Source organism: Paenibacillus phytorum (genome assembly GCF_013141715.1).
GTDB lineage: Bacteria > Bacillota > Bacilli > Paenibacillales > NBRC-103111 > Paenibacillus_E > Paenibacillus_E phytorum.
Window position 1 is genome coordinate 57,672 of the sequence record NZ_WHOA01000141.1, and the last position, 57,671, is coordinate 115,342.

Below are 57,671 nucleotides of genomic sequence, written 5' to 3' on the forward strand. Positions count from 1 at the left end.
GATTCATTGTTCTTGTTAGGATTAGCAGCCCTAAGCCGATGAGCGTACTAAGCGGAACAAGAAAGCGCAGACGGTTGAACAGCTTATATTCGCCTCTCACCTGCATCATCGCATTATTAATCTGAGACAATACGATGAGAGGTACGAGCACCATGGACAATTGGGAGAAAAGGACCACGCTGTCTGAATACGTACGGAGCCAATAGGGTAAAACCAGTATCCCCAAGCTCATCGCAAGCATGCCTGCTGTCAAACCCATGAGAACAGCGGTCGAATAAAGCTTGGCGGAATCCTTCATGTTCTTTTTCACGTTGTAAATAATGGCGGAAGGCAGACCGAAAGTGAAACTAAAGGCTAGGAACTGAGACCATAAGACCATAGCCGCTTGCTCTCCTCTGCCGGATGGTCCTAGAAATCGTGCTGTTAAAATACCTGTAAGCATATTAATCACTAAGATTAGTACACTGAAAAACATCGTTCTGATGGAAGCCGAGATATGACTCTTGCTTGAAAAGAATGCTTTAATGAAGCCGAATAGAGGCTTTATGCGGACTATTTTCAAGTTGACTGGTTGCTGCATCCGAAACTTGCCTCCTCTCTTGAACGATCGTTTGATGCGCCATAATTCCAACTCCTACGACCATCCATAGTAGAAAGCCTTTCAAACCTGTATACCCATTTTCGAAAACTAGACAAATAATACTTCCTAGCAAAGCGGACAGCGCGATTTTACTGTAAAGATTCAAACCGCCCGTTTGATTTTTTTGAGATAAGAGGAATCGAGTGACAACCCATAGCGCCCAGAAGAACAGCAAACCTCCGAGGATACCAAAGGTTAGAAACACAGCAACAAATCCATTATCGAAGATGCCATATTCGCCAAGTGCTCCCCCGTTACTCAGCTTGGTGCCGACACCGATACTGCCTAGACCTAACCCTTGCGGTTTAGCAAATAACATGGGGAAAACCGTATGGAAGAAATCAAGTCTTTCATTATACGAATGATCGTCTTGTATAGCTGTCATTGTGCCCAAACGATCCACAAGCCCTTGTGCACCGGGAAGCTTTGGAATAATGACATACATGGCTCCAATTACAGCTGTTAATTGAGCAATTAATTTCCATTTTTGTCTACCAGCTGAAACGGCTGTGTAAATGACAATATCAATGAACAACATAACCCAGGCAGAGCGCACTAATGTGATAAGCAGTCCCACCGTTACGAGAATAACACCAAGCCAACCCAGCGAACCCCGCCACCTCTTATCCAGAATCATCGGTGCAAGTGCAGATGCCAGATACGTCCCTGCCGGTCCTGGGGAATTCAGCGTAGAGAACACTCGGATCTCCAAGGGAAGCGGTTTTCCAATGGAAGTCATCTCCACATGATTCATCCAGAAAGCATCCCATGGCGGCACCATCACATATTGGATAATGCCATAAACAGCAATCAAGATCGCGGTATCAGACAATGCTATAAGTAAGCGATCTAGAGCTTTACTATCAAATTTAGACAGGGCTGCATAAGGGATTAACAGTATTGGAATAAAATAATTAGCTAAATCGTATAAAGCTCCGCTGCCATTTTTCGTTATACCATATAAACTTCCGTACAACAGCACAATGGCTAGATAAATCAGCGATTTGTTAATTCGAGAATCCATTTGATTTAACTTGGAGATGACCGGTATTATCACTACCGCACTCGTTAGCAGTGGCGCAATACTCAACAAGGAGACAGAATGGTACGTACCTTCCATCCAATCCTGGATTCTCCGGATCTCCGGGCATATGACCCAAACGAGCAGAATATAAGGAATCAATCGACGCGAATCTATCAGGGCCATCACAAAAGCGGGAAACAGCAGCATCAACAAGATTGTGATCTGTATACTAAGTTCAGGATCCAGGGTTGCACTAGAATAACCGATGAGTAAAGAGACGAACAAAGCCATTCCAACCAACAGGATTGTCATCCGACTAGCCTGCGTCGTGATAAAAGGGGGCTTAATCATTTTGCTTATTTCATCCACTGTTGATTCCCGTCCCCTCCCGTTTCATCTTGAATTGCTTAACAACTTCCCGCCATAGCAAGACAGCAAACATAGCATCGTGAACCAAGTAACGCTTCCATAACCTTCGCGGTTCTTGGGCAAGACGCCAGAACCATTCGAATCCAGTTTTCTGCATAATGTTCGGAGCTCTCTTCACTGTGCCCGAAATGAAATCGAATGTTGCGCCTACGCCAATAGAGATCGGGACTTTGTACTGAAGATAGTTCTGGTAAATCCACTTCTCCTGCTTCGGAGCGCCAACGCCAACAAACACAATGTCAGGCTGCGTATCAATTAGCATCTGAATAATTTGCTCATTCTCCTCTTTTTTCTTCTCGAAACCATAGGAAGGTGAATAACAGCCAACGATATTCAGATTTGGAAATACGAGCTTCAGATTCTTTACCGCTTGCTCCGGAATACCGACAGCTGATCCTAAGAAAAAAAGCTTGTATTGTCTGCTTGCAAAAGCTTCACCTAACTTTGTGAACAAGTCGGATCCGGATACCTTCTGCTTGAGCGGTTTACGGAGCATCTTCGATGCCCATATGATCGGCATACCATCTGCAACAATGGCACCTGCACCTGAATACACCTTCTGAAACTCAGCATCCTTTCTGAGCTTGATTAAATGATCGACATTACAGGTCAAAATGTAAGAATGACTTTTCTGGCGTATGACCTCATCCATATAGGCAAGCAAGTCCAGAAAATCATAATTATCAAAATTAACATCGAACATAGTCACTCTACTCATCAGATCACTTCTTCTTTTTTCGAATTTGTCGTTGACAGAATATACAAGCTATTCAAATACCAGCAAAAAGGAATGATGAATTGAACAGTAGATAAGGTGTTATCCGACAAGGAATATAGAAAGAACGCCAGGATGAACGCCACGTAGTAAATCTTAATTCTCTGCGGGATTACTCGATAGATCATTCCAAATAAGACTAGTAACGATAGAAACAACAGGCTGCATCCGATATAACCAGCATCATAATAAAAGCGGATGTACTCGTTATGGGGAACCACAAAACCTTCATATAAACTCCCGTCATTCGCAACGGTAACCGCACCTAGCCCTCTACCTGTCAGGGGGGAATCTTTCACCCCTTTTAAGAAGTAGCTCCATGCTTCTGTTCTTCCAGACAAGTCAATTCCTGTACCTGTCTGGCGTTCGAACGAACGCTTTGTCATATTGTCCCACTGCACATAGACGGCTCCACCGATCAAGGCCAAGAAACATAGCAGCGGGATTATTAAGATTAGCTTCCCTTTGATATACTGCTTAACCATATCGAAGAAATAGTAAGCAGCCATGGCCAGCATGGCGAGGATAGGTCCTCTAGTTCCCGTAGCGATCAGAATCGCAAAGTTAGCAGCCAATGTACAATAATAAAACTTGGCTTGCAGTGGATTGCGTTTGGTCTCTATTAAGGCAACCGTAATGCCTAGAAAAGCTAGCATCGCCAAATGGGGTGCGATATTCGCCCCTTGTACCCGAATGGCTCCCGTGAATTCCACATTGAGAAACGAATACAGATGAGCCAATTGAAGGAGCGCCCCAGTTCCAACACTTACCAATGGCAGCAGACAAATAATCCGGATATGCCTTTGAGCCGTCCCTTTATTCCATTTAATCATGAGAAAAAAGAAGGGAAGCGTCAGTCCGATAAATGCTTTCAAGGTGAGTGATAACGTCAGCCTTGGGTGCCAATCTGAGAAGAAGATGGTAAGGAATAACATGCTGGCGATAGCTGCTATGGGATAGATGAACTTCCATCGAAGTCCGTTTTGCAGCATACAGGGAACTAACAGAATTAAAATTCCAAGTTTATAAAGAGAAATAATCTCTAGACCAGGTACATTCGCTTCGACGATATAGTTAAACGATATAGCGGTCGATAAAAGGACTAGATAACTCATTTTCTCCGGCTGGTAGATGGCATAAATGAATGAGAAAAGCACGCCCAGCCCCAAGATACTGAACAGAGGCTGATAAGCAGCCGCTACACCCACCATGACTGCAAGAAGTACATAGACCGCACCATAATACATCGGTTTTTTGAGCTGAATTGGAAGATCCGTCGTCATCAGTATCCTCACCCTATTAAGCGCATTTTTCCACGTCTACTGAGCGTGTCTAGCGTGCCTTTTATGCTTTGCATTCGGCATGTAATCAGCAGTTTTCTTCCTTCGGTACGCGCGAACAAGGCATCTACGACAATGTAGAGCACCTTGCTTGCAACTTTACCGAGAAGAACAAGCTTGCTGATTTGACTTTTATGCATCGAGCCATTCGTAACACCTTGATAATAATAGCGCTGCTTGATCCAATCTTTCGTCAAGCGGCTATCTGGGATGAAGTGATCGACCACCATGGAAGGCTGATAAAGAATAGCCTTCCCTTCTTTCTTCATCTGCTCAAATATCCAGGATTCCTCTCCAGACAGCAGCAGTGTCCCCTTCCTCCCTAAGTCGGTTGGGAACAAATACTTGTCGTGAAAGGATTTGCGAATCGCCATATTCGCGCCAAAGGGATGCCTGTTCATCGGATATTCATGCACAGTTGCTCCCATGTCAACAATCGTATAGGGCAGCTCCAGCTCTTCGATCAGCCATTTCGGCCGTTCACTTTCGAAACGAGGTCGAATCACACCTCCCATCGCATATACATCTTGTCGAGTATCCAAGGTGTCTATGATGGTGCGAATCCATTCCATGCAAGGAACTGCATCATCATCGAGAAAGGCGACAATATCACCCTTAGCTTCTTGAATACCTCTATTTCGCGCAGCCGAAAGCCCTTGTGTTTGTTCAAATAGATAATGAACATCCGTGCCCCCTGCTTGACGCTGAATAAACGATTGTGAGATCTCTCGCGTATGATCTGTGGAATTGTTATCCACAATGAGAATCTCAGCTTTGTCTATAGCCTTTAAAGCAGGTAACGAGTTCAAGGTGATTTGAAGCAAATCCGCACGATTATAGGTACAGATGACAATGGATACCCTTGGTTTAGGATGAATTAGCACGATGGTGTTACTCCTTTCCCTTCTGTTCTCTAAAAGGCATCTTTGGAGCCAAGAAGGACCGAAACTGTTTTCAAGATGATTTTCAAATCATAGAAAATGCTTCGTTCTCTGATGTAAGTCAAATCGAGTTCAACCATTTGTTCGAAGCTTAAATTACTTCGTCCGCTGACTTGCCATAAACCCGTGCAACCAGGTGTAACGGCCAATCGCTTCTTCTCGTATGGTGTATACTCACTAACTTCATTCGGCAAAGCTGGTCTTGGTCCAACCAAGCTCATGTCACCGACGAGTACGTTCCACAATTGTGGCAACTCATCTATACTTGTTTTGCGCAGTAATCGTCCAACGCGTGTAACGCGAGGATCATTCTTCATTTTAAACATTGCGCCTTCAACTTCATTCTGACTCATCAACTGCTGTTTCAGCTCTTCCGCATTGGACACCATCGAGCGAAACTTGTACATCGGGAACAGGTTTTCGTCTTTACCTACTCGATTTTGTTTGAAGAAAACTGAGCCTTTAGGATCTTCCACTTTAATCCAGATAGCAATGATGATAAATAACGGTGTCAGGAAGAGAATGCCCACGATGGACAGCATAATATCGAGCATACGCTTTACAAACAAATAGGAAGCAGCGCTTTTCCGTTCTTGCGGTCTAGGAGTAGTAGCTGTGTAGTAGCTCTTCTGGGGAATTTTTTGCGGTCCCAGATACTCATAATCCTCCTGCAGTTCGCGCAAGCTCATGGTCTACACCTCCCAAATGTTCTAAAATTGGTGCATATTGCTCCTTGATAAGGATGGCAGCCATCGCTTCAAGTACATCGGGCCGAAGATCTTTACTCTCCAAGGCGAACGCCATTGTCGTGAGAATGTAACCAAGACGTTCACCCACATCATAACGGATTCCGTCAAAATGATACGCCAGCACTCGTTCTATTTGATTAAGCTTCTGAATCGCGTCTGTCAGCTGAATTTCTCCGCCAGCGCCTTTCTCCTGAAGCTCCAAAAATTCAAAGATTTTAGGGGAGAACACATATCTACCCATAATGGCAAGATTGGAAGGGGCTGTGCCTAATTTTGGTTTCTCAACCAAGTCTTTCACTTGATACAGGCGGTTATTTTGCTCACCTGGATCAATGACGCCGTAACGATTGGTAAGCTCTGGCGGTACGGTTTGTACGCCAATAACTGAATTTTCTGATAATTCATATTGCTGAATGAGCTGTTTTAGGCAGGGTACCTTCCCTGTGACAATATCATCGCCTAGCAGCACAGCAAATGGTTCATTCCCGATGAATCTTCTTGCACACCAGACCGCATGTCCAAGCCCTTTGGGTTCTTTCTGACGAATGTAATGAATCTCTACTTTGGATGAACGCTGAACTTCCTTGAGAAGCTCCAGCTTCCCTGTTTCCAACAGCTTGCTTTCTAACTCGAAAGCATTATCGAAGTGATCCTCGATTGCCCTCTTCCCTTTGCCAGTAACGATAATGATATCTTCGATTCCGGATTCGATGGCTTCTTCCACGATGTATTGAATAGTCGGCTTGTTGATGATTGGGAGCATCTCTTTGGGCATCGCTTTCGTAGCAGGCAGGAATCTCGTTCCTAGTCCTGCGGCCGGAATAATTGCTTTTTTCACCTTTTTCATCTCTCTCATCCTCCTACCGATTATGGAAAGTCTATCCGTCAACATATGCAATTATTGGTTGAAAACAATGCCAAGCATTCTGGCTCCAGACTGCTCTAACTGTGTTCTCGCTTGCTTCGCCCATTCTCGCTTCGTCTTACCATTTTTGGCAACTAACATCACGCCGTCACTATACTCAGAAAGTAAACAAGCATCTGTATAGTCAAGCGTTGAAGGCGAATCGATGAGAATGACCTCATATCGCTTCCTAAGTTGGTTCATCAGAGCATCCATATTGGCGGAGCCTAACAGCTCGGATGGATTCTGCGGTTGACCACCGCTAGCTATGAGATCAAGCCCGATGATTCCTGTCGGTGTAATGACTTCTTGGGCGGTTAGCCCTTTAGTTAAAAAGTGGACCAGGCCTTTCGAATTCTTAGCACCAAACATCTCATGCAGGGCTGGTTGCCGTAAATTACAATCAAGGACCACGACAGACTTGCCTTCCTGAGCATAGGTAATAGCCAGATTAGCAAGGGTCGTCGTCTTGCCTTCTTGCGCCTTGGGAGATGCAACCATGAGCACCATTCCTTGACCTGCTGGTACAACCTTTTTGTAGCGTACCGCTGTACGCAAGGAGCGATAAGCTTCGGAGACCGACGAAATCGGATCCAATTCAGCCACAAGAACGTTACTTAGCTGTGACATATGCCTTTTCCCCTACCTCTCTGCTTCTTGAACGCGAAGGTTTAGCTGCTTTACCCTTTTTAATCGTTCCGATGGAAGAGAGTACTGGCAGCCCAACGATATGCTCGGCTTCTTTTTCAGAACGAATCGTGTCATTGATATTTTCAAAGAAGAAGAACACACCAATAGCTGCCATCGCCGATAAAATGAAGCTCAAAGCAAGATTGATTACTACACTGGAATTCACAGGCAACGGCTTCACAGCAACATCAGAACTAGAAAGAATCTTAACATTATTCATATTCATCAAGCTTGGTACTTCACTAATGAACGTATCTGCAAGTGTCTTGGTAATCACAACCGCTTTTTCATAGCTATGATCCTCAAGCTCAATTTTGATAATTTGTGTTTTATCCGTGGAGCTCACCTTCAGATTCTTCAGCAGTTCCTTCTGGGTCATACCGAATTCGGGGTGACTCTGCAGCATCATTTGAATGGTATGATCCGACTTGATGATTTCCTTGTAACTCTCAATTAAATTCAAGTTCATCGATACATCGTTAAGATCTATCGCCTCTTCACTCTTGAACGTGCTGCTAACCAGCACTTGTGTGTTCGCCTTGTAAACAGGCTCAACGAATGTCTTGCTGACATAGAACGTTGTCAGACACGAGAGAATAACGAACAGCGCAATCATCCACAGCTTTTTGCGAATGAGTACAAAGTAATCTAAGATCGATTTCTCCATGGTACCCTCCCGAAAAAAAATAGTTAAAAATCGATGAATACAGTCTTGCTTTTCCTTAAAAATTGAGCTATGATATTTGCAATGAAAGCGTTTTACTTACCTGTACCCCCACTATCAAACCGACATTCAATCACTCCTTTAGCCAGAGCATTCAACAATCTCTTTTCGACAGAGTTAGCTAGTCCGTAGCTGAGGTGAAGCACTCTACGATCAAAAGGAATGAAGAATGCCGCTTTTTGTCAGTTAGTTGGTTATACACAAATACTATATGAATTCCCAGAATTATGATATTACCCGATATTATAATTTTTAGGGTCTATTTCGTGTATCCACCAATGGCTATATGTAATAAAGCGATGGTATACTTTCGGACCATGTATGCTTAAATGGCTTACTGAAAACTGCTGACTAGTCCCTTGGATTGCGCTAACAAAGCCGCTTGCGTACGATCGTTGACGCATAGCTTGTTTAGAATTTGGCTTACATGCTTCTTGACTGTGAACTCGGTTACCATCAGTTTCTTGGCCATTCCTTGATTGGACAAGCCCTCTCCAAGACCAATTAACACTTCCCGCTCCTTCGGCGTAAGCTTACTGAAGCTGTCTTCTTCCTCTTTCTTGAACAACATTTCCATTAAACCTGGATCGTAATATTTTTTCCCTTTGAAAATCAATTTAATGGCAAGCAGCAATTCTTCTGGCAGCGCTTCTTTGAGTACATAACCATCCGCACCCACAGCCTCTGCCCTTCTTACATCCTGCTCCATGGTCGATGAAGTCAGAATGATACTTCGGCATGGCGAATCTTTAATCATCTCAACCACTTCGAGTCCAGAACGATTCCCCAGTTTAAGATCCACGATAGCCAGATCCGGTTTCGTTTCCTTGATTAACTGGAGTGCGTGCTCCACCGTTTCCGATTCGCCAGAAATTTCGATGTTAGCTTCAAGCTTTAGCACAGCTGACAATCCTTTTCTCACCAACGGATGATCATCTACGATAACAACTTTCAAAGTACCACCAGCTTTCGTTAGAATGGGAATAGCCTTCATGACCTTGTTTCGCCCATCATCTGAAGTTCATTCAGTTCCTTTTTATCCTGATGCCCGGATGGGAGGGTCACTTGAATATGTGTACCTTTTCCTTTCGTGCTCTGAATGTTAATCGTTCCGCCAAAAGACTGAACAAGCAGCTCCATGTTGTTCACGCCAAGCCCAGATACCTTAGGATCAGACAGACGTTCTGCTACACTGAATCCACTTCCGTTATCCAAGACCGAAAGCTTAACCTCATCTGACTTCATACTGAGATCTACCTTAATGTGACTGCTTCTGCCATGACGAATGGCGTTTCCAGTTGCTTCCGATATGATTCTGAACAAAGCCTTTTGATAATTGACCTGTAGACCATGATCATCACCAGTCACATTTAATGTTACTTTCACAGCGTGCAGCTTGGATAAGCTGTCTAGATGAGATTTGACGGTTGTGATCCAAAAAGCACCGCCATTTTTCCGAGAGCTAAGACTATAAATGGTTGAACGAAGCTCTTGAGATGCCGCTACAGATGACTCTTGGATAATTTGCAGCTGCTCCTTGATCTGATCTGTTGAAATGTCTTTCCATTTGCGACTGAGCGAATGTACAGCATATACAATTCCGAAAATGTACTGCGAGACGCTGTCGTGCATCTCATCGGCAATTCGATTCTGTTCCTCGATAATCATTAGCTGGTTCTCGATACGCTCGAGTTGGTGCCTCTCCAAAATGACGGCACACAGCTCAGATAGAAAATACAGCTGTTTTACGAACCAATGTCTACCCTCCTCATAGCTGGAGCGTTCAACCTTAACCCCCATCACTCCCCAGTATCGGGTCGACGACTTAATGGGAATCACAAGAAAATCACCATGCTCAGGAAGACTCATCACCATACAACTATCTAGCTGTCTGAGTTCGGCCGCATGAATTTCAATAGCTGTTGACAGGGCAGCTTCTACACCAACGGGCGTGACACCCTGGGTAATCAGATGATCGTGCCCGCCATTCCCACTGCCATTGACATCCCAGAAAAAGGACATCTTGAGCTTGGTCAGCTTTAGAGCAAATTCAGCAAAAATAATTTTTAAATTCTCCGATTCGCTATGCGTAGCTGCTTCCACGATTTGATACAGCGACTTCATATGCTCCATCGTCTCCGTGGTTCGAGCGCTTGCAATCTCAAGCCTACTTTTGACGCCAGCTAATAGTTGAATAGAGAGGGTCATGAATAATAGCATCAGGTAAAAGCGATTTTCATTTAGTAACATATTGGCTAGCGTTTGCGTCTGGTCATTGGCAAAAAAGTAGGTAAATGCGGTGACGAATAAGAAGTAACTCAGCATCATAAACCAGCAGTAGACAGAGGAGAGGTAGCTGGCAGCCATCCATGCGGGATTGAATACGCACCAGAGGAACGGACTGTCCATACCGCCGCTTAGAAGATGCAGGATCATCATCCCGGTCATTTCCAAGCCTACGGTTATTTTAATTGTGCGAGAGGCTTGGCCACTTTGGGTATACATGTCCGTAATCCATTTGGCAAAGATGAATAGCGCTAAAATGATGCCTATTTTTAAACTTAACGGGGGGCCACGATCCTCAATGGCATACACTAACGAAGTTCCACCAAGTGAAATATACCGGTACAAGTAAAAGACTTTACTTCCACCAGAGAACATCTTTCTCATCTGTGTAATCATCCTTTAACCGATATTTGTATTTGGTTCCTTAAACAATACCCAAGTTTACCATTATCATAACAGTTAAATTTTTACAGTCAAAAGGGCTGTATATGACTATACACTTCGAATTATTTGTAGTTTTGTGTCTCATTAAATGGAGAATAGCGAATTTCAGGAGTAAAGGTCTAGACGTTTTGATTACATAGACCTAACCTTTTGGCGAATAAAAAACTGAAAGGGATTCCAATGCTATAAAAAAATTCATCCTTTTGTACCATAAATTTCCTACAAAAAATTCTACTTTAGTGCACATAACTCGTTTTGAGCTCACTTTGAGAAGCTTCGAAACAGGGATTGACATAATTCCGGTTTTAGTACGGTTTTTGTTGCTAACTCGGTCAGGGCTTACGTTAGCTCCGTTTCAGAGCTTATGTCGGTCAACTCCATGCAACACGTCTCCAACCGCCCTCCTAAAGGAAAAAATAAGCGCGAAAACCGCGCTTACAGCGAGAGCTCCGCGAGCAGAAGCTCGCCGACAGAGTCTGAGAAGCCGAAAATCGACTTCTCAGCAGACCATCCTGCGCGTCCGTTCTGAATAAGCGCAGAAAAACCGCGCTTATTCAGAAGCCCCCGAAAAAATAAGCGCGAAAACCACGCTTACAGCGAGAGCTCCGCGAGCAGAAGCTCGCCGACAGAGTCTGAGAAGCCGAAAAACAACTTCTCGGCATACTGTCCTGCGCATGCGATCTGAATAAGCGCAGAAAAAATAAGCGCGAAAACCGCGCTTACAGCGAGAGCTCCGCGAGCCGAAGCTCGCCGACAGAGTCTGAGAAGCCGAAAATCGACTTCTCAACAGACCTTCCTCCGCGTCCGTTCTGAATAAGCGTGAAAACCGCGCTTACAGACCGGTATTCAGACCGAAATTCATACTTCCATTGGATTTTTCCAATGGAATCGACTTTCCGGCTTCGAAATTCTTTCTTCTATTGGAATAAATCCAATAGAATTGACTTTTAGGCCGCCAAATCCCTACTTACATTGGATTAATCCAATGGGAGCAGCTGGTAGACTGCGACATTCACAAAGCGGGAGCTGAATTTTTCAAATATGACTTTTGAGACAGCCCCACCCAAAACATATAATTATATGTAAAAAAAGAACCCGCAAAAATTGCGAAGTTCTTTTCATTTCTGACGATTGTCAGATGATTTCCTGATAATTGTCCAATAATATCCATTGATCTACTGATATCTCTTAATAAACGCGATCGCGTTGGCAATGTCTACCTCAGGTTTTTCCCCAACTTCACGCTCAATGGTCAAATAGCCCGTGTATCCAATATCACGAAGCGCTTGAAAGTAGCGACCGAAATCGACATGACCTTCACCTAGAGCAAGCTCTCGATAGTAAGGACCTGATGTCGCTGCCTCGGCGATAAGCTCGTGACTCATCGGTTGATACCCTAGTGAACCGTAAACTTCACGAGGGTCTGCCTGACGCAGTCGAATACCATCCTTCACATGCGTGTGGACAATATAATCCTTCAACGTGATAACCCCTTGAACAGGATCATCGCCAGTCACCATCACCATATTCGCCGGATCAAAGTTAACGGAAACGCCTTTGGTGGACATCGCATCCAGAAAGCTTTTCAAGTGAGCAGCTGTTTCCGGACCGGTTTCCACGGCAAAATAAGCGCCTAAGCTGCTTGCATATACGCCTAATTCCTCACACGCATGCAGCATCGTTTCATAGATAGGACCATTGGCCTGCTCAGGCACGACACCGATGTGAGTGGTTACGACCTTAGTACCTAGCTCAACCGCAAGGTCGAGAATACGCTTTGATTTCTCAATTTTGTCTGCATTCACCGACTTATCTTGGAAACCATGACCGCCCAAATCCCCACACAAAGCAGAGATATTAAGCCCCAATGACTCGATGTAAGCTTTCAATTCCTTACGTGCTTGAGGTGATAAGTTCGCTGGGTCCATCTCACCTGAAACTGCATATATTTGTACTCCGTCTGCACCGAGCTCTTTGGCTTTCTTCAAACCATCGCGCAAGCCTAGACGCAAACTGTCAACCATAATGCCAATTGGATTCCCCATATTTCATCAACACACCTTTCGTATCGTTGAATTCTATTGCCTATTCCACATCATCCCATAGCCTTCTTATATTTTGCAACCCAATCATCGTACCCATTTTGCATTCTTCCATGCCTTCGAATTCCAAGGAAATGAATCCGTCATAGCCGGAGCTTTTAATCACACGAAATACTTCTTTCATATCTATATCACCATGGCCCACAATAGCGCCGCGCAAATGATTGCCTTGCAGGGTCTGGAACCAACCCTTGCCTGGATTTTGATACGAAGGACGAAGGTAAAAATCTTTCACATGGACCATCGAAGCAAAGGGCAGATTATTTTTCACCGCAGCAACAGAATCTTCATCTACACACATGAAATTGCCTACATCAAGTGTTGTGCGGAAATTCGGACGGTCTACAGCTTGAATTAACGTTTGAACACGATCACTATGCTGCACAAAGTATCCGTGATTCTCAACGCTCGTTATGATGCCATATTGCGAAGCATAGTCAGCAATTTGTCGGCAGGCTTCCGCCATACGTTCAAGCTCTTTATTGAAGTTCCCGATAGATCGATCTTCACTTGATGCGACATCATGGCGCATTCTTTGTACACCAAGCCTTGCAGCAAGATCGACTTCCCCTTTGACCCGTTTAATTTCCTGTTCGTAGGCCTCTTGAGAGTCCGTAAGAAAGTTTGCTCCAATTGCATAATTAGATATTTCGAGGCCACGTGACTGCGCCTTAAGTCGAATCTCATCTGCAAGTTCCAGATTCCCGGGTAAATCAAAGCCAAGGGGCACAATCTCAACATGTTCTCCACCCTGATCGGCAATCCAGTCAATAACACCCATGATGTCCATTTCTCCAGACTTCAGAGCCTGAAATAAACTATACGTACTAACGCCAAGTTTCATATCCGTTCCTCCATATCTGTTCCTAGATTGCTATAATCTGATTTCCTGACCTTTGGCAGCTGATTCATAAATACCACAAAGGATTTTCATCATAGTAAGCCCATCTTCGACAGGACTAATCGGTGAATTCCCAGTTCGACAACAAGTTAGAAAATGACTGATCTCCTGATTAAAAGCTTCTGTTATGTTGATAGATTTGCTATCTGTCTGCGGCGCTACATTCAAAATGGTATCCAGCATTTCCGTGACGAGGACAAGCTCAGGCTCCAATTCCACTCCGCCCTTATCTCCGTACAGCTTGACCGCGATTTCATCTTTTTTGGCATGAAGAGTAAAGCTTACATCAACCATTAGGGAAGCCCCATTTTCAAACCGAATTAAAGCATTAGCCATATCTTCAACCGTATTCAAATCAACGTTATAATCGGCAGCTTTATAAAAGGAAAGATTGCGTACATTCGCCCGATTCCCAAGCTTGTTATACGTATGACCACTGACCGATACTGGCTTTGGTCTCCCCATTAAATACCAGCATAAGTCAATCACATGTACACCAATATCGATTAAAGGCCCGCCGCCAGATCGTTCCGAGTCAGCAAACCAGCCTCCTGGATTCCCTAATCGACGAAGACACGAAGCTTTGGCATAGTACAATTCTCCCAAATCGCCATTATCGATAAAGCGCTTAACGAGCTGAGCATTGGTATCATATCTTCGTACAAAACCGACTTGCAAAATTCTCCCCGTTTCACGAACGGCCTCTTGAATGCGCTCAGCTTCTTCCACTGTTTTGCAAAGTGGTTTCTCTACAAGAACATGCTTGCCAGCACGCAAAGCTGCAATACTAATCTCAGCATGTGTATTATTCCATGTACAAATACTTACAGCATCCACCTCTGGATTGGCCAGAAGCTCCCGATAATCAGTGTAAATATGCTCAACATTATACTTGGCGGCTTTATCCTCTGCTCTTTGACGATTCAAATCACATACGGCAACCAATTCTGCGTCTGCTTGCTTCACATAGGACTCAAAGTGCATATCGGATATCGATCCTGCTCCGATTACACCAATTTTCATTTTGTTTATGCTCATTGTAAATACTTGCCTCCTTCGTGTCATATGCAATCAGGATAGCATGATTTTAGCTGAGGTAGAATGCATAGGATGAGCATATCCATGGATTATATGGTCAAAAAAAGGCTTTCATTTTAAAGATGACCTTTGTTCTTTGAGCATAAACCAAATATTAACTAGCCCAACTATGAAGAAGCTAATCCAAGGTAGAGCACCCCAACCGAGAATGCTCCCCAAGTCGTACAAATAACCCCCGCCAACATTACCAATCATAGCGCCGATGGATAAAGCAAAACTATTAAAGCCAAAATAACTGGCTATACTTCCTGCCCCGGCAAATTCAGACACCATTGTATTCATCATTGGCTGCCAAAACACTTGCCCTAGCATTAATGAAATAACTCCCGCATATATCCCCCACATCGAGCCCGACATCCCAATTGTAAACAGCCCCGCCGAAATGAGTAACGTACCTACTGATAACACGCCAAAGGGCTGCATTTTAGTCTGACTTAATTTAGAAAAAGGAACCTGCAATAATACCATTACAATGGCTCCGCAGCTATAAATAAACCCGATATTGGCTCCTGCAGCAATCTGATTCACTCGAAATGGAACGGCAATGTATAGCTGTGCTACAAGCGACCAGGATATCATCGTAAACACCATGAATCGTAGAAAGCTGCGGTTCTGCAGCACTTTTCTCAGCTGTGGTATCATACCTTCGTAATCGGCTTTTGTTTGTTTAGTTTTTATCTGTGGCAAAAAGAAAAGACTTAACAAGAACGAAAACACAAAAATCAGCGTAGCCGTTATACTGACATATTGAAAATGAAAACCCATTAAAAAGGCGCCCAGTATCGGACCCACCACAAATCCCAGATTACTTAACATTTCACGTATCGAGTAAACCGTAATCCGGTTTTCAGGTGTAGAAAGCGCTGCGTAATAAGCATAACTGGCTGGTTGGAATAAAGCTGCGCCTAAACCCGAAAAGAAGCATGCTAGGATTAAACCCGGGATATGATCCACGAATCCGAATAGCCCGAAACCGAAAGAACGGATAAACAAACCAATCAATATCGTTCGCTTATACCCAAGCCTGTCCGCCAATGTGCCGCAGAAAACGGACAACCCTTGTTGACTGAAGCTGCGGATAGCCGATATGACGCCAACTATCGTGACAGTAAGCAAAAGATCATGCAGTAAATACTAAGCAAGCAGCGGAATCATCATATAAAACCCAACCGCCATACTGAATGTATTCATAAACATAACCCAAAAAGGAAGTTTAATAGCGGTTAGCCTATTCATAGCTGTTAACAAGAGCATTTCCTCATTTCCTTGTACGATGCGATGTGTCAATTTTAACAAGATACAAGATCCAGCAAGGATTGTATATGGACTTTCTTTATGTAGGCTTGGGTATATTATTGCTGTTTTTATTACTAAAAAGGCGGCACAATACGTTAAATACCGCATTGTGCCGCCTTTTCCCCTGTTAAGGGATTAATAAGATTTTCCCTGTGCTTTTCCTGCTCTCTAAGAGTTTGTGGGCTTCCGCGCCCTCCCTCAAAGGAAAGCATGTAAGGCTCTCTATTTGAATAATCCCTCGCCGCAGCGCATCAAAAAGTTCGTTTGAACGCTCAATTCGATTCTGCAAGGTGGTCACATGGTTCCACAAGTCGCCTCCCGTCAGCGTCTTTGATGTATCCATGAGCATTCGAGGGTCAATAGAAGGCGGATCTCCTCCAGCCATGCCATAGAAAATGACCGTCCCCTTCGTTTTGGCAGCAGCGAAACTATCCATTAACGTGGACCCAACTGAATCGTAAACAGCATCTACGCCTTGATGGTCGCTTGACCAATTTCTGACCCCATTTACCCAATCGCTGTCGTAACTTAGAACTTCATCTGCACCAGCCTTTAAGGCGATTTCTCTTTTGGCATCGGAAGAGGTCAAACCGATGACTCGTGCGCCTTTACTTTTACATAGCTGCGTCAAAATCTGTCCAACGCCCCCTGCTGCGGCATGTACGACGATTTCGTCGCCCGATTTTACACGATAGCTGTCATTCACCAGATAATGCGCCGTCATACCCTGAAGCAAAATACCCGCGGCGTGTTCGAACGTGATATCCACAGGTAAAGGTATAGCTCGATCTATAGGCACAGCAACCAATTCCGCATTGGCAAAAGGAACATCCACGAAGGCAATTCGATCTCCGACCTTGATTTGGTCCACATTCGAAGCTACTCGCTCAACAATGCCGGCACCCTCATACCCTAGAATGAAGGGTGGCTTCCCAGCAAGATGATAGTTGCCTCGTCTCCTATATATGTCGGCGAAATTTAAGCCGATGGCTTCCGTTTTCACTAGGATATGTCCTGGTTCTAAGCTGGGCTCAGGAATGTCCACATATTGTAGGACCTCTGGCCCACCAAACTGCTCAAAAATTAGTGCTTTCATGGACTACCTCCAACAGGCTAATCTTACTAAAAAATTGTATCATATTTTGTAACAACCACCTGTTTGGGTAATAAGGCAAATTGGGCAGGCTTGTTGATATAATAACCTTGTACTCCCCAACAATTCATTTCCTTTAACATCCTATATTGTTCATAAGTCTCGATGCCTTCTGCGATTACTTGTAGGTTCAGTGCATGGGCCATGGCTAAAATCGCTGAAATTAGAGAGACATTCATTTCCCAAATGAAAGACCTATCAATCTTTAACTTATCTATCGGCAGCAAGGTTAACATGCTTAAAGAGGAATAGCCGGTTCCGAAATCATCTAAAGCAATGGTAAATCCTTCAGCGCGTAATCTACGCAGCGTTTGTTGGACATCTTCCATCGAGTGAATCGTCGTGCTTTCCGTTATTTCTAATTCCACTACACGTGGGTCCACATGCTCATCTTCCAATATTTGAAGCATTTGATCAACGAAAAGATGTTCGTTTAGTTGAATCCTTGAAATGTTGACCGAAATTTTAAATTGAGGACCATATTCTGCTTTTAAAAGATGCCAATCCTTACAAGCTTGCCTGATGACCCAGTATCCAATCGGAATAATCAATCCCGTTTCTTCGGCGACCGGAATAAAGTCACTGGGTTGGATCATTCCCATGTTGGCGGAGTTCCATCTAAGCAGAGCTTCTGCTCCAATGACTTCCTCCCGGACCGGATTGTAAATAAGCTGATAATGCAAATGCAATTCTTCTTTCTCAACCGCTACTGAAAGCGCAAGCTCATGAATGAAATTCTCAACATGGTCGTATTTAGATGAAGCTTCGAAAATATGAAATCTCTTTCTTCCCGCCCCTTTGGCCTTATACAAGGCAATATCCGCTTGCTTCAAAAGGGTTTGGATGGTTTCACTATTCACACTTCTAGCCACACCAATACTTACGTTTAATTTCATTGGATGATCATTTACCGTAAAGGGAGCCACAAAAAGTTGATTAATTTGGTCGGCAGTCTCTTCAGCTGGTCCAAGTTGCCCCATTGCTACGACGACAAATTCATCTCCACCCAATCTTACAAGTATATAATCCTTACCAAATTTCTCAACAAGACGATTAGCGACCTCTACGAGTACGGTATCACCTACATCATGTCCGAAAATATCATTAATATTTTTGAAATAGTCCAAATCAAGCAAATAAATGTTCGCTGGATTGTGCACATGCTCAAGCAGGAATCTTCGATTATAAAGCTTGCTAAGATCGTCATGATAGGCGTAATGATAAAGCAGATTTTCTTGTTTTTTACGTTCAGTAATATCACGAGTAACCGTGACGATGAACTCCATGTCACCGCTTTCATTGAAAATTGGCGTAAGTATACTTTCTCCGCTTAACATACCATTGGGTAGTATAACGCCATCTTCATACTTAATGGTTCGCCGTTCGTTAACCACTCTCGTGTATTTCTTATGTAAATAGTTCGCCATCTGGCTCGTGTTTATATCAAAAAATGTGAGTCCGACAGCATCCATCGTTATTCCACTGAATTTCGTAGCAGCATGATTTACATAATAGTATTTGATATCAGATCCATCAACACTCATGATGTAAATCGAGTCTTCCATATTATCCATCATGCTTAGGAGTGTCTTAACATCAAGTAATCTATTCGCAGGATTTATCATATAAACGACTCCTCTATACTCACAACAACCTTATAACTGTCTCTAAGTTGACTGGAATATAGCATTCGACAGAAAAATTCATTATCCTTCCAACGAGGATATCAATCCATCTTAATCTGTTTTCCGATTCACTTTTCTCAAAAATTGCAAGGTTCGCTCATTCGTTGAAGCGTCAAAAATATCGGCTGGCGTTCCTCGCTCAATAATCGCGCCTTGATCCATAATGACAACTTGGTCCGCCACTTCTTTAGCAAAGCCCATTTCATGTGTCACGATGACCATCGTCATTCCTTCGAATGCTAGATCCTTCATCACCTTTAGCACTTCACCTACCAATTCCGGGTCAAGCGCGGACGTAGGTTCATCGAATAATAGTACCTCAGGATTCATCGCCATGGCCCGAGCTATCCCTACCCGTTGTTGTTGTCCACCAGACAGTTGATGAGGATAATAATCGGCACGATTACGAAGTCCAACCTTATCTAAGATGGATAAAGCCTTGTCCTTTGCGGTTTTCGAGGATTGTTTAAGGACAATAACAGGACCTTCCATAATATTTTGCAAAACGGTTAAATGAGGAAATAAGTTGTAGTTCTGGAAGACCATACCGGTGTGCTGCCGAATGGAACGGATGTCCGTCTTACTCAACTTGGCTTCACTAGTGAATGTCATAGTCGCTTTAGCTATCGAGAGGGTCCCCTGATCTGGAAAGTCCAATAGTTTCAGACATCTTAATAGGGTCGTTTTGCCGGAACCGGAAGGTCCGATAACAACGGTTGTGCTCCCTTTTTCAACATCCAAATCAATATGGTTCAAGACGTGGAGGTCATGAAAATGTTTATGTATGCCTTCCATTCTAATCATGCTGGGCCCCCCTTACTTGGCAATGTTTCGTTCGTAGTGGATCTCAAGTTTGGATTGGAAATAGGAAAGAAAGGTACTGAAAACTAAATAAACGAAGGCAACTTCGATATAAAGCCATAATGGCTCATAAGTAACAGCCGCAACCTGCTGCCCTTTCTGAAACATTTCCGTAACCGTAATCGTGGCGGCCAAAGATGTGTCTTTGATTAAACTTATGAAGGAATTTCCTAATGGTGGAATAGCGACTCGCACAGCCTGGGGTAAAATGATGCGCCTCATCGCCTGCCATTTCGTCATATTGATCGAATAAGCTGCCTCACTTTGGCCTTTGGGAATCGACAATATCGCGGCACGAATGATTTCGGAGCTATAGGCTCCTTTATTTAACGTAAACCCGATAATGGCTGTTGGAAAAGGATCCAGCGTTATTCCCAAACTTGGAAAACCATAAAATAGAATAAACAATTGGACAAGCAATGGCGTGCCGCGAAAAACCCAAACATAAAATCTCGCTATCGCCCGTAGTATGGCAAAATCTGATAAGCGAGCAAGTGCCGTGATGAATGCCAAGCTAAGTCCTAGTGCAAATGTGATTAAAGTAAGCGGAACTGTGTATGTAAGCCCCGCCTTTATAATAGGAAAGAAGGCATCGGACAGGATCCCTATGATTCGTTCAAGACGTTCATTTGTCATTAGGCTAGGTCCTTACTTCGTTACATCGGCATTGAACCATTTTTGCGAAATTTGAACCAATGTACCGTCCGATTTCATGTCAGCCAAGGCTTTATTAACTTTACTAACTAAATCCGTGCTTCCTTTGCGGAATAAAAAGGCGTTGCTCGTTGCGGACGGCTCCTCATAAACCGTTTTGATCGGGAGCTCAGGACGCTGCTTTTTTAAATCCAAATAGGACAAACTATCGTTAAGCGTCGCATCGATCCTGCCCGAAGTCAAAAGATCAATCGCTTGATTAAAACCCTCCACAACTGTATTTACCGCCCCGTGTTCTTCCGCTATTTTCCGATAATTACTATCGAGGGATTGTCCAACCTTCTTGCCTTTAAGGTCGTCTAACGTTTTAATATTGGTATTATCCGCTTTCACCACAAGAACTGCGCGTGAAACAATAAAAGGCGTCGACATATCATACTTCTCCAAACGATCCGGGCGAACAGCTACTTCATTGGCCACCATGTCATACCGCTTCGCATCGAGTCCGGCAATCATGCCATCCCACTTAGTTTCAACAAAACGCGGCGTCATACCAATCCGTTTACATACCTCTTCTGCCGTCTCAACATCAAATCCCGTAAGCTTGCCAGCCTTATCATGAAAAGTGAAAGGTGCATAAGTACCTTCTGTACCGATCGTAATTTCGGCCTTACTCGGCGAAGATGCTGACGGCGTTGCGTTTGGCTTAGCCGAACTACAGCCTACCGAAGTTAGGAGCAATGCAGTAACTGCTGTTGTTGCGAGTAATTTTTTCATCCTAATAACCCCCTGTGAAATAACCCTTTTTGAGTTAAAGGTATTATTCCCCATGTGAAGTAATTTTAAGAAAAAAAAATGTAGTGCGTGAAAATGTACGCCAGAAAAATTTGCAATCCGAATTAGAATTAGTACGAATTCGGACTTATAATTTTAGACTAAAAAGCCGAACGAGACGAAAGAGACAAACGAAACAATACAACGAATGAATCTAACGAAAGAACGAATCAACTGCAAAGAGAATTCCAACTAACGAGCGTAAAGGAAAATAGCCTCTCTATGCGTAATTGTTAAATTTTGTGTAGTATTATATTATTTTTAATAATTAATATCAAACGGTTGTGAAGCACACGCCGCTTTTACGGATCAGCATCAGCTGTCCGGAGGAGCGGTTTATTTATTTTCTGGAGGTGGCCTATACATTTATGAATGAATTTGAAATTGCACATGAAGCCTTTTTAGCTAAACACATTTCGATGAGGGGCGGGGAACGATTAAAGCGACTTAAAGAGGGTCATGGACATGCGGAAAAGTATTTTCTTGAGCAGATTTGGTCCCCATTTCGCTGATATAAGTCGCACCCAATTCTCAGACCAATTAATTCGACAAAACCACCTTATTTTAGATGGTTGGAAAATTTTTCGTTTCTCTTAGTGGGTTGGGGCTGAGAAGTTTTAACCGACCAGAATAGACGAGACTCCGCCGGCTGAGAAGTTGATTTCCGGCTTCTCAGACACTGCTGGCGAGCTTTGGCTCGCCGATTTCTCGCTGTAGGCGTGGTTTTCGAGCTTAATTTTTATGGACGCACGGGACAGAAAGCTTGTTAACCGACAAATATATGCCAAGAGAGCCGAAATGGATCTCTCACCGCTGGAAAAGTAGCAAAGTGTGCTGAGAAGTCCGAAAAGGTCTTCTTAGAGCCAGAAGGATGCTTGTTAACCGACAAATATATGCCAAGAGAGCCAAAATGGATCTCTCACCGCTGGAAAAGTAGCAAAGTGTTGTTGAGAAGTCCGAAAAGTACTTCTTAGAGCCAGAAGGATGCTTGTTAACCGACAAATATATGCCAAGAGAGCCGAAATGGATCTCTCACCGCTGGAAAAGTAGCAAAGTGTGCTGAGAAGTCCGAAAAGGTCTTCTCCGCGCGGGACGGTGTGCTGAGAAGTCGATTTCCGACATCTCAGACTCTACCGACGAGCTTCGGCTCCCGAAGCTCTCGCTGTAAACTCGTAATTCGCGCCTATTTCTGCGGGGAGGCGTACGGAGGCTAGCGTATCCTCCGTCTTCTACGACTTATTATTTTATCGATAACCTACGTATCTCTTCGTCGGTTAATGCTTCATTAAATACAGCAAGTACACCCAGTAGTCCGGCATAGAAATTGCCCATCTCCCCGGAACGATTCACGCCACCAACGGTGAAGTCAGCACCCGTAAGTCCCCCATCGAACAAACCTTTGTCATATAAGTAAGGGTTGTAGGTTTCCCTCTCGTCCAGCACGCCGTCCACATACACCTTGGCATAGGTGCCATTATAAGTGAATGCTAGCGCATACCACTTATCCTTCGCCAGCGGTGTTGCTCCTATCGCCGTTGTCATACACCACGGATATCCCTGTGTCGGACCTCCTTCAACAGAGACATGTCCTCCCACTTGATCCCCGCTCTCCCAAATCCTCAGATTAAGAAACATGGCATATTGGCGCTTCTTCTCTGTTTCGTTCCACATGCCGGCTATCGCTTCGCACTGCCCGTTTACTCTGTTTTCGCGTTTTAGCCAAGCGAAGATGGTCAGCTTTGCATCCAGTCCGTGGAAATCTAGTGCTGGGCAATCTTTTCGGGGCAGGTTGAACCATTGGCCATATTCTAATTTTGCCGCGTAAGTCCCTAAGACGCCGTCTTCAACCCTCCTTATTGGTCCAGACTTTTCATCCAAAACATAAGGAAAAGGCCCTTTTGCCACTCGAGACTGGCCCTCAGCTTCTTGAAAGTCCCAGAAGGATACGAGAGAATCCTGTTGAAGAATCAATGCAGATTTACTCGCCATTCACTCAGCCTCCGATTGCAACATGTTTTTATGCTAGAGTTATAAAAGGGATCTACCGCCAAAGGCAGATCTCTTTGAATTACCTACAGAAAATGATAGCTGGATGTGTCCTTACCTTTTAAATTATAGCGTTGGTAGTGTTGGTAATGCGCTTTATATAGAATCCCATTCTTACTAGGCGTGTACGTCAAATACAACTGTTTACGGCTTACGTCGGACAAGTTGGCCCCACTTTGATGAGGTGTAAACGAATGGAAGATGATCACATCACCTGGATTTGTTTCTACGATAACACCTTTTTGGGGATCAATCTCAGCAATTTCTTCCGCATTCATGTTGCGCAGCTCACCCGGCGTGGAACGCAATCTTTCATGATAGCCTGGAAACAATTCCAAGCCTCCGTTTGCCGTTGTCGCTCCATCAATTGCAACCATTACCGAGATCAAACCTTCAATGGGGAAGCCCTGCCACCAAGAAGCATCCTGATGCATCGAGTAGCCATTTGCGCCTGGGAGTTTAAAAATGAGTTTATCCTTGAAAAGTAGCGGTTCGTCCAAATAAATATCACGCAGCGGTGATAAAATGCGCTCATCCTCCACTAAATCAGCAAACACTGCGGAAATGTCATGAACCGGGTCCAGACGTTCGATCGCAACTCGGCCATCTGCGTAGACTTTGTGACCAGCACGAATGTTAAACTTATCGGTATACTCGCCTAATGTAAGCAATTGATCGCATTCCGTTTGGATGACTTTCGCTTCTTGTTCTGAAAATACGTTCCGCAGCACCAAGTACCCCTGCTCGTTATACGTGTGAAGCTGCTCTTCTGATAAAATACTCAAAGATTTCTTTCTCATGGAAATCTCCACCTCTCATTTGTTTTTTTGCCTCTCACGTTGTGTGATTGACTTTCTTTTAACCTTATATTACAGCCATGTATTCCCTTAATCCATGCACTAGGTTATACTAATTCATATACTTTTTTGCATGGAACGGGAGAGTGAGTACATGATTGGAAAGCTCCAAATTAAGCGGTATTATTTTGGTAAACAAAGAGAGCAGTTTTCTCTATCCGAGGACACTTATGAAGGCTGGGGGATGCTCGCTGCCCAATCAGGTCGATTCTCCTTCACTTTAGAGGGGGATGATCCGGGTGAGCGGATTGCCGAATTCGGGGAGCTTGTTTTTTGCCAACCCGGCCAAACGTTCAGGCGTCTTGCTCTTGAACCGATCTCTTTTCATTTCGCTGAATTCACGTTAGACAGCAGTGTGACACTGCCAGGTAAAATCCGCATCAAGGATGTCGGTAGGCTCAGCTCCACCTTTCAATATTTACAAGAATGGCAGGAAGAAGTGGATCATGGCGATCATCAGTGGGAGGTCGTTCATCATCTCATTGAAGACCTGCTTTTCATGGCAAATCGGGAGCAGCTCACAGCGCAGCGTAAGCGATCCGGTACTTCTGATCCCTTAATGAATCAAGCGGCTGCTTATATAGAAATGAAGGCTTTCGAACATGAATTGTCCTTGCAGGGGCTAGCTGTCACACTTGGTATTGGTGCATCTCAGCTTACTCGGCGTTTTCAAGCCGTGTACGGTATGTCACCAATTCGGTATGCAACAAAGGTTCGACTATCCCGAGCACGCTTGCTGCTAGCCGAAACGCCAGACACACTCGATGCCATTGCTGAGCAGTGCGGCTTTCAGAATGCCTTCTATTTCAGCCGTGTCTTCTCGCAGCAAATGCAAATAAGCCCTTCCGCCTATCGAAGGACTTTCCGTGTATGAAAAAGGGCCGTTGATCGTTAGTTCGAACGGATCAGCGGCCAGATTAATCGCAACAGCTTAGACAATGGAATAGTTAACCCAATCCCCTTGAACCCCACCCATTTTCTCAAAGAAATGTTGAGCTCGTTTATTATCAGGAGCCGTTATCCAAGACATATACGCATATCCTTGATCTTTGGAGTAACCTTGGCATTCTAAAAACAGTTCTGATTCCACTTCTGAACCTCTTAATGGCTCAATGACATAAAGGTCGTTCATGATCGTAATTTTCTCTGCTTTCATCGTACTAAATGCGAAGTATAAAGTGGCAAAGCCGACTAGCTTTCCGTCTTGTTCTGCGACAAATTGTATACCTAATTGTTTCTCTAAAAGGGTTTGAATCAACTTATGTATTTTCCCATCGGCTGGCCTAGGCTTCTGATAAAATCCTACGATGTATTCATACATTAATTCGGTCAAGCTGTTTTCATCATCAGGTTCTGCGTCTCTCACGATAAGTGGCATTAATAATTCCCTCCATTCGATAATGCATAATTATACATAAATATGCATGTATATTCAATATTATTATTTCAGTTATTCAGAATAAAAAAAGAGAAGCCGCCACGAAAGTTCATCTAGGTTAGTTACATGGAAATTATTCCCTTCTCATTCTTATTTGAGGTATAACTTTGGTTTCCTTTTACCAATTCAACCAGCTGCACTTCATGCGGCGATAACGTACTCACTAATGTGTAAGCGCTGTCCTTTATCTCGACCTGTTCAACCGTTAATCGCGGGCAGCTCGCCTGCTTTAGATAATCCAAAGTGTCTGCATCCATATGTACAGGCGCACCCATTTGCACCCATAGATCGAAAGCACTGCCATGCTGCCTATTGATCGTATGCCTTTTGAGCGTGTAAGTCCCCGATCGAATGCCCGTCAGTTCCAGCGTCAGCTCTGTGAGCCCATCTTCTTCAAACACATCGTACCTATTGGTACGGTTAATGAAAGACGCATCCCCTTTGCGATACAAAGCATCCAAATGCACATAAGCATACATTAAAACCTGCAGCCCCTTGTCATTGCCAGCGATGTAATACCCTTCACCCCGATCTATACAGTGATCACCCAACCTCGCAAGTAGTTTGAACGCATAAAAGGCAGGCTTAGGTATGCCGTTATATGTCATCAAGCCCAGACCACCGTGAAACAGCTCGGCCGACATTTTGAACTCTTCCAGCAGGTCTGTCACCGTCCAATAGCCAAAACTATGGAGGGCATCCATATTTTCCAGCACATTTTTCACGATGTAAGCCGCTTTGTAGCACGTATCATTCACTAGATCCCGGTGAGATCCCGTGGAATTCCATTCGGTCATGTGCAGCTCAGGCGTATAGCCGCTTGCCGACGCAGAGACTGTTTCTTTTAATTTTGCAATGACCTGGGATAAATACCCTGTATCGGCTGATAATTCAATACGCTGAAAAACCAGATTCGGAAATTGCTCAAAATCAACCTGGATTTCTTCATTTGAAATGCTCATCGCCTCATCATACGGGTAGTTGTGGATAGAAATAAAATCAGGCTCCGCATGCCGTTCGCGCACATCCCGCACAAACCGGGTCAGCCAATCCTCCCGCATCAACGTAATCGACAATATCCCCGGTCCCCCTACACGCAGCTCTGGATGAATCGATTTGATGCAGTGATATGTGGAGACGAACAGCTCACAGTAAGCTTCGTATGTGTCCGGCCAGAAAATACGGATTTCCGGCTCATTCCACACCTCGAAATACCATTGCCGCACTTCATGAATGCCATATTTACGAATGTAATGTGTAATGAATTGATGGATCATTTGGTTCCACTTGCCGAGATCCTTAGGACTACCCACAAAGCTCTTTTTATAAAAAATTGTACCGCATTCCTCTCCGGCAAGCTGGCTCGGCAGAAAGCTGAGCTCCAGAAAAGGCCTCAGTCCGGAGGTCAGGATAAAATCAAACAATGAATCGCTATAAGCAAAGTTTAGGCTAACTTCTCCCCGTTCGTTCTCACCGTATACCATCATCTCATCATCAAAAATACCGTGAAACCGCACATACTGAAATCCGATTTCCCGCTGCACACGCTGCATGTGCTTTTGCACTTCAGCAAATAGCACCTCTTTGGCTTTGCCCACCGTCATGAGCTTCTTCCAGGTATGATCAACTTCGGTGACGGGAGTCGACTCTACTGAAACATGGCTTGAACGTTTTGCATGGGGCGCAGGCAAGGTCGTCACCGCCGGGACCGATTTATCTGGAAGATATTTGAAAAGCGACTCGAACGCTTGCGACGGATTCATTTCAAAATAGTTAAAATGACTCGCACTGCTTTTCTGAAACCTGCTTCGGCCGTCCAAGACCGTCTTCCGGTATTCGCCAGGCGTTTGTCTGTAAAATTCTTTGAAAACCGCATTAAACGATTTTAAGTTCGGAAATCCGTGGTCATGAGCGATCTGCGTGATCGATAAATTCGTTAGCGTCAAATCTTTTACCGCTCTGTCCAAACGTACCGCATTCACGTATTTCGTGAAGGAAGTGCCCATATACTCTTTGAAAAACCGCGATAAATACGGAACCGTCAAATACTCCTGCTGCGCCAACTGCTGGATGTTGATATTCCGGTTGTAGTTCTCCTTCACATAGGAGGTAATGCGCAGCAGCCGTTCGCGATGCTTGTCATCCAGCTTCTCGGTATTTTGGTCCTGAGAGCGAAAGCCTTGTATGAGCAAGTACGTCAAACTCAGCAGAAGTGACTGTATGCGCAGTGTGTACCCTTGCGGGCGCTTATAGTGGAGCAGCATCATTTCGGCGAGCAGAGCGCGAAGCTCGTCAAACTTAACCTGCTCTTCCCGGCCATAGGCCGCAGAGTTGCATCCAAACGACATCCGTTCGATCTGAGGTTCAATCTGAATGAGATATGCGATGGGGATTTGCAGCGCCAGAACCAAATTGTTCTCCTCAGCTTCAATCGCATGAATATCATTGGCATTAATCAGAAATAAATCTTCTTCATTCAGCTCGGTATATCTATCTTTCGTAAACAATTGGAGCTTCCCCTTTAGCACGAACAGTATTTCTATGCTGTCATGCCAATGATTCGGTACCTGATGGGTGCTGTGCAAAAACAAGTGAACGGGAAGTTGGTCGTCCGTCTCAATATTTTCGTAGGTGTAGCTTTGCACCTCTTCTCCTCCTTCACTTTGAATGCGTTCTATCATCCTATTATAATCTTTCGTATGATCAAATCATATGGTCGCTGGTGATGATGGTGATGCTATGAGAGCGGGAACCTCTGCAACACACGCATGCAGAATCGGACGATGGATGAATTAACTGGAAAATCACCTGCTAATTTCCTCATTTGACCGTTTTTCCATCAAATAACTGGAATTTATCCTGTTAATCACTCCATATTGTGTTAATTCGATGATACGCTGTCGATTTAGATGGAGATTTCCCAGTTAATTGTGTAGCCCCCTTAATAAAGGGAGAATTAGCAGGAGGATTTCCTTCTATTTAGATCACATAACGCTCCTAAACAGCGATAAGCTCCGCTCACACTGTTTGTCCATTTCCAACACACACACACACAACAAAAAAAAGCGATCGAGCAGATACCTCCTGCTCAACCACTTCCTATTATCCAAACACAATCTCCGCCATCTCAGCAAGGTTCCGGAGTCGATAATCGGCTACCGAACTATCAAACGCAGCACCAATGGCCGCCTTCAACATGCCGGCACGTTCGGCGGCAATAAGCCCCGCCTCGGCGTCTTCCACGACGAGACAATACGCCGGGTCTACACCGAGCTGCTGTGCCGCCAGCAGAAATACCTCCGGATCGGGCTTGCTGCGCACAATCTGGTTGCCATCGGCTATCGCATCGAATACATGCGCCAGTCCGATCCTCTCCAGAATCATCGGTGTGTTTCGGCTGGACGAACCAATTGCTGTTTTCACGTCTTGCTCCTTGCACCTAGCAATGAACGCAAGTGCCCCCTCAGCAGCATCGGCTGGTGTCAATTGCAGGAGCAGCTCACGGTAATATTCGTTCTTCCGATCGGCTAAATCTTCTTTCTCACTCTGCGTATAGCTTCGCTCGCTCTTCTCGAGGATGATGTCCAGACTCTCCATCCGACTCACGCCACGCAGTCTGTCATTGATGGACACATCAAATGAAATGCCCTCCTCGTTTGCCATCCGCTGCCAAGCCTCATAGTGAAAGCGATCCGTATGAACGAGAACGCCATCCAAATCGAAAATAACTGCTTGTATCGCCATCATGCTAACCTCCTCCTTCGCCGTCTGATTACAGACGTGTATCCCAATAGCCGCAAAACGGGTCAATTGGATTTACGCCTGTAAAGGAGGAACGCCCCAGCAGCTTCTCGATGAGCGCATCCACCACGTAATCGCTTGGCGAATACGCGTTAATAAACGTAGGCACGCGAGGCACATCCAACAGATGATACGGATTCGCCACCGAAATGAATACAGTCGGCAGCTCGGGGATGAACCACGGCATGTCAGACCCGAATGGTGGCGCCCAGTTAATTCGTACAACCGTTTGGTTGCTGTGTGTCTCCAGACTTGAGAAGTAGACCGCCGCATCGTAGTGATCCGTCAACGCCTTCACACCGCTGAACATGGCGCTAAGGTCGATGTTTTTCTTATCGTATAGTTTCACTTCGAAGCCTTCAGCTTCCAGCTTCGAGATGAAGTATGGCGCAACATCCGTTCCGCCGAATAAGCCTTCCTCGCCTCCAAGTGTGAAAAGCAGCAGTCGTTTATGACGCTCTGGGCTGATCGGCAGCAGCTGCTGCGTGTCCTTTACCAGGGTAACCGACTGGTCGGCGCATTCTTGCGCCCAACGAACATGCTCCTCGCAGCGGAGTACAGACAAAGCCTCTTTGCCTGGTACGAGAGTTCCTTCCTGTTTCTTCCGATGAAGTCCCAGCGCGGCTTTGACACCGAGGATCCGCGTGACCGCTTCATCCACCCGAGCTTCCGTCAGGATGCCGTTCTCGATCCCTTTCATCATATAAGCAAAGTCTTCTTCCAGACTTTTGTTAAAGAGGAACATATCGCACCCCGCTGCAATGGAGGTCGGAACCGCGAGCTCCCGTTTCATAGCCATCGTGAACCCTGCCATCGGCGTAGCATCCGTCGTGATCAACCCATTGAAACCGAGCTTCTCGCGCAGCAAACCGTTCAGAAGCTCCGGTGCCAACGTCGCAGGCATAATCTCCGTATCTTCGATCCCCGGACGCAAATGTCTGGAATAGGCGGGATGAGCGATGTGCCCCACCATGACCGTGTGCGCTCCCGCTTCAATACAATCCTGATACACCTTGCCAAAGGTAGCGTCCCACTCTTCGATTGAAAGTGAGTTGATCGATGTCAATAAATGCTGATCCCGCTCGTCCACGCCATCGCCTGGGAAATGCTTAATGGATACGGCCATCCCATGCTCCTGAATCGCTTCCGTATACGCCTTGCTCATGCGGGCTACCCGCTCCGGATCCGAACCAAATGTTCTTACATTGGTAATCGGATTACGGAAGTTATAGTCAATATCAAGAATTGGGGCGAACGCCCAGTTGCAGCCAACGGCACCGCCTTCTCGAGCGGCGATGGTTCCCAGTTTGCGCGCCATCTCCGTATTATCCGTCGCAGCGACCTGCAGCTGTTTCCCGAAGAAAGTGCCGTCCACAGCCGAGCCGTTGCCTCCTGCTTCCAAATTGGCGGCAATCAGCAGAGGAATATCCGATGTTTCCTGCAAATAGCGGTGCGTTTCTTGCACCTTGTCTCCGGGTCCGGGGCGGTACATGATGCCCCCGATCTTGACGCCTTTGGTCAATTGCGCAAGATGCTCTTTCTCATCGGTGAACCCGATAGGGCAGAACAACTGCCCTACTTTGGTCACCAAATCCATAGATGCCAACGTGTCCGCGACCCATTGAATCCCTTCTTCGTTCAGATGAAACGGCTTTGCTTTCAAATCAATCATGTCTGATTCCTCTCTCTCCCGGAAGTATCTATCTATTGTTCAGATGGTTCAGTAAATCGTCCAATCCCTGTTCCGTCAAAGCGCCTTGGCTAAAAGCGACAAGCGCGCGGAGCGGCATATTTTGCATCATGGCCATCATTAATTCCGAACCATCCTGCATCATTGCCATCATCCCTCCGAATTGACTCATCATGGATTGAATGATCGCTGCGCCCTTTGGATCTCCATTCAGATCGCCTATTGTCGAGTTACGCGTGTAAGTCTTGGCAAGCGCAACCGTGGATTCCACAGCAACACGCTCTGTGAGTACGATACCTTGGGAGGAATGTCCGATGAGAATATCGAATTCACCCGTTTCTACATGCCAATCCTTCAGCTCGACGTTATAATAGGCAAAAGCTCTTTGATCCAGCGTGAACGTCACTGTCTTCGTTTCACCAGGTAAAAGCGCTACCTTCGTGAAACCTTTCAGCTCCTTCTCAGGCCGTACGACACTGCTGACCACATCTTTAACATACAACTGCACGACTTCTTTACCTTGCATCGCGCCGGTATTCGTAACCTTCACGCTAACTTGCAGCGTGTCGGTATCTTTCATGCTGTGCGTGCTTACCGAAAGATCGGAGTACGCGAATGTTGTATAGCTGAGACCGTATCCAAATGGGAAAAGCGGAGCAATCCGCTTGGCGTCATAGTAACGGTACCCTACGAACAATCCTTCCTTGTACTCAACAAGGTCCCCCTCGCCGGGGAAGTTCAGGAAGGACGGGTTGTGCTCAAGCTGCTGCGGGAACGTCTCCGCCAGCTTGCCGGACGGACTGACATTGCCGAACAGCAGGTCGGCAATGGCGCCACCGAGGGCTTGCCCGCCGAGGTAGCCCTCCAGCACTGCCTTGACGCGGCCGAGCCAAGGCATTTCAATCGCGGAGCCGTTGCTCAGCACGACCACGATGTTCGGTTGAACGTCCGCGACAGCCTCAATGAGGCGGACGTGGCTCTCCGGAATCCGCAGATGATTCCGGTCATAGCCCTCGGATTCGTTGCGCTCCGGCAATCCAACGAACACAATCGCTGTGTCAGCTTGCGAAGCAGCTTCCACAGCCTGTGCGACGAGCTCCACATCCGGCTCATCGCTGTCAGAGGCGTAGCCCTGCGCATAGGATAGCAGCGCAGATGATCCTGCTTCCCTCATGATACTATCGTAAATATCATCCAACTGGGTAGGTTTGATATGCGAGCTTCCGCCACCTTGATACCTCGGATTACGGGCAAAGTCGCCGATCACCGCATAGGAGCCTTCGCGTTTCAGAGGCAGCAGGCTGCTCTCATTTTTGAGCAGCACCATACTTTCTCTGGCAGCAACACGGGCTAATTGGTGATGCGCCTCCGGATCAAAGGAAGCATCCACCTTACGATTCTCTACCGCTTTGAAGATAATGGCCAACAGGCGGCCAACCGCACGATCCAACGCTTCTTCCGACAATGCCCCGCTGCGCACGGCCTCGATGATTTTCTGATCGCCGACGCCGTTACTTGTCGGCATTTCCAATTCCAAACCTGCAGCTAGCCCATTAACGCGCTCATTGACTGCGCCCCAGTCGGAAACGACGAAGCCCTCATGACCCCACTCTTCTTTTAAAATATCTGTAAGCAGATACGCATTTTCTGAGGCGTACTCCCCATTCACCTGATTGTAAGCACTCATAACGGTCCAAGGCTTCGCCTTCTTCACCGCGCCTTCGAAGCTTGCCAAATAGATTTCTCTCAGTGTTCGCTCATCCACAATGGCGTCTACAGACATACGCCGGTGCTCTTGATTGTTCGCGGCAAAATGCTTGAGCGATGTGCCTACGCCTTGGCTTTGTACGCCGTTAATATGACCTGCGGCCATCTCGGAGGACAAATACGGATCCTCGGAGAAATATTCAAAATTGCGGCCGCATAATGGCGAGCGCTTAATGTTGGCCCCAGGCCCCAGCAAAATTGCGACATCTTCAGCCTGACACTCTTCCGCAATCGCTGCGCCAACCTGATGGATCAGCTCCGTGTCCCAGGAGCAGGCCATTCCGGCTCCTGAAGGGAAACATGTGGAAGGCACGCTGTCGAAAATGCCCAAATGATCGCTGCCGGCTCTTTGTTTGCGCAGGCCATGCGGACCATCCGTCATCATAATGGACGGGATTCCAAGCCGTTCAACGGCTTTCGTCCGCCAGAAGTCCAGTCCGGAGCACATGCCCGCTTTTTCCTCCAAGGTCATTTGTTCAATAAGCTGTTGTATGTGTGTTTTCATGTCGGTTTCTCTCCTTTTCGTCTAAGAAAGCTAGTGATTGATTGCGGCGTTCCTCCAACTCCTTCAACATAACTGGTTGAATCTTGTCTAGACGGTAGAACAGCAACAGTAAAATCATGATGACTTGCCCGATAATCGGCGCCCATAAATAGTTAAACGAGATTGCTGCTAATGCGGAGTCCGACTGCGCCGTACTGTTAGCTACATAGCCGCCTAACGATAATATCCAGCCTCCGAGCGCACCGCCAAGTCCCATTCCGACTTTAACCCCGAAGCTTGAAGCTGAATACAACAGGCCTTGCGCCCGCACGCCGGATTTCCATTCACCATAATCGACCGTATCCGCCATCATTGCAAAGATAAGACCAGCACCTGCGCCCATGCCAAGCCCGCTAATAAGCAGTCCCGTCAAAAGCATAGGCACAGAAAGCGCGTTCCCCCCGATAATGGCGACAATATAACCAAGGATGGAAACAACGGATCCAATAATAATCGTGTTCCTTTTCCCAATTTTTTTCACTGCCATTGGAGCGAACACCATCGTAACAATCATCAGAAGCTGCATCGAATTCACAATCGGAATGAGCTCCGGCTTTTTCAGATAGTAAGTCATATAATAAATGCTCGTCTGACCTTGAATCGACGTTGTGATCCATAGAAACAAGCCAAGCAGCAGCATGATCAGCCAAGGTGTATTTCCTTTGAGCGCCTTGACCCCTTCACGCATTGGGAGCGGCTTCTCATCGATCGCTTTAACGCGTTCTTTAGTGTTAACAAACATGTTCAAAAACAGAAGCATGGCGATGACCGCGAACAAAACCATGGTCACAATAAATCCTTTTGCTTGATTGCCTCCGCCAAAAGCATTCACAAGCGGCATCGTTCCGGCGCTTACTGTGATAACCCCAAATATGGCGAAAACCATCCGAACCGTGTTGACCACCGTACGTTCATTGGAATCACTAGTCAGACTCGGCAGGATCGCCGACAAGGGCAAGTTAATGCCGGAGTACATAATACCGAGCACAGTGTACGTAATGTATGCGTATACAAGTTTACCCGTATCGCCAAAATCCGGCGTTAAAAACATGAGTACGGCTGTAATGCCGAATGGAATGGCAAGCCAGAGGAAATACGGTCTGCATTTACCCCACTTGGATTGGGTGCGGTCAATCATGACGCCAATGAATGGCTCGACAATCGCGTCAATGACACGCGCAACAAGGAATAGTGTAGCTACAGCCCCAGGGTTCAAACCAAAGACATCCGTATAGAAGTACATCAGATAAAGCGTTGTCATTTGGAAAATCAGATTAGATGCTGTATCGCCCAGACCGTAGCTAATACGCTCTCTCCATGGCACTTGATTTTGATTCATGTTAGCATCTCCTCTGCTCTTATTGTTAGCGCTTTCTAGGATTCATTATAACTTTACGGCTCCTATTAAACTGTCCGTATTTTAACGGAAATAGGGGGCATTTTTATCTTTTTGCAGAACAGATGCGTTCGTTTGATGGTCTGAATAGATATCTACCTTAAACAACTTGCAGAACAACAGCATGCAGGTGATTGTAATAAATGCCCCAGTCAGTACGTCTGTTGCAAAATGATCGCCCATAATAACGCGGCTCGTCGATGTGCAAAGTCCCCAAGCCACTGCAATGACTAGCATAATGTTGCGCCACTTGCTCGCGAAAGGCATAAAAAGCATCCATACCATCATCGTCCAGCCATTGGCGGAATGCCCCGAAGGAAACGATTTATGCGCTTCAGCAGTGACCCCGTTCTCCTGAATGCCTTGCGGAAGGAACCAGCTGGTAAACTGAGAATAGTCGCCCTCCATATTGCGGAAACGCATTCTGCCCCAGAAAATCTTAAGGACGTTCACTACCATAATCTCCGCAAAAACGATAACAATACCAGCCCATGCAGCCCTGTTATATGTGCTTAGCGTTTCAACAGGCACTTGCATCAGTAACCACTGAGCAAGTGCCGCAAGCAGTACAGCCACAGCTAAACAGATGAGCATTACGCCGCTCCCAGCCAGCTCATATCCTCGGTTGAGAGCAATAAATACGATGCTAAATCCACTTAACAGGATGAATAAACCGGAAATCAGACGAATTAGGATCTTTTTAACCAAGCGTGCATCCCTAACCGTACTAAAAAGAATACTTCCCGCCGCAAATAACACAAGGAAAGCCGGGTGCTCCCCGTACACTTCAAAAAACCAACCAAACCGCGAATGCTCCTCGTTGTAGAGTGCTTTGGATACATTCAAATCAGCAAAAGTAAATATAGCCATTAATGCAACCCATAGCATAAAAAATCCCCATATAAATCGCTTTGTCCCTCTGGTCGCCATCTTGGTTGCTCCTTTCCAAATAAATATCACCCCAATAGAAAACGCTTTCATTTCAAATTATAAAGGTCCCTTCATCCACTCGGATAGGCGAATATTAACGAAAATTAGGGTGTATTTTAACCTTGAGCCTTCCGTCCACAACATCGACGGAAGGCTGGGCCGCAGCCCTGCTAACTCTTTTATGAAAATATACGTTTGATGTCTTTGGCGATTTCATGGACGCAATCTTCCGCCTGCGGATACAATCCTGTCTTATCCAGAAATGCATGATCCATGCCGTTATACTGAATCAGCTTCGTTGCGACGCCCGAGCGAGTAAGCTTACGAGCGTACGCTTCACACTCCAGCCTTAGGTAGTCATATTCTGCCGTCACAATCAGCGTTTCCGGCATGCCGCTTAAATCTTCTGCCAATAATGGAGCGAAATAAGGATCTGATGGCTCCGCGTTATTTTGCAAATATAGATTCACAATTAAATTACTCATTCCGGCTATTCCTTCAACCCCTGCCATAATGAGCTCCCGGTGATTGCGAATATCGTATTCGTCCAGGCTCCATTTGAAATCCTCCGTTTCGCCTGCCCCCATGTTAACGGTCGGATAAATAAGCGCCTGATACTTAATCATGTTCGTTCCTTTGTCACGATCCATCAAGGCGCAAACCGTAGCCAAGTTACCGCCAGCACTGTCGCCAGCCACTGTGATTTGCTGAGGATCCGCACCGATTTCGTCGGCATGCTCGTAAACCCATTGAACCGCTTCGAAGCAATCATTTAGTCCGGCAGGAAACGCATGCTCTGGCGCTAGTCGGTAATCGACCGAGACGACGACAGCTCCCGCTTTTTCAGCCAAAGCTTTACAAGGATTTTCGACGACATCTACGGTTCCGCCAATAAAGCCGCCGCCATGAAAGAACACGACTACAGGTAATCGTCCTTCGCCCGCGGGGCTATAAATACGTATGGGGATCGAACTATTTGTTCCTTTAATTTCTTTGTAAACGGTATCAATTTGTGTTCGGGTAATGTCTTCATTCTTCCATCCGAACATAGCTCTAATCGTTTTCACAAAAGTTGGTATATCGGAAGGGTCGAAACTCGGCCTTTCTGCAGACGCCATAGCCAGAGCTTGCTGCAGCTGGACATGATGTACCCGCGGGTCTAACTGCCCCAAGGCATCCGAGTCAGGAATAGGTTTGACCACATAATCGTAATCGTTCTGCTTGGTGACTACCGCCTTTTCTTCTAGCAATGAAACTAATTTTCCATATTGTTCTTTGTTGTCCATGTGTAACATCTCCCTCTGCTCGTTTAGTGAATCTTGATTGGATAAATGCCTTTATGTATGTATAATAATAGGCAATTGGCGACTTCAACAATGCAATTGTTCCTGTATACGGAACGTGAAAAGTTATAATAATATCGGAGAGGGAGGATCAATTCGTGCCGAATACAAATCCGCAACTGCTTTCTTCTGTTAAAAATGCCTTAAGCCTTTTAAAATTGTTTACCGTAAAAACGCCTGAAAAAAGACTGACCGAGTTAGCCAAGGAGTTAGGGCTGGGCAAAAGCACAACCAGTCGACTGCTATCTACCTTACTGAGTGAGGGATTTGTCTACCAGGACCCTATCACTCATACATACAGACTCGGCCAACGAATCGTATCCCTGTACCAAGTTATGGTGACCACCTATATGGATTTAGCGGAAGCGGCTATTCCCATCATCGAACGTCTTGCTCGTGAAACTTCCGAAGTTCTCAGAGTGGCTGTATTAGAAGAAAACGAGGTCGTGTATATTTTTCAATCAGAAGGTCAAAGAAAAGAAGATATAGCAGCTTACATAGGGGAAAGAAATCCTGTCCATTGCACAAGCTCCGGCAAAATGCTTTTGGCCTATCAAGATGAACTCGCACTGAATAAATTATTGAACCGTCCTCTTACCGCCTACACATCAAAAACCATTACCGACCCGATGGAGTTGAAAGAGCAGCTTAAGCGTATTCGAAAACAAGATTATTGCGTCACTTTCGGGGAAATCATCGAAAATTGGGTATCCATTTCCTCGCCCCTTCGGGACTCGACCGGTCAAGTCATATCTGCACTTACTTTAATTGCTCCGATGCATCGTATGGACGAGAACCGAATCGTCTCCTACACGAATAAAGTCGTGAAAACAGCGAAAGAAATATCGCGTCAGTTCGGCTTTATAAAAGAAGAAGCAAAAAAAGGATAGTGAGCTGCTTAGACAGCCTGACTATCCTTTTTTTGTATACCCATATCTCGTGTTGATGTTCATAAGTAGCACTCTGCTGCAAACAGCCAGCATGACATTACATTTGGAATACTACCGTTGGATTTGTTGTTATGTTATTTACAATTTCTCTATACGTTCCCCCATAAGTCATGCCGAAGGTATAAGAACCAGGCAATAGCTCCTTGCTGACCTCTCCACCGATTGTTTGGCCAAATGTCAGCCAGCCTCCCGCATAGTATTTCACGCTGCCACTGTCCATCAGATTTCCTTGGCTGTCTTTCAGTTGTACTTTGACCTTAACTGTCTGGAAAATGACCACTGGATCAGTTCCTATATTCTGTACTTTCTCCTTATACGCACCCGCATTTGTCATACCGAAGGTATAAGAACCAGGCAATAGCTCCTTGCTGATCTCTCCACCGATTGTTTGGCCGAACGTCAACCAGCCTCCCGCATAGTATTTCACACTGCCACTGTCCATCAGATTTCCTAGACTGTCTTTCAGTTGTACTTTGACCTTAACTGTCTGGAAAATGACCACTGGATCAGTTCCTATATTCTGTACTTTCTCCCTATACGCACCCTCGTTTGTCATTCCGAAAGTATAAGAACCAGGCAACAGCTCTTTGCTGATCTCTCCACCGGTTGTTTGGCCGAACGTCAACCAGCCTCCCGCATAGTATTTCACGCTGCCACTGTCCATTAGATTTCCTAGGCTGTCCTTCAGCTGAACCTTGGCCTTTACCGTCTGGAATTCAACCACCGCATCAGTTCCGGTATTTTGCAGCTTCTCTTTATATGTTCCCTCATACGTAATGCCGAAGGTGTAGCTTTTGTCTGCTATGGATTTACTTACCCTACCACTAGCATCCGTCACACCAAAATCCTTCCATCCTCCGTCGTAGTATTTCACTACTCCGCCGCTGAGCGGATTGCCATTACTGTCTTTTAACTCAATCTTTACCGCGGTTGTAGCAATCGAAAAACTAAGATTATGTGCCGACTCAACATTCCCCGCTTGATCCGTTGACTTATAGATCAAAGTATATTGACCTTTTTTATCCAACGTAAGAGGGGATGTATATGGCTGAAATGTACTCCCATTATCCAGACTGTATGCAGTATTCTTCACACCTGACTGGTCATCCACTGCACTTAGACTGAATGTAACCGGCCCAGCGTAAGCACCGTTAGGTCCGTCTGGTTGTGCCGGGTTCACACTGGCTGATGTACTCGGGGCTATTTTGTCAATGTTGTTCACCGTATAGCTGGTAACATTGGACGCATGGCCTGCCGCATCTGTTCCTCTAGCAAAGATCATGCCATTTTCGGAAACGACTACTGGCATTGTGTATGCTGTCCATGTACCGTTAGTGCCCACTTTGTATTCTTTCACCGCTGCATCAGTCGGGTAGCTAATCGTTACGGTAACATCGGTGTTAGTCGGTGCTGTGATATCTGCAGAAAGGATCGCCTCTGCTGGCGGTTGCGCAACTTGATTTGTGTTGTATGTCAGCGGGATCCTAAATGAAGCACCGCCTGCTATATCATAGATAAATCCTTTACTGAAATCATTCGAATCTTTATAGGATCGGACAAGCGTAATGTCCCCTATATCGAGCTTCAAGCGGGTTCCTTCCATGACGGATACATCCTTAATGTGGTAAGACGCATAGCGGACACCGTCATTTTGAATGGTGATGCTCTTACCAATCAAATCGGCAGGGGTGCTGAAAAGCCCAGAAGTATCGATAATAATCTCGTTATGCTGTGACAAATCCTTCGTAAAGTCCACAACTGTTCCGGTAACGGCTCCAACCCGATCCTGCCCGACTTCATTGTTCTTTCCGATATAAGAGCCGTCGTGCAAATAGGTGCTCGCACTTCCATCCTCCTGCACCGAATATACGCCGAAGAAGCCTTTAAACTCCAAAGAGTATGCGGTATCAGGCAGTTCAACCGTGTAAGCTTTGCTTGAATCCAAGCTGCTAACCAAATAATCGGTTCTGCCGTTTTTCAATTTTACGCTTACTGCCCGAACCCCGCTGTCATCCACGGTCTGTCCGTTCAGCTTAACGATCAATGGCGTGATGGAGCTAATAAAGCGTTCTCCCTTATACGGCTCAATGATCGAAGTAAATAGACTATCCATGTTAGTGCCGCTGCGGTGAGCGACCAAGTACCGGAGATCTTTCGGATTGCCAATCTTATTCTGCGGAGGTACTCCGTCGGCCAACGCTACGTCATTAACACTGCCTAGCATCGTCAACCTTAGGTGAACGTCTGTTGCTGCCCCGCTGCCTTGACCGTACATATTCCAAGTATCTTTCACATGCCAGTCGATACTGAATTTGTCCGCCGGAGACCCATCACGTTCCACGTTTTTCAAATAGTGAAACCCGCTGCCCATATAGCCGACCCCTGCGATATCATCGACTCTTTGCCCGTAAGGCACATCCGCTCCCGCATACGTCCCCGTTGCTTGCGGAACCAAGTTCAACCCTTCCGTCGCAACCGTTCCTTCTGCTCCATGGAAGCTAAAATAATGATCATTACCTCCCTTTACCCGAAACAGATCCACCGTATAGGAGTTCTTATCATCTGCCTTGATCATGGCCGTAGTTCGCTTATACAACGTCGTCTGCGGATATACCTTAGGCGCTTCCACATCAATGAGCTTCACCAAGTCCGTATCGTCAAAATGCTTAGCATCCGCAGCCCATAAATTCGTGTTCTGTTTTCGCTTATCCACGACTACCGTGTTATGGCTGATCGTATTGACGACCCACTGCGCTCGATGCATATCGACGCTGTCAGCAAATTCGGGGTAGCCCAAATCTGGCGACAAATCGAGACCAAACGCGTGAAATCCTACGTTTAACGTGTCCGCGTGACCGTGACTTACGTTGCGGCCATAGAACATCCATTCATCCCGAAGTGTGTTCTTCGCATTCAACTGGGCATCCCGCTGAGCTCGCGCCTGCGCATTTAGCAGATTCAATACGCGAACGTCCAGATTGAAACCGTTGGATGACGGATACTTCCCGGTGCCCTCGAAGGAAATGGTATGCAGTCCTTGCGTAAGGCTCATCTGGTTGATGATCTCATATTCATTCGTATCCGTTCCATAAAAATCCAGCTCTTTAACGGATTGCCCATCGATGGAAATACGATAAATGCCGTTAAACTGAGCTTTTACGGGGAGTAAATCCAACTCATAATCATCCGTAGCTGGAACTATAAATTCGAATGTTGCCGTTTCTCCGCTTTGGGCTGCCGCAAGCTGTATGGAACTAGTAGCCTCAACAAACTTCGTCGGTACACTTTGTGCGGACACGTTCATGCCGCCAAAGCCAATCCTCGTTCCATAATCAACTTTCGGGTTATCACCATCCCGCAGCGCGGCAAATCCATATCCGCTCGCATTTACACTTTCCAAATTCAGTGGACCTTTTACGTTAATAACCTCTTGAATTTGATTTGCGATCACACTAGGGCTGGAGGAAAATACGTCCTTATGAATCCCGTCGGTCGTATTATTGTTCAGAAAATAAGCCAACTGCGCATAAATCGGATCACCGAATTTTTCAAATGCTTTGACGGAATCCGTCATTCGCTCAATGATAAATGGATTTCCGGTTCGGCCCGTATCCCCGATGTTTGCTGTAAATTTTTCGCTCAAAATGAGCGTACTCATGGCGGAAAACATTTTTCTAAACTTCACGTTGTTATACAGATCGGCTTGCGGGTATAGATCATAGCCCTCTAAGATATCGGCCGTCAACCGATGATTAACCAGCCACAAAGCATTGTAACCTGGCGCGCTTTCATTTCCGTTTCCATCTCGGTCGACGTCCGAAACAAGTGAATTAAGAATATTTCCACCTGTCAAGCGAGTCGGATTGGCAAGGACTCCTCCAGTCTGAAAAATGAAATCCAGCCACTCTTTCGTTTCAGGCATCGTATCGTAGACAACTGCAGCCATCGCCAGAGCACTTTGATGCATGCCGTCATTGCCGAGTATTTGCGTCTTTTTTATTGCCGGAAATACTTGCTTAATCATACCGTCTTCGATATTCCGACGAATGTTTGCTCCGGAATTTTTCGTATTTACAAATCGAAATTGCGTCGACTTCGCACTCAGAAATTGAATGGTTTCCGGGTCATCAAGTGCCGGGAATAAAGCATCGTAGGCACTAATAAACGACTTTACTAATTCGGTTTCCCAAATGCCGCCTAATACTTTGCCATTGCCAACAGATTTGCCCGAAGAATTTAGAAACACCGCTCTATCAAACTTGCTTATATCCATTTCCGGATAAACATCCGCCACCCGATCTAGCAATATCGAACCGGCACGGCCATACTTGATGTCCCCCGTGTATAAATAAGCATCGCGGAATGCATTCAGCGAACGCTGAATCAGAGAATCTCCCCCGTACCATGACCAATGGACATAGTAGGCGATGAATGTATACCGTTTTCCTTGTTCATCTACCCAGCCATAGCCGTCGTCGACTCCCCAGGTGGGTCCCTTTTCGGGGTAGAGCGTGTTTACGAGCAGACTCCGATCCGCGAGCTCCGGAAGGAATATGCCATGCTCATCCAAACCGCTACGGTAATAGGCTCCAAAGTCGTTCGTCGGAAACTTGTACCCGCTTGAGGGATCCACAATTTCCCATGGGTCGTTCAATGGATCCATACGATAAGGATAATTCCCGTATTTATCGATTTCCTTGCCGGTTATCGGACTTCCCAACGACTGATTAACGGCATAACTGCGAGGAAGCTTTTGACTGGGAACCGCGTTCCACAAAAAGTCCAATCCATTAGCCAAAAATTTATCCGCGTTTGAAACCGCCGCATCCTTCAAGCTCTTTGCCCATTGCAGCTGCTGTATATTTTGCCGGGCGGCCGTGACCTTCTCCTGGTTGTACAGTGTCGTCCTCGTTTTGCTATTCATCAATTCACCTGACCTAATGAATGTCGCCTTATCGAAATAGACAGTTCCTCCCGCTGGCGACGAGGTGCCTAATCGTAGACTGATATAGGCGGTCTGGTCCGGAAAAATGCTCTTAAGCGTAATTGGCATCCAACCGTTGCTAGATGAACCCGTCTGGGACACCGATGAAAGGAAGACCTTGTCAACATCCCATAATTCGACCTTCAGCTCAGCTGTCCCGGAGCTCGTGAAAGCAAACACATTTGCCGTATACTCAACGCCGGGTGAAACGGGAATGAGATGGCTGCGCAGTCCTGCCGACTGATCCACGGCATTGGTTATTTTGATGCTGCGGACTCCGTCATATGCCCTCTCGCCAGATACCTCCGCAAAGCCATCGACCCCACGCCAATCACTTGGCTTGCCATTATCCAACAGCTCGAATCGGCCGTTATTCAAATTGGGACTTGGATCCGGAGTGGCTTCCCCGAATTTGGCATCGTCAAAATAAGTCGTACCGATGTTAGAGGCCCCCAGATACAATCTTATTGTGGCGTAAGCTGCTCCAGCAGGCGCAGCACCAACAGCACGGATCGGCTTCCATTCATTCTGAGTAGTGCTAGCCGCAATCACGTTCGTTAAATTTGTATTGGCGGCATCCCAAAACTCCAGAAAAATGGTAGAAGCGCCGGATTCGTCATAAGCAAATACTTCCGCTTCATATTTTACCCCTACTGAAACTGGCATTTTCTGACTTCGGACTCCAATGCCAGCGGTTGCGCTCGTATCCACTATTTTTACACTGCGATCTCCCGAACGCTTCCGCTCCATGGAGGACGCAATATTACCGCCGAAGATAGAATCCCAATAGCGAGGCATTCCATCAATCGTACTCTCCATTCCGCCGTTCCTCAGTGGCGTGCTCGGATCCTTCACCAACTCCCGAAAATCCGCGTCATCAAAATAGGACGTACCGATGTTCCCTAGTCCTGAATAGACTCTCAGGCTTGCGAAAACAGCTCCTGTCGGCGCGGTTTGAGTGATTCCAAGCTGCTTCCACTGATTTAACGTATTATTAGTGGCAGTTGGAAAAAGGATGAGCGTGTTACTCGCATCCCAAAACTCCAAATATAGGGACGAGCTGCCCTGTGCATTGTAAGAATATACGGAAGCCTCATAATCTTTGCCAGGTGTAACCGAGATCTTCTGACTGCGCAGACCAACAGATGCTGTACTGCTATTATCCGTTAACTGCACGCTGTAAACAGCGCTGTGTACGGTGTACGTTGAAGATGTCACCGTCCCGCTCATAACGGACCAGTTAAGTGGCTTTCCACCGGAAACCTGCTCGAATCCACTGTTTGGAAGAATCGGCAGCGTGTCCGCTTTTGCTTTACCGGGGAATACCGTAAATACCGAAAATGCCATTAAAAAAGATAGGAAAACAGATATAAACTGCGAACCTCTAATTCGACTCATTAATAATCCTTCCTTTCCAATCAAATTTGGTCAACCACCCATAAATAAAGCGTTTTCATTTCGTGCTATCCTAAATTATAAAGTCCAGAGTAGCCTTGAAGATATACATGCAATTCAACAAAGTGTCTACAAATTCCAAAAATAAAAAGGGGTTATTTACCAGGTCTGAGAAGACCTTGAAAACAACCCTTTTTTTTCAGGTATTAAGGCTATTCAAACGCCAAAAGGGCAGGTCAATTGTTCATTCGACCTGCCCTTCCATTATCCAATTTCCTGATCAACTAACTGTTCCAAACCTGTTTCTGCAGAACGGTATACAGCCTCCAGTGCAGCTATGACGCCTCGCGCATACTCTGGAGAGCAGCTAGTTTCCGAATGGTCCCGTATGGCCGTGAGCAGGTCGGAATATTGCAATTCGAATGGAGCAGCTGTGATTGGTGTTTCAAGCTTCTCATACGGACCACCCCGACTTATCCATAAGCTTTCACCGGTTACTAGCTTCAGCATACCACCCGTAAACATAATCTCCGTTTCATTGCGCGATGCCCCTAAGTAACCCGATTGAACAATTGTCGCAGGAATTCCTGAAGTAAGTTCCAGATAAATCATACCGCTGCCTTCTACATTGCCCCTGCTTCCATGATAACTCACAGATGACCTTAATTTACGCACCGTACGATCTGTCAGCCACTGAATTTTATCGATAGAGTGCGTACCCAAATTGGCCAGAATACCACCGCCTGATTTCTCTTTTTCAAGAAACCACTGCGGTCGCGAGTCTTGGAAGTAATTCGTATGTCTGACATCATGAATCATGACAAGTTTTCCTAATTCTTCACTTTGAATGATCCTTTTGGCCTGTATATTTTCAGCAATATAGTGCTGAGTATGTCCGACCAAAATGCGAATATCCGCTTTACGTCCAGCTTGGATTATCTCATCGCATTCCGATACGGATAAAGCCATAGGTTTCTCCAGCATCAAATGACATCCATGTTCCGCAGCAAACACGGCTGTCTCTTTATGCAAATAGTGAGGCAATGCGATGACCACTACGTCCGGTCTTTCCTGTTTGATCATTTCCCGGTAATCGTTATAAGCTATTATTTCATAGAGCTGGGCGATTTCATTTGCTTTATCGAGATTGATATCAACAACCGCGCAAGCTGCAAATCCTGTCGTTGCTTGAATAGCATCCAAATGTGCTTTGGCTATAATACCCGCACCAAGTACCGCTACTCTTAACTCTGCTTTTTGCATGGCAGTTTCATCCTTTCCCGATTCTACAGATATACCTCTAAACCGGATTCACGACTTTCATTGGCGGCTTCCAAGAACCGCATGATCTGCAGCGTCTCTTCCATGTCGATATCAAGTGTTCCTGTTACAAACATGCTCATAATTTTCTCCATTAAGCTGGCATAATACGGTTTCGGATGTCGATACACATCGATATACTGCGTTTTGGTTTCCCTATGCAGCAGTGCGCCAAATTCTGAGTTGCCTTTGCGATTACCGCGAATCGTACCAATTATACCATTTTCCCAGACGCCGGTAATGAGATCATGCTCATCATTTGTAACAGCAGAAACCTTCACACAACCTTTACCCAGCGCTTTAAAAAGCATCTCAGCCGTATGCACGCCATACCAGAATAACCCCGGCTGTGTAGGCTGCATGGCTAGCGGACCATAACAATCCATGCCGATAATGCTGCCGCTTTCCGATTCCAGTAACGCCTCCGTCATTGCTTCGGCATAACGGAGCGAAGAACAGCTCATCATCGGTATGTCATGCAGCTGGGCTAGTTCCACAATTGACTTCGCATCGGACGAAGAAAGAGCCATTGGCTTATCGATGAAAATCGGTTTGCGATACGCAGCGATGCGACGAAACAGCTCGAGATGAACCCGCCCATCGACCGACACCATCAGAATAGCATCGCAAGCATCAGCCACTTCCTCCGGCGAATCAACAATTTTCACACCATACTTGTCGCGAACTTGCGCCGTAAACCCTTCCACTCGCGAATAACTCATCTCGAAATCGGCTGAACCTCCTGGAAAAGCAACCGTCACTTCCCCACCAGGCACATGATAAGCATGGTTCTTATCGTTTAGCAATTGCGTAAAAACGGGAGCATGCGATGAATCGAGACCTATAATACCAATTCGAATCGTTTTCCCGGACATCATCTGTAAATCCTCCCATTCACAATCAATCTGCTAACCATTCGGATAAATGCCTCTTAACAAATTCATCGTCGTTCAAATTCGGATAATCCCGATAGACACGGTCAATTTCCTCCATTTGTCCGTTAGACAGCTCTTCTTCGGGATTCAAACACCAACGCCCCTCCAGAAGACCTTGTCTCCTAAGCACCTCATGAATCCCAGCTATACAGCCTGCAAACCCATTCGCTGTATCAAAAAATGCCGCATTGGAGTCCGTAACTTCTATATTGCGAGTCAACCAGTTGGAATTTAGACTTTCATCGTTTCGTACAAGTTTAATGGCATCCAAGAGTTCAACAGCCTTTTGCGTCCAAACAGACCAATGACCCAACAAACCGCCAACTATTTTTTTCTCAACCTTGTTTCCATTAACGACAAAATGGTAAGTGGTCAGCAGATCATTCACAATATTATCGTCATTGCCTGTATACAAAGCGATTTCATCTCTCCGTTCGGAATTACATACGGCACGCACGACATCGATCGTTTGATAACGATTAAACGGTGCCATTTTGATACCAGCCACGCCAGAGATGTTCGCAAACTCTTTCCAGAAATCGTAGCTTAATACTCTTCCACCGACAGAAGGCTGTAGATAAAAGCCGAATACTGGAATGATCTCTGCAATTTTGGCAATTCGCTTCAGTAAGTCCTTCTCTGAGAAGCTTTGAAGTCCTCCCATGCTGACTAAACCGAGATCATATCCGAGACCCGCTGCTGTTTCCGCTTCGTAAACGGCTTGCTCTGTTGGGCCGCAGATACCGGCTATTTGAAGGAAGGGCTTGGTTAGCTTGGCATTCTTGACTTCTTCGGATGCTAATCTAAGCACCTTTTCGAACAGATTATGCTCCTTGTCCCTGATCTCAAACTGTGTCGTATGCACAGCAACTGCAATGCCGCCCGCACCCGAAGACATGTAATAACGTGTCAGAGCTCTTTGTCTGCGTTCATCCATCTCTCTTGCAGCGTTTAAAGCCAGCGGATGTGCGGGAATAACCAATCCCTCATGCAGCGCCTTGTTTTTTTCCGTGCTTAGTGGTTTTAAAAGGCTCATTTTTAATATTTCCCCTCCCTCTCTTGAAAATGGGTTGGTTTATTCCAAGTATGACCATCGGCTAAACACCACTCCGCAGTCCATTCAATCATTTGCTGCAGGGAAACCTGAGGATAACCGAACAGCTGGTGAGCTTTTGCTGAATTGCTCAATAAAGCAGTTGGTGATTCTTCTCCAACAAAGATAGGTTCCACACCAAATCTTTGGCCAAACATATTTGCTGCCCAACGCATCGATAAAGTTTCAGGACCGGATACATTTAAGAATGTAGGCGGGGAACTGGCAATATTCAAGGAACGAATAGCCATTTCATTCGCATCCCCCTGCCAAATACAGTTCACATTTCCCATGGTGATGTTGATAGATTTTCCTGCTTTAACCGATTTAGCTATTTCCAAAAGCACGCCATAGCGCAAATCCACCGCATAATTAAGTCTGAAAATGGTCAATGGCGTATTATACTTACGGGAGAAATGCTCAAAAATCCGCTCACGTCCTAAACAAGATTGGCCATATTCTCCGATCGGCCCTGTCGCCGTATCTTCAGTAGCTCCTCCATGAGCAACCGGTGTGAATGGGTACACATTCCCAGTGGAAAAAGCGACAATACGAGAGTTTTTATATTTTTCCGCAACACGTCCTGGGAGGTAAGCATTCATTGCCCATGTAAAATGTTCATTCCCCATCGTGCCAAATTTATTTCCCGCCATATAAATAACGTTCTTCACATCAGGCAGCTGCTGAAGCTGTTGATCGTTCAATAAATCAACGGAGATCGTTTCAACACCGTCTGCTTCCAGCTCCTGTTTTAACCCTTCGGAAGAGAACCGCGAAGCGCCAATCACCTTTTTATTTACACCGGCTTCTTTAATAGCGTTCATTGCTAACCTAGCCAAACTAGGTCCCATCTTACCGCCAATACCAAGTAACAGAATATCCCCATCGAGTGCTGCAATATCATTGATTAAAGCGGACGAAGGCTGAGCTAGCTTTGTTTCTAATTCTTGGATTGTTTTCATGTCGTTCTCCTCTCGATTTTCAAGTCTACATCCCTATTTTAATGAGCCGACACATTAAAAGACAAGTCTTTTAAATGTCTATATATAAACGGAGGGATAGGACGAATCCCTTCTCACCTTAACTCTTCATACTTTCATCCAGGAACGCAAACTCGAAAATTTGCCGTGGACGGCCTTTCGGCATTTTCTCCATACCGCTAGTACGGACTAATCCTGTATCCGACCATTCCAACAGCAATCGATGGGTGCTTCTAACGGTAATATTGAGCAGCAAAGCTAATTCTTGAACGTTATACTCTTTCTTGCCGGTACGGGCATAGGTTACAAGTAACCTGCTTAAGTAGGGGGAGGTCATATTGGCGTTCTCTGCTTTTTTAATAAAGTCAGGATTAACCAATTCCAAATCTTTCACCTGAGCATCCACCATCTCCAAAGGTCCAAGTATGCCTCTGTCCTCTCTAACAATAAAGCACGAGTTGCCGCTCGCCTCCTTTGATTTCCGCAAAGCCGATCTCGCATTCGAACCCGCTTCATTGGCCGTTCTGCCGAATCCAACACCGATACTTAGCGTTAACTGATAGGATCTATAGATTTCTGATGCTAGAGGAACTCTTTTGTATCCAGCCGTTTCTTGTTCAAATATCCCCCTGGTTGTAAAAAATAAATATTCATCGCCTCCCAGGTGCGTAAGATGACCTCGTAAAGAATCCGCATAATCCAGCAAAATTCGGTGAATATTGAGCTTCAGCTTTTGAATTTCATGCTCCGAGTTATGGCGATCGACGATTTTGCCAAAGCCATCCACATTGATCAGACCCACAACGATCTGGGATTCCTTACTTTTCCTCGCATCTGTCGATAGAAGCGCTCTCTCCAGAGCTACAACGATATCCTGTGTAGTTGGGACCATCCATTCATTCGGGATACCTAAATCATTCAATTCAGCTGATATTGAATTGATTCCAGTGAGCACTCCTGACACCAGACCCTTGTTAAAACAATCTTTATGGAACTCCAACAGTTGCTCTCTTGTCGGGTTGCTTGCCTCATCATAGCAAATGATTTTCAAATCTTGTTCATCGATTTCTTCCAAAAATCGTTTTACCATGACTGGAGTTACCGTATCTACACTTATGGCATTACCAACCATATTCGAATTAACATTTACGTTTGCAAGCTTTTTTTGGATGTTGTAAAAAGCCTTATATAATCCCGTTTCGTTATATCGCACGTAATGAACAGGTACGACTGATTTCACTTTTTCCAGAACTTTTCGGTAGGGGACAGGGCCGCATAATAACAGGACTTCCACTTCATTCTTTATTTCATCTGATAAATTTGGCGTTTCCAATTCATTCTTTGAATACCTGACAACGGGTTCAAAGGTGGGGAAGTTTTTGATGACTTTGACGATCCTTGACACCATATCCTTGGGTCCGACAATGCCAATCTTAACCCCAGCACTAGCACTGCTGTGACCTATTATTTTTCCTAAAGTATCAATGGGAGATCCCTCGCTTTGATTTTCAATTGTTTCAACATATTTTAAAGTCCAACACCCGATTTAACCCAAAACAACCTTGCGCGAAACTCTGTGCGCAAGGCCGAAGGATGATCTGAATCGGATTGCCAAGGCAAAAGCGGATCCACATCATAGTAATTTTCCGAATACTGCGCAAACTCAACTTAAATATAACGCAGATAGGCCTCTGCCTTCAAGCAAGGTAACGTTGCCGTATGAGTTAGGCAGAGTTACATCTCTTTCCCGAATACTTTCACTACATAAAAGCTGGGTAGTCCTTTGGATACATCGCTCACAACAATGCGTACGTACCTAATCCCAGTTTCATGAAATTCATCCATGCCCATCTCTTGTCCCGTTTGTCTTTGAGAAGCCACTGCTTTCCAATGGATATCATCAGATGAAACTTCAACTTGATATTCATACTCTGTATTATCACTTTCCCAGTAGATCTTACAGCCATCCAACTCGTAGAAACCTTCAAGATCTACCTTCCACCACTGCGGCAGTTCATTATTTCCAGCACTCCAACGCTCGCTCCACCGATCAGCCATGATATTGCTTGTTGCTTGACTAGCACTGCATCCAGGAAGCTCTGAGCTGGCTTTCGCCGGTTTATTGATCGCAACATCTGTCCAGTGTTCCCAATATCTAGATGATGGAGGCGAAAAGAAAGCAATCTGATCTACCTCATATTCCTGTTTTCGATCGGGTGGTACTTGTGATTTTCCTGGTACAAATGGCTTAGAAATAGGCTGCGATATGATTTCTACAGTCGCCGATTTCAATCCATCTGACTCCGCAAGCAGTGTGATTAAGCCTGGTTCCTTCGTAGCACGAATGAGAACCCCGATGGCTCCCGCTTCTGCTTCTACGGGGTTAGACCCCACTCTACTGTCTCCATCACCGACAATTTCTGCCGGTCCAGTCAGCTGGAATGCTATCTTATTGTAGGCATCCGGAACTACGGTTCCATTGGCATCTCTGACATAAACATGAACCATGATTAAATCAGAACCATCCGCTTTAAGATCGATACCACAGTCATCCACAGATAATGTTAAATAATCCGGAGTCCCCGGTGTCATGACAGCATGCGTTGCTACGATAACATCGTCAACAATAGCTTCAGCCATTAATTTTCCCGGCTCCCATTCTACGCCTTCGAAGACGAAAGGTGCATGCGGCAGACTTCCATAGCTTGCGTCTGGTTTTTTAACACCAAGAAGTCTTCCGTTCAGATAGAGCCTAATTCGTTCACAGTTGCAATAAATCGTAATATCCGTTGTTGAAGCCAATGTCCAATCATTAGCAATGAATACCATTGGCGTTGTACGAATACCCGATATTTGTAAATTAGGTTCACTTTGGCTTTGAAATAAATAATAGCTATATTTGGGTAAACGATATAAATCTAGTGCGCCACAGGCAGCTATATTATCATAATATCCCCTGTTCGTATCAATTCCGGTCCACAGGGCTCCGCCGCTAAGTCCTTTTGTAGCTAGAATATTATTTAAAATGTCGGTGCGCTCTTTCGAAGACTGCAGCATGCCCGACTCGCCGCCTGGGTAGAAATCTCTTGTCCCTCTTGAACATCTGAGGTGCGTATGCCTTGGACCCGCCTGCTCCAGATAATGGTCCCCCCATTCCCTGATGAAAGATCCCTGATGATCACGAAGTGCTGCTCCGTAAACGACATCATAGTGGGTCGCAGCAACTCTATAATTGTCACAGGCCGCATAGCATTGATCACCTGGATATTCGGCATGTGTGACCTCTAGGGCTGTTCGTGTATATTGTTCACTATAATCGGTTTCGTTCAAGATAGGCTCCCACAATACAACACTAGGGCGATTCCTATGATAACGAATCATCTCTCGAATATCTTGATAGGATCTTTCTTTAAACGTATCGTTATCCCTGAACCACTGCCATCCAGGTGTCGGCACAATACACATTAGGCCTAATTCGTCACAGGCATCCATGAAAGCCGGAGATTGCGGATAGTGTCCTGTACGAATGATCGTAAATCCGCCTTCTCTAAGCTTGATTGCATCCCTTCTATGCAGGGAATCAGATAGGGCATCTCCCACATATACATATTCCTGATGCCGGTTGGCACCAATTAATTTCATTAATGTCCCGTTGATATGAAAGCCATCACCATCAAATCGGATGTGCCGAATACCAATTTTTGTTTCATAGGCATCTACGACTACATCGCTATCATAAACAACCGTGTATACAGTATATAAGTAGGGATGATCCGGGTGCCAAAGGTTGGGTTCTGATACCGTAACACTCTGAGTAAAAGTATGATCCTTCTGTTGATCTATGTTGTGTAAACTGGATGAAACCTTACTAACAACTTCTTTGTTGTCATTTACAATATAATGGGTCACTGAGCAAGCCTTAGGGATATCATATTCATTACAAATATGTGTTTGTATATTGACTTGAGCTTTAAGTGAACTTACATCCGAGTACGTGATGAATAGGCCGCCACCTGCTTGTTGATTTGCATAAACGGCATCTGTGATATGCAATTTATCCGTCGTATGCAGCCATACATTCCGATAGAGTCCGCCATAATAGCAAAAATCCAATTCACCCTGAGGTTTACCTGGTGGAACATCAGGCATATCGGAGTTGTCTAGCTTCACCACAATAATATGATCAGTTTCTCCATCCGCCGTAACATGATCAGTAATATCTAAAGTAAAGGGCAAGTAACCGCCGTAATGTGTCGAGAGATGTTTCCCGTTAATCCATACATCTGCCGTATGCTTCGCACCTTCGAATTCTACAAATACTTTTTGACCATTGTAAGCCTTATCCACATAAAAATGTCTCCGATACCAAGAGATACCCAGATAGTTCAAGCCTCCGCTGCAGTGAGCCGGTTCTACCCTCACTGTGTGAGGAAGGTGAACAATCTCCCAAGCTGTGTCATCAAAATTAGCCTCTTCTGAACCTTGTATATCCCCTCGAAAAAAACGCCAATCCTGATTAAAACTTAATTTATTGCGATGAACCTTTGTTTCAAGTTCCTGAAAGATCCCCAATTCATCTATTGTATTCATGCCATACTCCTCTCAACTAACATGTCTATAAGCTTATATTAGTGAGAACACTCTTTAAAGACAAGTCTTTAAAGAGTCCTTATATAAGTTGGGAATACATACGAATCCATGACAAGAAAGCGCGAAAACCGCGCTTTCAGCGAGCGCTCTGCGAGCCGAAGCTCGTTGACAGAGTCTGAGAAGGCGGAAATCGACTTCTCAGTAGATGGTTTTGCGCGTCTGTGGGGGGGCTCGGCAGACTGTCCCGCTCCAAAGGAAATTGGAAGCAGGACTTTCATCTTTAATTGCCGTAAACCATCATGTAAAACATGACGGCTCGTAACCTTACACTTGTTTATTTTTATATTGTGTAGGCGTAAATCCCGTGTAGCTCTTGAATAGTTTGCAGAAATAACGGTAGTCGGAGATGCCTACTGCCCCGGATACCTCATAAATTTTCATCGTCGTCCGTTCCAACAATTCACTCGCTTTTTCCATACGTACTCGGTTCAAATAATCCGAGAAGTTCTCGCCGACCTCCTGCTTGAACATCTGACCTGCGTAAGATGGGTGCATTTGAACAAGCTTAGCAAGCTCAGCCACCTGCACATCCTCCTTGTAATGCTCTCGGATATAGCGAATCATCAGTTGAACTTCCTTGCGCATCGACACTGACGGATGAATGCGGTTGTTCATCCATTCGTTTACGGCTTGAATCATCTTTTCCCACCATCCGCAGTAATCCGTCCACGTCTCTAATCGATCGATCCCACTTAATCGCTCGACAACCGAGGCTGGAAGCTTTACGAACCCGGGGTGAAACATTTGTCGCGTCATCCGAAGCAGATCCGCTGGATGAATCGGTGGGTTATAAAGCTTGGTTATGACAGACACACTTTCCTGGAATGCTTCGGCATCCTCCCGCAGCATCGCTTTCACCACAGCTGCAATCCATTCTCGGATCTGCTCCTCATCGAAGCGCCGGAATGTTGGCGCATATTTGCCTACAACAGCCGAATCCGACTTATAGAAGTAAGCAGCTAGCCCATCAAGTCCTTCGCGTAACCCATCGGCAATATGCTTTATCGTCAAAGGTTGCTTGCCTAATTCCCGTACCGGGCCGACATGAATAAAGCTCTTAACTGGTGCAAAATCTCTTAGAGCTTCCAGTGCCGCCAAAGCTAGCTGGTTCATCTTGAAGCTTTCCAGAAGCTGTCTGGATCCGATCAGCAGGCACAACCGGCTTTGTCGTATCGGCAGCATCACCATCCGGTTGCCTTCACCGAGCATACGCGAGTCCAGTCTCTCCTCCAATACTTCGCCTACTTGTTTCTGGAGCTGAACAAGCTCCTCCTCCGTTAGCTCAGCTTGCTCGGGTCCCGCGGGGACTCTCCAGCCTATGGTCAATCCTGCCAAATAACTGGCTTGGGCTACCCCTTCGAACCATTCTTCAGGCATCGTCCGGGCTTGGATACTTCCATCATCGTCCACCAACCGCTCCGTCCACTGGCGCTTCCTAGTCCATTCCTTTTCCCATTCCAACTTACGGCGCATCTCCAGCTTCTGATCCACATCCATCTCCTGCTCAATCTCTTCAGCCACCTTGCGGCAAGCGTCGAGAATTTGCTCGGGCGTCTGCGCCAGCTTGATCAAATAGTTATCCACACCCAACTCGATGGCTTGGCGCGCGTATTCGAACTTGCCATAAGCCGTCAGGATCACAATCCGGATTCGCGGCCACCGCTTGCGCACATAGGCAGCTAGTTCTAATCCGCTCATATTCGGCATCGTAATATCCGTCAGCAGCAGATGCGGCATATCCCGTTCTATCATTCGGATCGCTTCTTCGGCACCCGATGCGGCTCCCATAAACGTAAACCCCGCATCCGACCAAGGAATCCGTTCGGAAAAGCGTTCACGTACCCATTGTTCATCATCCACCATCAGCAGCTTCAGCATGGCACTTTCCCCTTCCGCTACATTTATTTTTCTCGATGTTCTCCTATCGGGAGACGAATCGTCACCGTTAGCCCCTCATCCGGCTCATTATGAAAATGCAGACCGTACGGATAACCGAATGTCATGCTAAGCCGTTCTTGCACATTACGCAGCCCCAAATTATTCAAACCTTTATAAGGATTAGGCGCCCCCGTCTTTTCCGTCAGCAAGGCAAGCTTCTCTGGAGTAATTCCTGGTCCTGTATCCGAAACCTCAAGCAGTACACTATTAGCCTCCGTATTTTTCCCCGAGACAATGATATGATTAACCTCTTTTTTAGTGAGCCCATAGAAAATACTATTCTCCACCAATGTAATCAACGTCAGCTTCGGAATTGCCGTGTTAAAGTAGATCTCCGGGATGGCAATGTCCATCTCAAATACATCCCCGTACCTGAGGTTCATAATCTGAACATAGTTTTCCAATTGTCGAAGTTCATCCTCAATCGTCACAATATCTCCGACCTTGTCCGTTGAATATTGCAGCAGCCCCATCAGCGACCGAATCATCTCACACATTTCATCCGTTTGTCCGGTTTCTCCCAAGCAGTATATCGCATTAAGTGTATTATTCAGAAAATGGGGGTGAATCTGCGATTGCAGCACCTTCAGCTCATGATGCCGCTTCTTCTCCTCCGCTACCCGCAAATCATCAAACAAGGACTTGATATTACCCATCATGCTGTTGAAACCGTCGGCAATATGCGTGAACTCATCGTTTCGCTTCAGTTTGATCCGAGCTTCCAATTCGCCGCGCGCAGCTGCCTTGAATTGTCGGGTTATGGCTGTCACGGGCTTGCGGATGTAGTTCGTAATCCACACGGAAACGATCACTGCCAGAATAATGGCGATTAGCAGTACCAGCACCAGCTGTTTCTTGAGCGAGTCCAACAAAGGAAACGCCTGCGATTCCTCGATGACCGAGAAAACAAACCAATCCCAGCGATTTTGATTACTGCTAAGCACTGTATAGTTTCCAAAAGAGGTGTGAACGGTGTTGAAAGCCGTCCCGCTCGTCTGAGTTAAGGCTTGCAAGGCATCCTTCATTTCCAAATGATCCTGAAACGTCTTCGGATAGGCGAGATACGTGTTCGTTGACAAATAATCGCCTTGGCCCGAAAACAGATAAATTCGCCGCTGCTCGCCTTGAATGATCTGCGGACCGGTTAGCGCATTCAAATTCAAATCCAGCGCAACAACGCGGTTACTGTCGATTTGCTTAGAAACGGTAATTACTGCACGCTCGTTGATTGAATACGGGGGACTCCACCAGAAGCCCGTTTTGCTTGTCTGAGTTTTGATTTCCTCAATTCGCTCGGGAGTGATATAAAATCGATATCCGTACGGAGAGCTAATCTTCACTTTGTCATATTCGATCAGATAAATACTATGAATCTGTTCTTGATGGTAAGTCATGATATTATCGATGAGCTCCATATAGTCGGCTTCGTCCATTTTATTGTATAGAACCGGATTGGAGAGAAAGATCAGTTGACTTTGTATGGAGTTCATTAATGTTTTGATATAATTTTCAACCTGCACGACGGAGCCCTGCAGCACTTCTTCGTTATTTTGCCTAATCGGCTCAAAAAGCCGCTGGTATCCGAAAATGCCGATCACCAGAAAAAGTACGATTACAGACAAAAAAGTAAGGATAAACAGCTTGGTGCTAACGCTGGAAGTGAAGCTTTTTCCTGTTATCCGACGAATCATGCAAGATCACTCCCCTATCCTATGAGGATACAGCAAAGCCCCCGATGATCGAGGGCTTGTGACTTTCAAGTATTATAGCATGGCCAATACTTCTTTGTACCATAATTTTCATATTCAATCATTTGCGCTCACTATTACCCTTTGACGGAACCTAGCAATGCACCTTTGACAAAATATTTTTGCAGGAACGGATAGATGATCAGGAGCGGTAATGTCGCTACTACAACTACGGCCATCTTGATCGTTTCCGGAGGCAGCGCGTCGAGAGCCAATGAATTAATCGACAGCTCAGAGCTGACATTTGGTGCTTGAATCATGCTTCTAAGCACAACCTGCATCGGCATAAGCGTTTTGTCGGAAATATAAAAGATACCTTTGAAATATTCGTTCCAA

The 57,671-nt window shown here is 45.6% G+C and carries 44 protein-coding genes (2 of these 44 cut by a window edge); 3 read left to right on the forward strand and 41 right to left on the reverse strand.

Annotated features, from left to right (window positions below; translation table 11 throughout):
* The 21 genes from GC098_RS21185 to GC098_RS21285 all read right to left on the reverse strand — a co-directional run.
* Positions 1-580 carry the beginning of a lipopolysaccharide biosynthesis protein gene (locus GC098_RS21185; RefSeq protein WP_171645224.1) on the reverse strand. 788 nt of this gene lie to the left of the window's left edge, so only the first 580 of its 1,368 coding nucleotides appear in the window; its start codon is at positions 578-580; the stop codon falls past the left edge of the window.
* Positions 522-2,015 carry an O-antigen ligase family protein gene (locus tag GC098_RS21190; RefSeq protein WP_246358787.1) on the reverse strand — a complete coding sequence of 498 codons (1,494 nt, stop codon included), beginning with the start codon at positions 2,013-2,015 and terminating at the stop codon, positions 522-524. The genes GC098_RS21185 and GC098_RS21190 overlap by 59 nt, the downstream gene beginning before the upstream one ends.
* 10 nt (positions 2,016-2,025) lie before the next feature.
* The gene (locus GC098_RS21195; RefSeq protein ID WP_171645225.1) at positions 2,026-2,811 is read right to left on the reverse strand and encodes a WecB/TagA/CpsF family glycosyltransferase; all 786 of its coding nucleotides are present in this window, start codon (positions 2,809-2,811) and stop codon (positions 2,026-2,028) included.
* On the reverse strand, positions 2,811-4,151 hold the full coding sequence (locus tag GC098_RS21200; RefSeq protein ID WP_171645226.1) for an O-antigen ligase family protein: 1,341 nt from the start codon (positions 4,149-4,151) through the stop codon (positions 2,811-2,813). Before GC098_RS21200 ends, GC098_RS21195 begins: the two co-directional genes overlap by 1 nt.
* 8 nt (positions 4,152-4,159) lie before the next feature.
* Complete coding sequence (locus GC098_RS21205; RefSeq protein WP_312880254.1) at positions 4,160-5,092, reverse strand: glycosyltransferase; 933 nt, start codon at positions 5,090-5,092, stop codon at positions 4,160-4,162.
* A gap of 29 nt (positions 5,093-5,121) precedes the next feature.
* A complete protein-coding gene (locus tag GC098_RS21210; RefSeq protein ID WP_171645227.1) occupies positions 5,122-5,838 on the reverse strand; it encodes a sugar transferase in 717 nt (238 codons plus the stop codon).
* Positions 5,807-6,745: a UTP--glucose-1-phosphate uridylyltransferase GalU gene (gene galU / locus GC098_RS21215; protein WP_171645228.1), complete on the reverse strand. Its 939-nt coding sequence runs from the start codon at positions 6,743-6,745 to the stop codon at positions 5,807-5,809. The genes GC098_RS21210 and galU overlap by 32 nt, the downstream gene beginning before the upstream one ends.
* A 51-nt stretch (positions 6,746-6,796) precedes the next feature.
* Positions 6,797-7,432 (reverse strand): CpsD/CapB family tyrosine-protein kinase, encoded by a 636-nt coding sequence (locus GC098_RS21220; RefSeq protein WP_171645229.1) that lies wholly within the window; start codon positions 7,430-7,432, stop codon positions 6,797-6,799.
* Positions 7,416-8,159 (reverse strand): YveK family protein, encoded by a 744-nt coding sequence (locus GC098_RS21225; protein WP_171645230.1) that lies wholly within the window; start codon positions 8,157-8,159, stop codon positions 7,416-7,418. The genes GC098_RS21220 and GC098_RS21225 overlap by 17 nt, the downstream gene beginning before the upstream one ends.
* 391 nt (positions 8,160-8,550) lie before the next feature.
* Positions 8,551-9,210: a response regulator gene (locus tag GC098_RS21230; protein WP_312880255.1), complete on the reverse strand. Its 660-nt coding sequence runs from the start codon at positions 9,208-9,210 to the stop codon at positions 8,551-8,553.
* Positions 9,207-10,886: a sensor histidine kinase gene (locus GC098_RS21235; protein WP_171645231.1), complete on the reverse strand. Its 1,680-nt coding sequence runs from the start codon at positions 10,884-10,886 to the stop codon at positions 9,207-9,209. The genes GC098_RS21230 and GC098_RS21235 overlap by 4 nt, the downstream gene beginning before the upstream one ends.
* 1,235 nt (positions 10,887-12,121) lie before the next feature.
* Positions 12,122-12,991, reverse strand: a complete 870-nt coding sequence (locus GC098_RS21240; protein ID WP_171645232.1) for a sugar phosphate isomerase/epimerase family protein — start codon at positions 12,989-12,991, stop codon at positions 12,122-12,124.
* 40 nt (positions 12,992-13,031) lie between these two features.
* Positions 13,032-13,892 carry a sugar phosphate isomerase/epimerase family protein gene (locus GC098_RS21245; RefSeq protein WP_171645233.1) on the reverse strand — a complete coding sequence of 287 codons (861 nt, stop codon included), beginning with the start codon at positions 13,890-13,892 and terminating at the stop codon, positions 13,032-13,034.
* 30 nt (positions 13,893-13,922) lie between these two features.
* Complete coding sequence (locus GC098_RS21250) at positions 13,923-14,987, reverse strand: Gfo/Idh/MocA family protein (RefSeq protein WP_216625362.1); 1,065 nt, start codon at positions 14,985-14,987, stop codon at positions 13,923-13,925.
* Between the two features lie 111 nt (positions 14,988-15,098).
* Entirely contained in the window at positions 15,099-16,175 is a 1,077-nt protein-coding gene (locus GC098_RS21255) for an MFS transporter (RefSeq protein WP_376773918.1), read from the reverse strand.
* Positions 16,176-16,181: 6 nt separating this feature from the next.
* A complete protein-coding gene (locus GC098_RS21260; RefSeq protein ID WP_171645235.1) occupies positions 16,182-16,343 on the reverse strand; it encodes a hypothetical protein in 162 nt (53 codons plus the stop codon).
* Positions 16,344-16,470: 127 nt separating this feature from the next.
* On the reverse strand, positions 16,471-17,439 hold the full coding sequence (locus tag GC098_RS21265) for a quinone oxidoreductase family protein (RefSeq protein ID WP_171645236.1): 969 nt from the start codon (positions 17,437-17,439) through the stop codon (positions 16,471-16,473).
* A gap of 26 nt (positions 17,440-17,465) precedes the next feature.
* On the reverse strand, positions 17,466-19,121 hold the full coding sequence (locus GC098_RS21270; protein WP_171645237.1) for a putative bifunctional diguanylate cyclase/phosphodiesterase: 1,656 nt from the start codon (positions 19,119-19,121) through the stop codon (positions 17,466-17,468).
* Positions 19,122-19,232: 111 nt separating this feature from the next.
* A complete protein-coding gene (locus tag GC098_RS21275) occupies positions 19,233-19,985 on the reverse strand; it encodes an amino acid ABC transporter ATP-binding protein (protein WP_171645238.1) in 753 nt (250 codons plus the stop codon).
* Between the two features lie 12 nt (positions 19,986-19,997).
* Complete coding sequence (locus GC098_RS21280) at positions 19,998-20,678, reverse strand: amino acid ABC transporter permease (protein WP_171645239.1); 681 nt, start codon at positions 20,676-20,678, stop codon at positions 19,998-20,000.
* A 12-nt stretch (positions 20,679-20,690) separates the two neighbouring features.
* Positions 20,691-21,473, reverse strand: a complete 783-nt coding sequence (locus tag GC098_RS21285; protein ID WP_171645240.1) for an amino acid ABC transporter substrate-binding protein — start codon at positions 21,471-21,473, stop codon at positions 20,691-20,693.
* 425 nt (positions 21,474-21,898) lie between these two features.
* On the opposite strand from GC098_RS21285, the gene GC098_RS21290 reads away from it, so the two are divergent.
* Entirely contained in the window at positions 21,899-22,042 is a 144-nt protein-coding gene (locus tag GC098_RS21290; protein WP_171645241.1) for a hypothetical protein, read from the forward strand.
* 727 nt (positions 22,043-22,769) lie between these two features.
* Here the strand turns inward: GC098_RS21290 and GC098_RS21295 are convergent.
* Together GC098_RS21295 and GC098_RS21300 are read right to left on the reverse strand one after the other, a co-directional pair.
* Positions 22,770-23,519 carry a LamG domain-containing protein gene (locus GC098_RS21295; RefSeq protein WP_171645242.1) on the reverse strand — a complete coding sequence of 250 codons (750 nt, stop codon included), beginning with the start codon at positions 23,517-23,519 and terminating at the stop codon, positions 22,770-22,772.
* Positions 23,520-23,602: 83 nt separating this feature from the next.
* On the reverse strand, positions 23,603-24,376 hold the full coding sequence (locus tag GC098_RS21300; protein WP_171645243.1) for a phytanoyl-CoA dioxygenase family protein: 774 nt from the start codon (positions 24,374-24,376) through the stop codon (positions 23,603-23,605).
* A gap of 151 nt (positions 24,377-24,527) precedes the next feature.
* On the opposite strand from GC098_RS21300, the gene GC098_RS21305 reads away from it, so the two are divergent.
* A complete protein-coding gene (locus tag GC098_RS21305; protein ID WP_171645244.1) occupies positions 24,528-25,307 on the forward strand; it encodes a helix-turn-helix domain-containing protein in 780 nt (259 codons plus the stop codon).
* Between the two features lie 57 nt (positions 25,308-25,364).
* Here GC098_RS21305 and GC098_RS21310 read toward each other — a convergent pair whose 3' ends face one another.
* From GC098_RS21310 to GC098_RS21345, 8 genes are all read right to left on the reverse strand, one after another.
* Positions 25,365-25,811, reverse strand: coding sequence for a GNAT family N-acetyltransferase (locus GC098_RS21310; RefSeq protein WP_171645245.1), 447 nt, complete (start codon positions 25,809-25,811; stop codon positions 25,365-25,367).
* A gap of 122 nt (positions 25,812-25,933) precedes the next feature.
* Positions 25,934-28,516 carry a GH39 family glycosyl hydrolase gene (locus GC098_RS21315; protein ID WP_171645246.1) on the reverse strand — a complete coding sequence of 861 codons (2,583 nt, stop codon included), beginning with the start codon at positions 28,514-28,516 and terminating at the stop codon, positions 25,934-25,936.
* Positions 28,517-28,973: 457 nt separating this feature from the next.
* A complete protein-coding gene (gene pgmB / locus GC098_RS21320) occupies positions 28,974-29,618 on the reverse strand; it encodes a beta-phosphoglucomutase (RefSeq protein ID WP_312880257.1) in 645 nt (214 codons plus the stop codon).
* 25 nt (positions 29,619-29,643) lie between these two features.
* Positions 29,644-31,344: a glycoside hydrolase family 3 protein gene (locus tag GC098_RS21325; protein ID WP_171645247.1), complete on the reverse strand. Its 1,701-nt coding sequence runs from the start codon at positions 31,342-31,344 to the stop codon at positions 29,644-29,646.
* A gap of 28 nt (positions 31,345-31,372) precedes the next feature.
* Positions 31,373-33,634, reverse strand: a complete 2,262-nt coding sequence (locus GC098_RS21330; RefSeq protein WP_171645248.1) for a glycoside hydrolase family 3 C-terminal domain-containing protein — start codon at positions 33,632-33,634, stop codon at positions 31,373-31,375.
* On the reverse strand, positions 33,606-35,012 hold the full coding sequence (locus GC098_RS21335) for an MFS transporter (protein WP_171645249.1): 1,407 nt from the start codon (positions 35,010-35,012) through the stop codon (positions 33,606-33,608). Before GC098_RS21335 ends, GC098_RS21330 begins: the two co-directional genes overlap by 29 nt.
* A gap of 81 nt (positions 35,013-35,093) precedes the next feature.
* A complete protein-coding gene (locus GC098_RS21340) occupies positions 35,094-36,050 on the reverse strand; it encodes a phosphatase PAP2 family protein (protein WP_216625363.1) in 957 nt (318 codons plus the stop codon).
* 128 nt (positions 36,051-36,178) lie between these two features.
* Positions 36,179-37,285, reverse strand: a complete 1,107-nt coding sequence (locus GC098_RS21345) for an alpha/beta hydrolase (RefSeq protein WP_171645251.1) — start codon at positions 37,283-37,285, stop codon at positions 36,179-36,181.
* Between the two features lie 155 nt (positions 37,286-37,440).
* On the opposite strand from GC098_RS21345, the gene GC098_RS21350 reads away from it, so the two are divergent.
* A complete protein-coding gene (locus tag GC098_RS21350) occupies positions 37,441-38,232 on the forward strand; it encodes an IclR family transcriptional regulator (protein ID WP_171645252.1) in 792 nt (263 codons plus the stop codon).
* A gap of 97 nt (positions 38,233-38,329) precedes the next feature.
* Here the strand turns inward: GC098_RS21350 and GC098_RS21355 are convergent, their stop codons facing one another.
* From GC098_RS21355 to GC098_RS21400, 10 genes are all read right to left on the reverse strand, one after another.
* A complete protein-coding gene (locus GC098_RS21355; protein WP_171645253.1) occupies positions 38,330-44,674 on the reverse strand; it encodes an OmpL47-type beta-barrel domain-containing protein in 6,345 nt (2,114 codons plus the stop codon).
* 261 nt (positions 44,675-44,935) lie between these two features.
* On the reverse strand, positions 44,936-45,934 hold the full coding sequence (locus tag GC098_RS21360; RefSeq protein WP_171645254.1) for a Gfo/Idh/MocA family protein: 999 nt from the start codon (positions 45,932-45,934) through the stop codon (positions 44,936-44,938).
* A 23-nt stretch (positions 45,935-45,957) separates the two neighbouring features.
* Positions 45,958-46,869, reverse strand: a complete 912-nt coding sequence (locus GC098_RS21365; protein WP_312880258.1) for a Gfo/Idh/MocA family protein — start codon at positions 46,867-46,869, stop codon at positions 45,958-45,960.
* A 22-nt stretch (positions 46,870-46,891) separates the two neighbouring features.
* Positions 46,892-47,962, reverse strand: coding sequence for a dihydrodipicolinate synthase family protein (locus GC098_RS21370; RefSeq protein ID WP_171645255.1), 1,071 nt, complete (start codon positions 47,960-47,962; stop codon positions 46,892-46,894).
* A gap of 2 nt (positions 47,963-47,964) precedes the next feature.
* Positions 47,965-48,981: an NAD-dependent epimerase/dehydratase family protein gene (locus tag GC098_RS21375; RefSeq protein WP_171645256.1), complete on the reverse strand. Its 1,017-nt coding sequence runs from the start codon at positions 48,979-48,981 to the stop codon at positions 47,965-47,967.
* 118 nt (positions 48,982-49,099) lie between these two features.
* Positions 49,100-50,407, reverse strand: a complete 1,308-nt coding sequence (locus tag GC098_RS21380) for a GTP cyclohydrolase IIa (RefSeq protein WP_216625364.1) — start codon at positions 50,405-50,407, stop codon at positions 49,100-49,102.
* A gap of 326 nt (positions 50,408-50,733) precedes the next feature.
* The gene (locus GC098_RS21385) at positions 50,734-53,589 is read right to left on the reverse strand and encodes a glycoside hydrolase family 2 TIM barrel-domain containing protein (protein ID WP_171645257.1); all 2,856 of its coding nucleotides are present in this window, start codon (positions 53,587-53,589) and stop codon (positions 50,734-50,736) included.
* Positions 53,590-53,913: 324 nt separating this feature from the next.
* The gene (locus tag GC098_RS21390) at positions 53,914-55,527 is read right to left on the reverse strand and encodes a response regulator transcription factor (protein ID WP_171645258.1); all 1,614 of its coding nucleotides are present in this window, start codon (positions 55,525-55,527) and stop codon (positions 53,914-53,916) included.
* Between the two features lie 23 nt (positions 55,528-55,550).
* On the reverse strand, positions 55,551-57,278 hold the full coding sequence (locus GC098_RS21395; protein ID WP_171645259.1) for a sensor histidine kinase: 1,728 nt from the start codon (positions 57,276-57,278) through the stop codon (positions 55,551-55,553).
* Positions 57,279-57,412: 134 nt separating this feature from the next.
* Positions 57,413-57,671 carry the 3' end of a carbohydrate ABC transporter permease gene (locus GC098_RS21400; protein WP_057306579.1) on the reverse strand. The gene runs 629 nt beyond the window's last position, so only the last 259 of its 888 coding nucleotides appear in the window; the start codon falls outside the window, past its right edge; its stop codon occupies positions 57,413-57,415.

Excerpts from the sequence above, each read along its gene's own strand:
- GC098_RS21190 (WP_246358787.1), bottom strand. The coding sequence starts at position 2,015 with ATGATTAAGCCCCCTTTTATCACGACGCAGGCTAGTCGGATGACAATC.
- GC098_RS21195 (WP_171645225.1), bottom strand. The coding sequence starts at position 2,811 with ATGAGTAGAGTGACTATGTTCGATGTTAATTTTGATAATTATGATTTT.
- GC098_RS21200 (WP_171645226.1), bottom strand. The coding sequence starts at position 4,151 with ATGACGACGGATCTTCCAATTCAGCTCAAAAAACCGATGTATTATGGT.
- GC098_RS21210 (WP_171645227.1), bottom strand. The coding sequence starts at position 5,838 with ATGAGCTTGCGCGAACTGCAGGAGGATTATGAGTATCTGGGACCGCAA.
- galU (WP_171645228.1), bottom strand. The coding sequence starts at position 6,745 with ATGAAAAAGGTGAAAAAAGCAATTATTCCGGCCGCAGGACTAGGAACG.
- GC098_RS21220 (WP_171645229.1), bottom strand. The coding sequence starts at position 7,432 with ATGTCACAGCTAAGTAACGTTCTTGTGGCTGAATTGGATCCGATTTCG.
- GC098_RS21225 (WP_171645230.1), bottom strand. The coding sequence starts at position 8,159 with ATGGAGAAATCGATCTTAGATTACTTTGTACTCATTCGCAAAAAGCTG.
- GC098_RS21230 (WP_312880255.1), bottom strand. The coding sequence starts at position 9,210 with ATGAAGGCTATTCCCATTCTAACGAAAGCTGGTGGTACTTTGAAAGTT.
- GC098_RS21235 (WP_171645231.1), bottom strand. The coding sequence starts at position 10,886 with ATGAGAAAGATGTTCTCTGGTGGAAGTAAAGTCTTTTACTTGTACCGG.
- GC098_RS21240 (WP_171645232.1), bottom strand. The coding sequence starts at position 12,991 with ATGGGGAATCCAATTGGCATTATGGTTGACAGTTTGCGTCTAGGCTTG.
- GC098_RS21245 (WP_171645233.1), bottom strand. The coding sequence starts at position 13,892 with ATGAAACTTGGCGTTAGTACGTATAGTTTATTTCAGGCTCTGAAGTCT.
- GC098_RS21250 (WP_216625362.1), bottom strand. The coding sequence starts at position 14,987 with ATGAGCATAAACAAAATGAAAATTGGTGTAATCGGAGCAGGATCGATA.
- GC098_RS21265 (WP_171645236.1), bottom strand. The coding sequence starts at position 17,439 with ATGAAAGCACTAATTTTTGAGCAGTTTGGTGGGCCAGAGGTCCTACAA.
- GC098_RS21270 (WP_171645237.1), bottom strand. The coding sequence starts at position 19,121 with ATGATAAATCCTGCGAATAGATTACTTGATGTTAAGACACTCCTAAGC.
- GC098_RS21275 (WP_171645238.1), bottom strand. The coding sequence starts at position 19,985 with ATGATTAGAATGGAAGGCATACATAAACATTTTCATGACCTCCACGTC.
- GC098_RS21280 (WP_171645239.1), bottom strand. The coding sequence starts at position 20,678 with ATGACAAATGAACGTCTTGAACGAATCATAGGGATCCTGTCCGATGCC.
- GC098_RS21285 (WP_171645240.1), bottom strand. The coding sequence starts at position 21,473 with ATGAAAAAATTACTCGCAACAACAGCAGTTACTGCATTGCTCCTAACT.
- GC098_RS21290 (WP_171645241.1), top strand. The coding sequence starts at position 21,899 with ATGAATGAATTTGAAATTGCACATGAAGCCTTTTTAGCTAAACACATT.
- GC098_RS21295 (WP_171645242.1), bottom strand. The coding sequence starts at position 23,519 with ATGGCGAGTAAATCTGCATTGATTCTTCAACAGGATTCTCTCGTATCC.
- GC098_RS21300 (WP_171645243.1), bottom strand. The coding sequence starts at position 24,376 with ATGAGAAAGAAATCTTTGAGTATTTTATCAGAAGAGCAGCTTCACACG.
- GC098_RS21305 (WP_171645244.1), top strand. The coding sequence starts at position 24,528 with ATGATTGGAAAGCTCCAAATTAAGCGGTATTATTTTGGTAAACAAAGA.
- GC098_RS21310 (WP_171645245.1), bottom strand. The coding sequence starts at position 25,811 with ATGCCACTTATCGTGAGAGACGCAGAACCTGATGATGAAAACAGCTTG.
- pgmB (WP_312880257.1), bottom strand. The coding sequence starts at position 29,618 with ATGATGGCGATACAAGCAGTTATTTTCGATTTGGATGGCGTTCTCGTT.
- GC098_RS21325 (WP_171645247.1), bottom strand. The coding sequence starts at position 31,344 with ATGATTGATTTGAAAGCAAAGCCGTTTCATCTGAACGAAGAAGGGATT.
- GC098_RS21330 (WP_171645248.1), bottom strand. The coding sequence starts at position 33,634 with ATGAAAACACACATACAACAGCTTATTGAACAAATGACCTTGGAGGAA.
- GC098_RS21335 (WP_171645249.1), bottom strand. The coding sequence starts at position 35,012 with ATGAATCAAAATCAAGTGCCATGGAGAGAGCGTATTAGCTACGGTCTG.
- GC098_RS21340 (WP_216625363.1), bottom strand. The coding sequence starts at position 36,050 with ATGAAAGCGTTTTCTATTGGGGTGATATTTATTTGGAAAGGAGCAACC.
- GC098_RS21345 (WP_171645251.1), bottom strand. The coding sequence starts at position 37,285 with ATGGACAACAAAGAACAATATGGAAAATTAGTTTCATTGCTAGAAGAA.
- GC098_RS21355 (WP_171645253.1), bottom strand. The coding sequence starts at position 44,674 with ATGAGTCGAATTAGAGGTTCGCAGTTTATATCTGTTTTCCTATCTTTT.
- GC098_RS21360 (WP_171645254.1), bottom strand. The coding sequence starts at position 45,934 with ATGCAAAAAGCAGAGTTAAGAGTAGCGGTACTTGGTGCGGGTATTATA.
- GC098_RS21365 (WP_312880258.1), bottom strand. The coding sequence starts at position 46,869 with ATGATGTCCGGGAAAACGATTCGAATTGGTATTATAGGTCTCGATTCA.
- GC098_RS21370 (WP_171645255.1), bottom strand. The coding sequence starts at position 47,962 with ATGAGCCTTTTAAAACCACTAAGCACGGAAAAAAACAAGGCGCTGCAT.
- GC098_RS21375 (WP_171645256.1), bottom strand. The coding sequence starts at position 48,981 with ATGAAAACAATCCAAGAATTAGAAACAAAGCTAGCTCAGCCTTCGTCC.
- GC098_RS21380 (WP_216625364.1), bottom strand. The coding sequence starts at position 50,407 with ATGGTGTCAAGGATCGTCAAAGTCATCAAAAACTTCCCCACCTTTGAA.
- GC098_RS21385 (WP_171645257.1), bottom strand. The coding sequence starts at position 53,589 with ATGAATACAATAGATGAATTGGGGATCTTTCAGGAACTTGAAACAAAG.
- GC098_RS21390 (WP_171645258.1), bottom strand. The coding sequence starts at position 55,527 with ATGCTGAAGCTGCTGATGGTGGATGATGAACAATGGGTACGTGAACGC.
- GC098_RS21395 (WP_171645259.1), bottom strand. The coding sequence starts at position 57,278 with ATGATTCGTCGGATAACAGGAAAAAGCTTCACTTCCAGCGTTAGCACC.